This window comes from Streptomyces sp. NPDC029836, from assembly GCF_055574495.1.
The window spans coordinates 1-54,696 of the sequence record NZ_JBVHZI010000002.1; the positions used below are offsets into that span (position 1 = coordinate 1).

The 54,696-nt window shown below is 71.7% G+C and carries 55 protein-coding genes; 25 read left to right on the forward strand and 30 right to left on the reverse strand.

From position 1 onward, the window contains the following. Positions 1-495 precede the first annotated feature (495 nt). Positions 496-1,137: a DNA-3-methyladenine glycosylase gene (locus ACZ4XJ_RS05765; RefSeq protein ID WP_468495468.1), complete on the reverse strand. Its 642-nt coding sequence runs from the start codon at positions 1,135-1,137 to the stop codon at positions 496-498. 119 nt (positions 1,138-1,256) lie between these two features. On the opposite strand from ACZ4XJ_RS05765, the gene ACZ4XJ_RS05770 reads away from it, so the two are divergent. The 3 genes from ACZ4XJ_RS05770 to ACZ4XJ_RS05780 all read left to right on the forward strand — a co-directional run bounded on the left by ACZ4XJ_RS05770 (position 1,257) and on the right by ACZ4XJ_RS05780 (position 3,265). Continuing rightward, positions 1,257-2,039, forward strand: coding sequence for a sporulation protein (locus ACZ4XJ_RS05770; RefSeq protein ID WP_362878066.1), 783 nt, complete (start codon positions 1,257-1,259; stop codon positions 2,037-2,039). Positions 2,040-2,078: 39 nt separating this feature from the next. Beyond that, a complete protein-coding gene (locus ACZ4XJ_RS05775; RefSeq protein WP_468495469.1) occupies positions 2,079-2,612 on the forward strand; it encodes a YbhB/YbcL family Raf kinase inhibitor-like protein in 534 nt (177 codons plus the stop codon). A 149-nt stretch (positions 2,613-2,761) separates the two neighbouring features. Next, entirely contained in the window at positions 2,762-3,265 is a 504-nt protein-coding gene (locus ACZ4XJ_RS05780) for an HNH endonuclease (protein WP_362878067.1), read from the forward strand. 60 nt (positions 3,266-3,325) lie between these two features. Here ACZ4XJ_RS05780 and ACZ4XJ_RS05785 read toward each other — a convergent pair whose 3' ends face one another. The 4 genes from ACZ4XJ_RS05785 to ACZ4XJ_RS05800 form a co-directional block, all read right to left on the reverse strand. Beyond that, positions 3,326-4,096, reverse strand: coding sequence for a sulfite exporter TauE/SafE family protein (locus ACZ4XJ_RS05785; protein WP_362878192.1), 771 nt, complete (start codon positions 4,094-4,096; stop codon positions 3,326-3,328). 95 nt (positions 4,097-4,191) lie between these two features. Next, complete coding sequence (locus ACZ4XJ_RS05790) at positions 4,192-5,169, reverse strand: SPFH domain-containing protein (protein WP_362878068.1); 978 nt, start codon at positions 5,167-5,169, stop codon at positions 4,192-4,194. A gap of 85 nt (positions 5,170-5,254) precedes the next feature. After that, on the reverse strand, positions 5,255-5,683 hold the full coding sequence (locus ACZ4XJ_RS05795; protein ID WP_468495470.1) for an NfeD family protein: 429 nt from the start codon (positions 5,681-5,683) through the stop codon (positions 5,255-5,257). Between the two features lie 57 nt (positions 5,684-5,740). Next, positions 5,741-6,541 carry an ABC transporter ATP-binding protein gene (locus tag ACZ4XJ_RS05800; RefSeq protein WP_468495471.1) on the reverse strand — a complete coding sequence of 267 codons (801 nt, stop codon included), beginning with the start codon at positions 6,539-6,541 and terminating at the stop codon, positions 5,741-5,743. Positions 6,542-6,674: 133 nt separating this feature from the next. Between ACZ4XJ_RS05800 and ACZ4XJ_RS05805 the strand changes: the two genes are divergently transcribed. Further along, a complete protein-coding gene (locus ACZ4XJ_RS05805; protein ID WP_468495472.1) occupies positions 6,675-7,457 on the forward strand; it encodes a hypothetical protein in 783 nt (260 codons plus the stop codon). Between the two features lie 69 nt (positions 7,458-7,526). Here ACZ4XJ_RS05805 and ACZ4XJ_RS05810 read toward each other — a convergent pair whose 3' ends face one another. The 3 genes from ACZ4XJ_RS05810 to ACZ4XJ_RS05820 form a co-directional block, all read right to left on the reverse strand. Then, entirely contained in the window at positions 7,527-7,772 is a 246-nt protein-coding gene (locus ACZ4XJ_RS05810; RefSeq protein ID WP_362878194.1) for a chaplin, read from the reverse strand. A 177-nt stretch (positions 7,773-7,949) separates the two neighbouring features. Continuing rightward, on the reverse strand, positions 7,950-8,600 hold the full coding sequence (locus ACZ4XJ_RS05815; RefSeq protein WP_362878072.1) for a response regulator transcription factor: 651 nt from the start codon (positions 8,598-8,600) through the stop codon (positions 7,950-7,952). After that, positions 8,593-9,756: a GAF domain-containing sensor histidine kinase gene (locus tag ACZ4XJ_RS05820; protein ID WP_468495473.1), complete on the reverse strand. Its 1,164-nt coding sequence runs from the start codon at positions 9,754-9,756 to the stop codon at positions 8,593-8,595. Before ACZ4XJ_RS05820 ends, ACZ4XJ_RS05815 begins: the two co-directional genes overlap by 8 nt. A gap of 483 nt (positions 9,757-10,239) precedes the next feature. Between ACZ4XJ_RS05820 and ACZ4XJ_RS05825 the strand changes: the two genes are divergently transcribed. Continuing rightward, positions 10,240-10,887, forward strand: coding sequence for a transglycosylase SLT domain-containing protein (locus ACZ4XJ_RS05825; RefSeq protein ID WP_362878074.1), 648 nt, complete (start codon positions 10,240-10,242; stop codon positions 10,885-10,887). Positions 10,888-11,003: 116 nt separating this feature from the next. Here ACZ4XJ_RS05825 and ACZ4XJ_RS05830 read toward each other — a convergent pair whose 3' ends face one another. Next, the gene (locus ACZ4XJ_RS05830) at positions 11,004-13,538 is read right to left on the reverse strand and encodes an ABC transporter ATP-binding protein/permease (protein WP_468495474.1); all 2,535 of its coding nucleotides are present in this window, start codon (positions 13,536-13,538) and stop codon (positions 11,004-11,006) included. 338 nt (positions 13,539-13,876) lie between these two features. Between ACZ4XJ_RS05830 and serB the strand changes: the two genes are divergently transcribed. The 5 genes from serB (at position 13,877) to ACZ4XJ_RS05855 (ending at position 19,231) form a co-directional block, all read left to right on the forward strand. Continuing rightward, positions 13,877-15,076 (forward strand): phosphoserine phosphatase SerB, encoded by a 1,200-nt coding sequence (gene serB / locus ACZ4XJ_RS05835; protein WP_362878076.1) that lies wholly within the window; start codon positions 13,877-13,879, stop codon positions 15,074-15,076. Between the two features lie 301 nt (positions 15,077-15,377). After that, on the forward strand, positions 15,378-16,190 hold the full coding sequence (locus tag ACZ4XJ_RS05840; protein WP_362878077.1) for an SDR family NAD(P)-dependent oxidoreductase: 813 nt from the start codon (positions 15,378-15,380) through the stop codon (positions 16,188-16,190). Continuing rightward, entirely contained in the window at positions 16,187-17,491 is a 1,305-nt protein-coding gene (locus tag ACZ4XJ_RS05845; RefSeq protein ID WP_468495475.1) for an aminotransferase class I/II-fold pyridoxal phosphate-dependent enzyme, read from the forward strand. Before ACZ4XJ_RS05840 ends, ACZ4XJ_RS05845 begins: the two co-directional genes overlap by 4 nt. Beyond that, positions 17,488-18,435 carry a diiron oxygenase gene (locus ACZ4XJ_RS05850; RefSeq protein WP_362878079.1) on the forward strand — a complete coding sequence of 316 codons (948 nt, stop codon included), beginning with the start codon at positions 17,488-17,490 and terminating at the stop codon, positions 18,433-18,435. Before ACZ4XJ_RS05845 ends, ACZ4XJ_RS05850 begins: the two co-directional genes overlap by 4 nt. Next, complete coding sequence (locus ACZ4XJ_RS05855; protein ID WP_384001380.1) at positions 18,428-19,231, forward strand: tryptophan 2,3-dioxygenase family protein; 804 nt, start codon at positions 18,428-18,430, stop codon at positions 19,229-19,231. The genes ACZ4XJ_RS05850 and ACZ4XJ_RS05855 overlap by 8 nt, the downstream gene beginning before the upstream one ends. 113 nt (positions 19,232-19,344) lie before the next feature. Here ACZ4XJ_RS05855 and ACZ4XJ_RS05860 read toward each other — a convergent pair whose 3' ends face one another. From ACZ4XJ_RS05860 to ACZ4XJ_RS05875, 4 genes are all read right to left on the reverse strand, one after another. After that, a complete protein-coding gene (locus tag ACZ4XJ_RS05860) occupies positions 19,345-19,866 on the reverse strand; it encodes a SixA phosphatase family protein (protein ID WP_362878081.1) in 522 nt (173 codons plus the stop codon). An 88-nt stretch (positions 19,867-19,954) separates the two neighbouring features. Further along, complete coding sequence (locus tag ACZ4XJ_RS05865; RefSeq protein ID WP_362878082.1) at positions 19,955-20,185, reverse strand: hypothetical protein; 231 nt, start codon at positions 20,183-20,185, stop codon at positions 19,955-19,957. A 161-nt stretch (positions 20,186-20,346) separates the two neighbouring features. Then, positions 20,347-20,466, reverse strand: a complete 120-nt coding sequence (locus tag ACZ4XJ_RS05870; RefSeq protein WP_281208317.1) for an SGM_5486 family transporter-associated protein — start codon at positions 20,464-20,466, stop codon at positions 20,347-20,349. Positions 20,467-20,471: 5 nt separating this feature from the next. Continuing rightward, complete coding sequence (locus ACZ4XJ_RS05875) at positions 20,472-21,755, reverse strand: CynX/NimT family MFS transporter (protein WP_468495476.1); 1,284 nt, start codon at positions 21,753-21,755, stop codon at positions 20,472-20,474. Between the two features lie 136 nt (positions 21,756-21,891). Here ACZ4XJ_RS05875 and ACZ4XJ_RS05880 point away from each other — a divergent pair, with 136 nt between their 5' ends. Beyond that, positions 21,892-22,563 carry a FadR/GntR family transcriptional regulator gene (locus ACZ4XJ_RS05880; RefSeq protein WP_362878084.1) on the forward strand — a complete coding sequence of 224 codons (672 nt, stop codon included), beginning with the start codon at positions 21,892-21,894 and terminating at the stop codon, positions 22,561-22,563. A 30-nt stretch (positions 22,564-22,593) separates the two neighbouring features. On the opposite strand, the gene ACZ4XJ_RS05885 is transcribed toward ACZ4XJ_RS05880, so the two are convergent. From ACZ4XJ_RS05885 to fabG, 3 genes are all read right to left on the reverse strand, one after another. Beyond that, a complete protein-coding gene (locus tag ACZ4XJ_RS05885) occupies positions 22,594-23,031 on the reverse strand; it encodes a hypothetical protein (protein ID WP_468495477.1) in 438 nt (145 codons plus the stop codon). Between the two features lie 245 nt (positions 23,032-23,276). After that, positions 23,277-24,047 carry an enoyl-ACP reductase FabI gene (gene fabI / locus ACZ4XJ_RS05890; RefSeq protein ID WP_362878086.1) on the reverse strand — a complete coding sequence of 257 codons (771 nt, stop codon included), beginning with the start codon at positions 24,045-24,047 and terminating at the stop codon, positions 23,277-23,279. 4 nt (positions 24,048-24,051) lie between these two features. Then, positions 24,052-24,771, reverse strand: coding sequence for a 3-oxoacyl-[acyl-carrier-protein] reductase (gene fabG / locus ACZ4XJ_RS05895; protein ID WP_362878087.1), 720 nt, complete (start codon positions 24,769-24,771; stop codon positions 24,052-24,054). Between the two features lie 146 nt (positions 24,772-24,917). Between fabG and ACZ4XJ_RS05900 the strand changes: the two genes are divergently transcribed. The 3 genes from ACZ4XJ_RS05900 (at position 24,918) to tyrS (ending at position 29,280) form a co-directional block, all read left to right on the forward strand. Continuing rightward, positions 24,918-26,480, forward strand: a complete 1,563-nt coding sequence (locus ACZ4XJ_RS05900) for a TldD/PmbA family protein (protein WP_468495478.1) — start codon at positions 24,918-24,920, stop codon at positions 26,478-26,480. A 91-nt stretch (positions 26,481-26,571) separates the two neighbouring features. After that, the gene (locus ACZ4XJ_RS05905) at positions 26,572-27,963 is read left to right on the forward strand and encodes a metallopeptidase TldD-related protein (protein WP_468495479.1); all 1,392 of its coding nucleotides are present in this window, start codon (positions 26,572-26,574) and stop codon (positions 27,961-27,963) included. A 51-nt stretch (positions 27,964-28,014) separates the two neighbouring features. Further along, a complete protein-coding gene (tyrS, locus tag ACZ4XJ_RS05910; RefSeq protein WP_362878090.1) occupies positions 28,015-29,280 on the forward strand; it encodes a tyrosine--tRNA ligase in 1,266 nt (421 codons plus the stop codon). 77 nt (positions 29,281-29,357) lie between these two features. On the opposite strand, the gene ACZ4XJ_RS05915 is transcribed toward tyrS, so the two are convergent. Further along, positions 29,358-29,633 (reverse strand): GlsB/YeaQ/YmgE family stress response membrane protein, encoded by a 276-nt coding sequence (locus tag ACZ4XJ_RS05915; RefSeq protein ID WP_281208326.1) that lies wholly within the window; start codon positions 29,631-29,633, stop codon positions 29,358-29,360. Between the two features lie 176 nt (positions 29,634-29,809). On the opposite strand from ACZ4XJ_RS05915, the gene ACZ4XJ_RS05920 reads away from it, so the two are divergent. Both ACZ4XJ_RS05920 and ACZ4XJ_RS05925 read left to right on the forward strand, forming a co-directional pair. Continuing rightward, positions 29,810-30,142: a DUF3099 domain-containing protein gene (locus ACZ4XJ_RS05920; protein ID WP_362878091.1), complete on the forward strand. Its 333-nt coding sequence runs from the start codon at positions 29,810-29,812 to the stop codon at positions 30,140-30,142. A gap of 155 nt (positions 30,143-30,297) precedes the next feature. After that, positions 30,298-30,564, forward strand: a complete 267-nt coding sequence (locus ACZ4XJ_RS05925; RefSeq protein ID WP_384001359.1) for a hypothetical protein — start codon at positions 30,298-30,300, stop codon at positions 30,562-30,564. 75 nt (positions 30,565-30,639) lie between these two features. On the opposite strand, the gene moaA is transcribed toward ACZ4XJ_RS05925, so the two are convergent. From moaA to ACZ4XJ_RS05940, 3 genes are all read right to left on the reverse strand, one after another. After that, on the reverse strand, positions 30,640-31,629 hold the full coding sequence (gene moaA, locus ACZ4XJ_RS05930; RefSeq protein ID WP_468495480.1) for a GTP 3',8-cyclase MoaA: 990 nt from the start codon (positions 31,627-31,629) through the stop codon (positions 30,640-30,642). Between the two features lie 176 nt (positions 31,630-31,805). Beyond that, positions 31,806-33,431, reverse strand: coding sequence for a solute symporter family protein (locus ACZ4XJ_RS05935; protein WP_362878094.1), 1,626 nt, complete (start codon positions 33,429-33,431; stop codon positions 31,806-31,808). After that, the gene (locus ACZ4XJ_RS05940) at positions 33,428-33,793 is read right to left on the reverse strand and encodes a DUF485 domain-containing protein (protein WP_362878095.1); all 366 of its coding nucleotides are present in this window, start codon (positions 33,791-33,793) and stop codon (positions 33,428-33,430) included. Before ACZ4XJ_RS05940 ends, ACZ4XJ_RS05935 begins: the two co-directional genes overlap by 4 nt. Positions 33,794-34,050: 257 nt before the next feature. Between ACZ4XJ_RS05940 and ACZ4XJ_RS05945 the strand changes: the two genes are divergently transcribed. Beyond that, positions 34,051-35,604, forward strand: coding sequence for a S8 family peptidase (locus ACZ4XJ_RS05945; RefSeq protein ID WP_468495481.1), 1,554 nt, complete (start codon positions 34,051-34,053; stop codon positions 35,602-35,604). Positions 35,605-35,740: 136 nt separating this feature from the next. Here ACZ4XJ_RS05945 and ACZ4XJ_RS05950 read toward each other — a convergent pair whose 3' ends face one another. The 7 genes from ACZ4XJ_RS05950 to ACZ4XJ_RS05980 all read right to left on the reverse strand — a co-directional run bounded on the left by ACZ4XJ_RS05950 (position 35,741) and on the right by ACZ4XJ_RS05980 (position 42,858). After that, entirely contained in the window at positions 35,741-36,784 is a 1,044-nt protein-coding gene (locus ACZ4XJ_RS05950; protein WP_362878097.1) for a zinc-dependent alcohol dehydrogenase family protein, read from the reverse strand. A gap of 40 nt (positions 36,785-36,824) precedes the next feature. Continuing rightward, complete coding sequence (locus ACZ4XJ_RS05955) at positions 36,825-37,526, reverse strand: lysoplasmalogenase (RefSeq protein ID WP_362878098.1); 702 nt, start codon at positions 37,524-37,526, stop codon at positions 36,825-36,827. Then, positions 37,523-38,461 carry a sterol desaturase family protein gene (locus tag ACZ4XJ_RS05960; RefSeq protein ID WP_362878099.1) on the reverse strand — a complete coding sequence of 313 codons (939 nt, stop codon included), beginning with the start codon at positions 38,459-38,461 and terminating at the stop codon, positions 37,523-37,525. Before ACZ4XJ_RS05960 ends, ACZ4XJ_RS05955 begins: the two co-directional genes overlap by 4 nt. A 157-nt stretch (positions 38,462-38,618) precedes the next feature. Then, complete coding sequence (locus ACZ4XJ_RS05965) at positions 38,619-39,839, reverse strand: amidohydrolase family protein (RefSeq protein WP_384004371.1); 1,221 nt, start codon at positions 39,837-39,839, stop codon at positions 38,619-38,621. Further along, on the reverse strand, positions 39,836-41,164 hold the full coding sequence (locus ACZ4XJ_RS05970) for an amidohydrolase family protein (RefSeq protein WP_468495482.1): 1,329 nt from the start codon (positions 41,162-41,164) through the stop codon (positions 39,836-39,838). The genes ACZ4XJ_RS05965 and ACZ4XJ_RS05970 overlap by 4 nt, the downstream gene beginning before the upstream one ends. A 10-nt stretch (positions 41,165-41,174) precedes the next feature. After that, the gene (locus tag ACZ4XJ_RS05975; protein ID WP_468495483.1) at positions 41,175-42,059 is read right to left on the reverse strand and encodes an SDR family NAD(P)-dependent oxidoreductase; all 885 of its coding nucleotides are present in this window, start codon (positions 42,057-42,059) and stop codon (positions 41,175-41,177) included. 1 nt (position 42,060) lies between these two features. Then, complete coding sequence (locus ACZ4XJ_RS05980; RefSeq protein WP_362878103.1) at positions 42,061-42,858, reverse strand: acetoacetate decarboxylase family protein; 798 nt, start codon at positions 42,856-42,858, stop codon at positions 42,061-42,063. A gap of 112 nt (positions 42,859-42,970) precedes the next feature. Between ACZ4XJ_RS05980 and ACZ4XJ_RS05985 the strand changes: the two genes are divergently transcribed. From ACZ4XJ_RS05985 to ACZ4XJ_RS06010, 6 genes are all read left to right on the forward strand, one after another. Beyond that, the gene (locus tag ACZ4XJ_RS05985) at positions 42,971-43,594 is read left to right on the forward strand and encodes a TetR/AcrR family transcriptional regulator (RefSeq protein WP_362878104.1); all 624 of its coding nucleotides are present in this window, start codon (positions 42,971-42,973) and stop codon (positions 43,592-43,594) included. Between the two features lie 201 nt (positions 43,595-43,795). Beyond that, complete coding sequence (locus tag ACZ4XJ_RS05990; protein ID WP_468495484.1) at positions 43,796-46,411, forward strand: MXAN_6230/SCO0854 family RING domain-containing protein; 2,616 nt, start codon at positions 43,796-43,798, stop codon at positions 46,409-46,411. 49 nt (positions 46,412-46,460) lie between these two features. Continuing rightward, positions 46,461-47,429: a DEDDh family exonuclease gene (locus ACZ4XJ_RS05995; protein WP_362878106.1), complete on the forward strand. Its 969-nt coding sequence runs from the start codon at positions 46,461-46,463 to the stop codon at positions 47,427-47,429. A gap of 118 nt (positions 47,430-47,547) precedes the next feature. Further along, complete coding sequence (locus ACZ4XJ_RS06000) at positions 47,548-47,799, forward strand: hypothetical protein (RefSeq protein ID WP_362878107.1); 252 nt, start codon at positions 47,548-47,550, stop codon at positions 47,797-47,799. 194 nt (positions 47,800-47,993) lie between these two features. After that, complete coding sequence (locus tag ACZ4XJ_RS06005) at positions 47,994-48,791, forward strand: SURF1 family cytochrome oxidase biogenesis protein (RefSeq protein WP_362878108.1); 798 nt, start codon at positions 47,994-47,996, stop codon at positions 48,789-48,791. 10 nt (positions 48,792-48,801) lie between these two features. After that, on the forward strand, positions 48,802-49,557 hold the full coding sequence (locus ACZ4XJ_RS06010; RefSeq protein WP_468495485.1) for an SDR family oxidoreductase: 756 nt from the start codon (positions 48,802-48,804) through the stop codon (positions 49,555-49,557). A gap of 256 nt (positions 49,558-49,813) precedes the next feature. On the opposite strand, the gene ACZ4XJ_RS06015 is transcribed toward ACZ4XJ_RS06010, so the two are convergent. The 3 genes from ACZ4XJ_RS06015 to ACZ4XJ_RS06025 form a co-directional block, all read right to left on the reverse strand. After that, entirely contained in the window at positions 49,814-50,593 is a 780-nt protein-coding gene (locus ACZ4XJ_RS06015; protein ID WP_362878110.1) for an enoyl-CoA hydratase/isomerase family protein, read from the reverse strand. 183 nt (positions 50,594-50,776) lie between these two features. After that, positions 50,777-50,998, reverse strand: a complete 222-nt coding sequence (locus ACZ4XJ_RS06020; protein ID WP_007263382.1) for a helix-turn-helix domain-containing protein — start codon at positions 50,996-50,998, stop codon at positions 50,777-50,779. A gap of 353 nt (positions 50,999-51,351) precedes the next feature. Beyond that, positions 51,352-52,950 carry an ABC-F family ATP-binding cassette domain-containing protein gene (locus tag ACZ4XJ_RS06025; RefSeq protein ID WP_362878111.1) on the reverse strand — a complete coding sequence of 533 codons (1,599 nt, stop codon included), beginning with the start codon at positions 52,948-52,950 and terminating at the stop codon, positions 51,352-51,354. A 298-nt stretch (positions 52,951-53,248) separates the two neighbouring features. Between ACZ4XJ_RS06025 and ypfJ the strand changes: the two genes are divergently transcribed. Then, positions 53,249-54,139, forward strand: a complete 891-nt coding sequence (gene ypfJ, locus ACZ4XJ_RS06030; RefSeq protein WP_362878112.1) for a KPN_02809 family neutral zinc metallopeptidase — start codon at positions 53,249-53,251, stop codon at positions 54,137-54,139. Between the two features lie 76 nt (positions 54,140-54,215). Next, a complete protein-coding gene (locus tag ACZ4XJ_RS06035; protein WP_362878113.1) occupies positions 54,216-54,611 on the forward strand; it encodes a VOC family protein in 396 nt (131 codons plus the stop codon). The last annotated feature ends 85 nt before the right edge of the window (positions 54,612-54,696 follow it).

Sequence of the window (54,696 nt, forward strand, 5' to 3'; positions counted from 1 at the left end):
CATCCACCGAAATGGACGGGGTATCAACTTTTGGCGTTGATTTTTGGCACGCTGTTGAGTTCTCAAGGAACGGACGCTTCCTTCGTACTCACCCTCTCGGGCTTTCCTCCGGGCTTTCGTTCTGTGTTGTTCTGTTCTTGCGTTTCCGACTCTATCAGACTCTCTCGGGCCCGATTTCCTCGGCGCTTTCCAGGTCCTACGCTTTCGCGCTTTCCCTTTCCAGCGATTCCAACTCTACCAGATCATTTCCGGGCCGTTTGTCGACCTGAATTTGAATTCGGTGACCGTTGGGGGTCTTTGGCCTTTCGGCGCTCCGCTACGTTAGCGCTTCCCCCTCGCGACTCATAATCGAGCCGACGGCGAGTAATTCGGGCATGCCGAAAAGGACCCCGCCAGGGGTAAGTCGTAGGTAGTGGTTTGGCCGTTCTGGGGGTCTGCTGAGGCAGTGCCCCGTTCAAGCGGCTCGGACTACGTTAGGCGTCCGGAAGGGCGGAGTCAAGTTGTCCGGCGGCGGGGTGCGTGAGCGCGGTACGGGCTGACCGTGGGGTCGTCCTTGATCCAGTAGCGGTACGGGTGGGCGGCGCCGGCGCCGCCCACTCCCGTGCGCGGGCCGTTGCTCACCAGGTCGGCCGGGGTGGCCGTGCCGGTGAGGAGGGACAGGGGGGAGTCCGGGCCGGCGCAGAGGTCGGTGCCGTCGAGCGAACGGTCCACGTCCAGGGCGGTGGCCAGACGGGCGGGGCCCTTGGCCAGTTCGCGCGGGTATTTGGCTGAGAGCCGACGTTTGGCGGCCAGGTCGGCGCCGACGGTGATCTCGCCGGCGCGCAGGAGTACGCCGCTCGCGTGGCCGGGCGGGCCGCAGACCAGGTTGAGGCTGAACCACATGCCGTAGATGAAGTAGACGTACGCGTGTCCGGGCGGACCGAACATCGATGCGTTGCGGGCGGTGGGGCCGCGGTAGGCGTGGGAGCCGGGGTCGGCCTGTCCCTCGTACGCCTCCACCTCCGTGAGGCGCAGTTCGAGGGGGCCGTCCGGGGTGCGGCGGACCAGGGTGCGGCCCAGCAGGTCCGGGGCCACCGTGAGGACCGGGCGGTCGAAGAAGGAACGGGGCAGGGGCGTACGGTCGGGGCGCGCGCTCATCCGGTCGAGCGTAACGGAACGCGCCTCCCTGCAACCGGGGCCTAAGGTTCCGCGTTGGTAAAGGGGGTAGGCGCGTGAGTCGCCACGTCCTTCGTACAGGCCTTAAGGGGAGTTTGAGCATGGGGTTCAGGAAGCTGTTCGCGAGCCTGGGTGCCGGCGGTGCGTCGGTGGACACGATCATCACCGAGCCGAACGTGGTGCCGGGCGGGATCGTCCAGGGTGAGGTGCGGATCCAGGGCGGGTCCGTGGAGCAGCAGATCGAGGGGCTGTCCGTCGGGCTGCAGGCGCGGGTGGAGGTGGAGGGCGGCGACCAGGAGTACAAGCAGGACGTCGTCTTTTCGAAGCAGCGTCTCGGGGGTGCCCTCCAGGTGCAGGCCGGCGCGCTGCACGTGGTGCCGTTCGGGCTGGAGATCCCGGCGGAGACGCCGATCACCCACTTCGGGGGTCAGCACCTGCACGGGATGAACATCGGGGTCAGCACCGAGCTGGAGATCGCGCGCGCGGTCGACGCCGGTGACCTGGACCCGATCAACGTGCACCCGGTGCCCGCGCAGCAGGCGATCCTGGACGCGTTCCGGCAGCTGGGCTTCTCGTTCCGCAGTGCGGACATGGAGCGCGGGCACATCCGCGGGACCCGGCAGACGCTGCCGTTCTACCAGGAGATCGAGTTCCTGCCGCCGTCGCAGTACCGCGGGCTGCACCAGGTGGAACTGACCTTCGTCTCCGACGGGCGCGAGATGGACGTCGTGCTGGAGATGGACAAGAAGCCGGGGCTGTTCAGCGAGGGCAGCGACACCTACCGCTGCTTCCAGGTGGGGCTGCAGTCGTACCAGGAGACCGACTGGGCCGCGTACCTGAACCAGTGGATCGCGTCCGTCGGTTCGCAGCGCAACTGGTTCTAGGCTCGGACCGGTACGCGCAGTCGATCAGGAGGTTCAGCAGTGGTTGAGCAGCACAGGGCGCCCCTCCCCCACGCCTTCCACCCGGAGGTCCCCTCCTTCACCGTGACGAGCGTCGACCTGGCGCCCGGCGCGGAGTTGGGCGGGGACCAGGTGCTGTCGGGCGGGAACGTCTCGCCGGCGTTGCGGTGGGAGGGGTTCCCCGAGGGGACGAAGAGCTTCGCCGTGACCTGCTTCGATCCGGACGCGCCGACGGGCAGCGGGTTCTGGCACTGGGTGCTGTTCGACCTGCCGGCCTCGGTGACCGAGCTGCCGGCCGGGGCGGGCAGCGGGAAGTTCGAGGGACTGCCCGCCGGGGCCGTGCACGTGCGCAACGACTACGGCACGAAGGACTTCGGCGGAGCGGCCCCGCCGGCCGGGGAGCGGCACCGGTACGTGTTCACGGTGTACGCGGTGGATCAGGAGAAGCTCGGGCCGGACGGGGACGTGTCCCCCGCCGTGGTCGGGTTCAATCTGCGCTTCCACACCCTCGGGCGGGCCCAGCTGATCGGTGAGTACGCGGAGCCCGCGGGCTGATCGTTCGCCGAGCGTTTGCCCGGTCCTGGTCTAAAGACGGCCAGGACCGGGCATTTTTATTGCGTTGTCCCGCGTGGCGCGCGCGGCCAGAGTGGTGACGGGCCCTGCCGCCGGTGTGGTCGCGGGCCTGCACACGGGAGGTGGGCGAGATGCGGGACACGCTGGTGCTGAACGCGAGCTTCGAGCCGCTGTCGACGGTGACCTTGAACCGGGCGGTGGTGCTCGTGCTCCAGGACAAGGCCGTGGTCGAGCAGTCGCATCCCGAGCTGCGTGTGCGGGCGGCCACCATGGAGCTTCCGATGCCGCGGGTGATCAGGCTCTGCCGGTACGTGCGGGTGCCCTTCCGAAGACATGCTCCCTGGTCACGGAGGGGGGTGTTGGTCCGGGACCAACACCGTTGCGCGTACTGCGGGAAGCGCGCGACGACCGTGGACCACGTCCTGCCGCGCGCCCAGGGCGGTGGGGACTCCTGGCTGAACACGGTGGCCTCCTGCGCCGAGGACAACCACCGCAAGGCGGCGCGGACTCCCGAGGAGGCCGGCATGCCGTTGCTGCGCAAACCGTTCGTGCCGTCGCCGGCCGACGCGATGCTGCTCGCGCTGGGGGTGGGCGGGCGGGACCCGCTGCCGGAGTGGCTGTCGCGGTCCGCTTAGTCGTCCGCCCCGCGCGCCCGGTTGCCGGGTGCGCGGGGCGGCGTATGTCTCCTACGTCGTTCAGCGGAGCAGGATCTGGACGATGGCGAGGATTCCGACCGTCACGATGACTCCGCGCAGGACGGTCGGCGGGAGGCGGCGTCCGACCTTCGCGCCGATCTGTCCGCCGAGCGTGGAGCCGACGGCGATGAGGAGGACGGCCGTCCAGTCGAACTCCGCGACGAAGAGGAAGAAGACGGCGGCGATGCCGTTCACGAGGGCGGCGATGACGTTCTTGACGGCGTTGACGCGTTGCAGGTCCTCGTGGAGCAGCAGGCCCATGAGGCCGAGGTAGAGCACGCCCTGGGCGGCACCGAAGTACCCTCCGTACGCGCTGGAGAACAGCATGCCGGTGAGGAGGACGGGGCCGCCTTCGCCTTCCGCCGTGTCGGCGCCGGCGGCTTCCCGGCGGCGGCGCAGGGACGCGGCGAGGCGGGGTTGGAGGACGACGAGGACGAGGGCCAGTCCGATGAGGACGGGCACGATCGTGTCGAAGGACTCCGGGGGCAGGACCAGGAGCAGGACCGCTCCCGCGAGGCCGCCGACGAGGGAGACGGCGCCGAGGCGCAGGATGCGGTCGCGCTGCCCCTTGAGTTCGTTGCGGTAGCCGATGGCGCCGCTGATGGAGCCGGGCACCAGGCCGAGGGTGTTGGAGACGTTGGCGGTGACCGGGGGCAGGCCGGTGGCGAGGAGCACCGGGAAGGTGATCAGGGTGCCGGATCCGACGATGGTGTTGATCGTGCCGGCGCCGATTCCGGCGGCGAGGACCGCGAGTGATTCCCAGATGGACATGGACATGGACGGAGCCATCCCCTTTGCGTGAGTGAGTCGCCTCCCCGCCATGAAGGTCGAGGGGCCTCACCGATCATGCACGAGGGGAGGCCGGGTCAGTCGATGGGGGGCTGCTCGCGCCGGTCGCCGGCGCCCGTCGTGTCGGTGCCGCCCTTGCCGTTGTTCTGCGGGTTGAAGCCGCTCGGGCTGCCGCCGCCCATGGGGCCGAAGTTGCCCATGGCGCCCGAGAGGCCCTTGAGCGCGTCTCCGATTTCGCTGGGCACGATCCAGAGCTTGTTGGCGTCGCCCTCGGCGATCTTCGGGAGCATCTGGAGGTACTGGTAGGCGAGGAGCTTCTGGTCGGCGTCGCCGGCGTGGATGGACTCGAAGACCGTACGGATGGCCTGGGCCTCGCCCTCGGCGCGCAGGGCGGCGGCCTTGGCGTCACCTTCGGCGCGCAGGATGGAGGACTGCTTCTCACCCTCGGCGCGCAGGATCTCGGACTGCCGGACACCTTCGGCCTGGAGGATGGCGGCGCGCTTGTCGCGGTCGGCGCGCATCTGCTTCTCCATCGAGTCCTGGATGGAGGTCGGCGGCTCGATGGCCTTGAGCTCGACGCGGTTGACGCGGATGCCCCACTTGCCGGTGGCCTCGTCGAGGACTCCGCGCAGGGCCGCGTTGATCTCCTCGCGGGAGGTCAGGGTCCGCTCCAGGTCCATGCCGCCGATGATGTTGCGCAGGGTGGTGACGGTGAGCTGCTCGATGGCCTGGATGTAGCTGGCCACTTCGTACGTCGCGGCGCGGGCGTCGGTCACCTGGTAGTAGATGACGGTGTCGATGTTGACGACCAGGTTGTCCTGGGTGATCACCGGCTGCGGCGGGAACGGCACGACCTGTTCGCGCAGGTCGATGCGGTTGCGGATCGAGTCGATGAACGGGACGACGATGTTGAGGCCCGCGTTGAGCGTGCGGGTGTAGCGGCCGAAGCGTTCGACGATGGCTGCGCTGGCCTGCGGGATCACCTGGATCGTCTTGACCAGGGCGATGAAGACCAGAACCACCAGGATGATCAGGACGATGATGATCGGTTGCATGCGGTTCCCCGTGCCCTTCCGGCTGTCTGTGCTGCCCCGTTGAGCGGAGTCTCGCAGACCCCGGGGCCGCGGGTCGGCTGCTTTCTCACATCACGACGGCGGTCGCTCCGTCGATGTCGACGACGTCGACGGACTGGCCGGGTTCGAAACTGGTGTCCGCGTCGAGGCTGCGGGCGGACCAGACCTCGCCGGCCAGTTTGATCCGGCCGCCGCTGCCGTCCACGCGTTCCAGGACGACGGCGGTCCTGCCCTTCAACGCGTCGATGCCGCTGCGGTGTTGGGGGCGTTGGTTGCGGTGCCGGTTGGCGATCGGGCGGACCACGGCGATGAGCGCCACGGACACGATCACGAACACCAGGACCTGGGCGACCACTCCCCCGCCGAGGGCCGCCGTGACGGCGGCCGCCACCGCGCCGACGGCGAACATGCCGAACTCCGGTAGGGCGGTGAGGACCAGGGGGATGCCCAGTCCGACCGCGCCGATGAGCCACCACACCCATGCGTCGATGTCCACATGGTCATGGTAGGTCGGTCGGACGCGGTCGGGACAGGGTGCGACCGGTACGGACCGCTAGCGCAGGGGCAGTCCCTGGGCGGTCCAGCGGTCGTGGTCGTTGCGCTCGACGACCAGCGGGAGGCCGAAGCAGAGGGACAGGTTGCGGGAGGTGAGTTCGAGGTCGATGGGGCCGGCGGCGACGACCTTGCCCTGACGGATCATCAGGACGTGGGTGAAGCCGGGGGCGATCTCCTCGACGTGGTGCGTGACCATGACCATGGAGGGGGCGAGCGGGTCCCGGGCGAGGCGGCCGAGGCGGCGTACGAGGTCCTCACGACCGCCGAGGTCGAGGCCGGCGGCGGGCTCGTCGAGGAGGAGCAGCTCGGGGTCGGTCATCAGGGCGCGGGCGATCAGGGTGCGCTTGCGCTCGCCCTCGGAGAGCGTGCCGAACCTGCGCTCCAGGTAGTCGGTCATGCCGAGGCGGTCGAGGAAGGCGCGGGCGCGCTGCTCGTCGATGTCCTCGTACTCCTCGTGCCAGGTCGCCGTCATGCCGTAGGCGGCGGTGAGCACGGTCTGCAGGACGGTCTGCCGCTTGGGCAGCTTGTCGGCCATGGCGATGCCGGCCACACCGATGCGGGGGCGCAGCTCGAACACGTCGGTACCCGGCTTGCCGAGGGTGCCGCCGAGGATCGTGGTGGTGCCCTTGGTGGGGTACAGGTAGCTGGAGGCGAGGTTCAGCAGGGTGGTCTTGCCGGCGCCGTTGGGGCCGAGGATCACCCAGCGCTCCCCCTCCTTCACCGACCAGGAGACCTGGTCCACCAGAGCCCGGCCCTCGCGGACCACGGATACGTCCACCAGCTCCAGAACATCGCTCATGAGCGTGTTGTCACCCCTTGCAGTCACGGTTCTCTGTGCGCCGGCAGGCGCAGCCCCTGGGGAAAACCTACGCCACTCGGGGAGGGGTCCGGTTCCGGGGCCGGGTGCCGGGGCCGATCCGTAAAGTGGGGGGATGCTTTTCGAACCACGTTCAGGGCGGCTGGCCGCCTGGGGGAACGCGCTGCTGGCCGGTTTGGTGTCGCCCGACGAGGCCGCGTCGTCGATCGTCGGTGAGGACGCCGTGCACCGGGTGTCCGGGCTGCCGGGGGAATCGGGTCCGGTGGGGCTCACGCTGGCGCTCGGCCGGTTGCGGGTGCTGGGGGTGAGCGGGCTGCGGGTGGCGCTGCCCGCGCCGGGGCATCCGTTGGGGCTGAGCGGGCCGGCGGAGTTCAACGCGCGGGCGTTGGAGGCCGAGGAGGCGGTGGTCGCGGTGGGGGCGGCGCTGGGATTGGTGCCGGAGGTGGCGGAGGCCGGGCCGGCCGGGGACCTGCACGTCTCGGTGACCTGGCACTGCCTGCCGGTGCGGGAGGCCCCGCCGGCGGACGTGCCGTCGCTCGGGGAGGCGGAGCGGGAGCTGGCGGAGGCGCTGCGCGAGGCGACGGTCGTCCTGACCCGGCTGGACGTGGCGGGGTCGGGGCCGGTCGCGGACGCGGCCCTGTCGGCGTACCGGGCGCGGGCGGAGGCGGGGCGGGACGTCCTGGCCCCGGGGTATCCGCCGCGGGCGGTACGGGTGCTGGCGCTGGCGCAGCGGGTGGACCTGATGGTGTCGCTGGCGTACGCGAACGGGCCCGGCGGTGCGGTGGCCGCCTCGGAGATGGCGGCGCGCTCGGAGGCGCTGCGGCCGGTGGAGCGGGTGGCGCGGCGGGCCCTGGTGGCGGCGTACAACGCGGCGGTCGAGGAACGCGAGCGGGGCTGACGCCGGAACCGACCGCGCCGCGGCCCCGCTTCCCGGGGAGAGGTGGGGAAGCGGGGCCGCGGGCGTGGGTCAGTGGTTGACGCCGAAGTTGCCGAAGGCGGGGTTGAGCAGGCCGATCACGTTGACGGTGTTGCCGACGACGTTGACGGGGACGTTCACGGGGACCTGGAGCAGGTTCCCGGAGGCCACGCCGGGCGAGTGCTGGGCCACGCCCTCCGCGGACGCACCGCCGTGCGCCGAGGAGACACCCGCGCCGGCGGCGACGAGGCCGCCCGCGATCATGGTGACGGCTGCGGCCTTCTTGAAGTTCTTCACGTTCTCGTCCTCCAGTACGTCTGCCGCGACCAGCCGTCGCGGCACGCCATGGAGAACGCCCCGCCGACGGCCGGGATACGCCATGTGGGGTACATACACCCGACCGTATGAATCTCTGCTGAATCGCCGTGCGCGCACCGATGATCTGATCAGCGCGCCGCGCTCCGCCGTTCCGTCCTACTCCACCATTCCGTGCCTGACCGCCCACAGCGCGGCCTGGGTCCGGTCGGAGAGGTCCAGTTTCATCAGGATGTTCGAGACGTGCGTCTTGACCGTCTTCTCCGACAGCACCAACGCCCGGGCGATCTCCCGGTTGGAGCGGCCGTCCGCGATCAGGCCGAGGACCTCGCGTTCGCGGTCGGTCAGGGAGCCCGGGCGACCGGCCGAGGAGGGCTGGTCCTCCTGGGCGAGGAGCGCCTGTGCCACCTCCGGCTGGAGCAGGACGTGGCCCGCGTGGACGGAACGGATGGCTCCGGCCAGCGCGTCGGGGTCGATGTCCTTGTAGACGTAGCCGGCCGCGCCGGCCCGCAGGGCGGGGACGACCGTGCGCTGCTCGGTGAAGCTGGTGACGATCAGAACGCGTGCCGGGTTGCCCAGCGAGCGCAGCCGGCGCAGGGCCTCGACGCCGTCGAGGCCGGGCATCTTGACGTCCATCAGGATGACGTCGGGCCGCAGTTCCTCGGCGCGCTCGATGCCCTCCTCGCCGTCGCCGCCCTCGCCGACCACCTCTATGTCGTCCTGGACCTCCAGGAACGTGCGCAGGCCGCGCCGGACCACCTGGTGGTCGTCGACGAGCAGGACGCGGATGCGGGCCGGGGTGTCAGCCACCTGGTACCTCCATCTCGATCGTGGTGCCCTCGCCGGGCTCGGAGCGGACCTCCAGCCGTCCGCCGGAGCCGCTCGCGCGGTCCCGCATGGAGACCAGGCCGAGGTGCCGGCCGGCCTTGCGGACCGTGGAAGGGGAGAAGCCGCACCCCCAGTCGCGCACGCGCAGGACCGCGCCGCCCGCGGGGGTCCGGGCGAGGGTGACCTCGACGCGGTCGGCGCCGGAGTGCCGCAGGGCGTTGTGGAGGGCTTCCTGGGCGACGCGCAGCAGTGCCTCCTCCTGGGTCGCGGGCAGGGCCCGTACGCCGTCGCTGGTGAAGGAGACGTGCGCGGTGTGGGCCCGGTCCAGGACGCGGACGTGGTTGCGCAGGGTCGCGACGAGGCCGTCCTCGTCCAGTGCGGCCGGGCGGAGCTCGGTCACGGCGGCGCGCAGTTCGTCGGCGGCCTCCGCGGCCAGGACGGCGACCTGGTGGAGTTCGCCCTTGGCCCGGCCGGGGTCGCGGTCCACGAGGGCGGCGGCGGCCTGGGCGGTCAGGCGCAGGGAGAAGAGCTTCTGGCTGACGGCGTCGTGCAGCTCGTGGGCGAGGCGGGAGCGCTCCTCGGCGATGGTGAGTTCGCGGCTGCGCTCGTAGAGGCGGGCGTTGGTCAGGGCGATGGCCGCGTGCTGGGCGAGGAGGGAGAGGAGCTCCTCGTCCTCGTCGGTGAAGCCGGGGCGGTCGCTCACGTCGGCGGGGGCGCCGTGGGCATGGCGCTTGTTGGCGAGGAAGAGGGCGCCCAGGGTCTCCTCGCCGTCCTTGATGGGCATGCCGAGGAAGGCGGACATGTCGGGGTGGGCGGCGGGCCAGCCCCCGAAGCGCGGGTCCTGGCGTACGTCGGCCAGTCGCTCGGGGGCGTCCTGGTGGAGCATCGCGGCGAGGACGCCGTGCTGGCGGGGCAGGGGGCCGATGCGGCGCCACTGTTCCTCGCTGATGCCGTCCACGACGAACTGGGCGAAGCCCCCGTGGTCGTCCGGGACGCCGAGGGCGGCGTACTCGGCGTCGAGCAGTTCGCGGGCCGACGCGACGATGGTGCGCAGTACGTCGTGGACCTCCAGGCGGCGGCTCATGGCGAGCAGCGCGGTGCTGACGGCAGCGAGTCCCGTACAGGGTCCGTAGTGCATGGGCTCACCGTACCGGCGGCCCTGACCTGCGGGATCGGGCTTCGGGCCTAGGTCGGGCGGCCCGGGGCGTACGGCGGAGGGAGGGGGTCGGGCGGGCGCCGGCTCTGCCCTGGGGACGAGGCGGGAAGGGGTGGGGTCCTCCTCAGGGATGAGGCGGGCGGGCCGGCGGTCACGTTGCGCATTGCTGTCGCAACACCTGGTGAGACCGTTACGTGCCCGATGTGAGCCCCGGCATAGGACCCACATCACTTACGAAGCTGCGTAGTGGACAGGTAAAGGTCCTGTCAGGTCCGGTGCGCCTAGTGCGGTGTCCGTCATTCCCGCTTCGTCCGGGGGCCCTGATCCACTAAGCGGGATCGTACGTCACACCTTTGCCAGGCGTTTTTGCCACCGCTAAGAATGTCGACGTCGCACAGCGCTGCGGATCCCGGATCCGAGCGGCGCCTTCCTGCGACTCCCGCTATTCGAAGAGGTTGCCCCGCCATGTCTGCTTCCAGCACTCCCGGTCACAGTCGTCTGACGAAGGCACACAAGCTGTCCGCTGCCGGCGTCGCCACGCTCGGTGCCGCCGCGCTCGCCTTCTCCCTCGTCCCGGCCGGTGCCGCGCAGACGCAGCAGGCGGTGACGATCAACGCCGCTCCGGTGGCGTGGACCCCCTCGGTACAGCAGCACCTCGGCGCGCAGCAGGCCGTCGCGAACAAGCTGGCGAAGGACTCGGCGGCCGCGAAGGCCAAGGCCGCGGCCGCCGCCAAGGCGGAGCGCGACAAGACGGCGGCCGCGAGCCGGTCCGCCGTCCGCACCCCGGTCTTCGCGAACAACCTCGACGGTTGGATCAAGGAAGCGCTCTTCATCATGAAGCGCGAGGGGATTCCGGGCTCGTACGCCGGTATCCACAAGAACGTGATGCGCGAGTCCAGCGGCAACCCGCTGGCGATCAACAAGTGGGACATCAACGCCCAGAACGGCATTCCCAGCAAGGGGCTGCTCCAGGTCATCCTCCCGACCTTCAAGGCGTACCACGTCAAGGGCACCAAGTTCGACCAGTACGACCCGGTCGCGAACATCGTCGCCGCCTGCAACTACGCGGCCGACCGCTACGGCTCGATGGACAACGTCAACAGCGCCTACTAGGCCGCCGACGCCCCCCAGAACCCCCCATGCGCCTCAGGGCGGCCCCCGGAACCGGGTGGCCGCCCTGAGGCGTTTTCGTGCGCCGGCGGGGCGCGGGGCCCGCGTGCGCGGCGCCGTTACTTGCCGGCGCGCATGACCTCGGGCTCGTGGCGGCGCAGCAGGCGCTGGACCAGGAAGCCGCAGGCGATGCCGATGAGCAGCAGGACGGTGATGTTCAGGCTCCACTGCCCGATGGTGGCGTCCCAGAGCGGGTCGGTGTTCGTCGGGTTGTCGCGGTCCCACGGAGGCATGAGCCTGCCGAGGTTCAGCGTGGCGCCGGCGGCGGCGATGGCCCAGCGGGAGGGCATCAGCCAGGCGAACTGTTCCAGGCCCGGGGAGTCGTAGACCTGGAAGAGGATGCCGGTGAAGACGACCTGGACGATCGCGAACATGACCAGCAGCGGCATGGTCTTCTCGGCGGTCCTGACCAGCGAGGAGATCACGAGGCCGAACATCATCGAGGTGAAGCCGAGGGCGATGACCGACAGGCACAGCTCGACGGCCGGCGGCATCAGCAGGCCCTCGGCGGGCAGGTCGCGCGGGAAGAAGCCGATCGCGCAGATGACCACGCCCTGGACGGCCGTGATGACGCCGAGGACGATCACCTTCGACATGAGGTACGCGGACCGGGACAGCCCGGTCGCGCGCTCGCGTTCGTAGATGACGCGTTCCTTGATCAGTTCTCGGACCGAGTTCGCGGCGCCCGAGAAGCACATGCCGACCGCGAGGATCAGCATGATCGTGCCGGCGTCGCCGTTGAACTGGGACGGCGGCCGCGGGGGCGCGAGTCCGAAGGTCGCGGGGATGACCGTGGAGACCACGCCCAGTACCGCGGGCAGGATCAGCATGAGGCCGATGAAGCCCTTGTCGGAGGCGATCACCGAGACGTAGCGGCGGATCAGCGTCCAGAGCTGCGAGCCCCAGCCCTGCGGCTTGGGCGGGCGCATCTGCTGCGGCGAGGGGAAGGCGACGGACTGCGGGGCGACGGCGTCGATGTCGGCGGCGTACAGCTGGTAGTGCTGCGAGCCCTTCCAGCGGCCGGCCCAGTCGTAGTCGCGGAACTCCTCGAAGGCGGAGAAGACGTCGGCCCAGGTGCTGTAGCCGAAGAAGTTCAGCGCGTCGTCCGGCGGGCCGAAGTAGGCGACGGAACCGCCGGGCGCCATGACGAGCAGCTTGTCGCAGATGGCCAGCTCGGCGACGGAGTGGGTGACGACGAGGACCGTGCGGCCGTCGTCGGCGAGACCGCGCAGCAGCTGCATGACGTCGCGGTCCATGCCCGGGTCGAGGCCGGAGGTCGGCTCGTCCAGGAAGATCAGCGACGGCTTGGTGAGCAGCTCCAGGGCCACGGACACGCGCTTGCGCTGACCACCGGAGAGCGAGGTGATCTTCTTGTCCTTGTGGACGTCGAGCTTGAGCTCGCGCAGCACCTCGTTGATGCGGGCGACGCGCTCGGATTCGGCGGTGTCGCCGGGGAAGCGGAGCTTGGCCGCGTACTTGAGCGCGGTGCTGACCTTGAGTTCCTTGTGCAGGATGTCGTCCTGCGGGACCAGGCCGATGCGCTGACGGAGCTCCGCGAACTGCTTGTACAGGTTTCGGTTGTCGTAGAGGACGTCGCCCTGGTCGGCGGGCCGGTAGCCGGTCAGCGCCTTCAGGAGCGTCGACTTGCCGGAACCGGAGGGGCCGATGACGCCGATCAGCGACTTCTCGGGGACGCCGAAGGTGACGTCCTTGAGGATCTGCTTGCCGCCGTCGACGGTCACGGTGAGGTGGCGGGCCGAGAAGGAGACCTCGCCGGTGTCGACGAACTCCTCCAGCCGGTCGCCGACGATGCGGAACGTCGAGTGGCCGACGCCGACGATGTCGTTCGGGCCGAGGAGCGCCGTACCGGACTTGGCGAGCGGCTGACCGTTGACGTAGGTGCCGTTGTGGCTGCCGAGGTCGTGGATCTCGAAGCGGCCGCCGGGCATCGAGCGGAACTCGGCGTGGTGGCGGGAGACCTGGAGGTCGGAGACGACCAGCTCGTTCTCCAGCGCGCGACCGATGCGCATGACGTTGCCCAGCGAGAGCTGGTGGAACGTCGTCGGGCTGCGGTGGTCGTGGTGGCCGGGGTTCGGCGCGCTCTGCGCCGGGCCGCCGCCCTGCTGCTGCGGCACGTGCGGCTGCTGGGCCTGGTGCTGCTGCGGCTGGTGCTGCTGGTACTGCGGCTGCTGCTCCCAGGGCTGCTGCTGGACCGGGGCCTGCTGGTGCGCCTGCCCTTGCGCGGCCTGTCCCTGCGCGGCCGGGACCTGGTAGGCCGGGGCCGACCGGGCGGCGGCCGGGGCGGCGGCGGTCAGGTTCAGCCGCGGTCCGTCGGTCGCGTTGCCGAGGTGGACCGGCGTGCCGGGTACCAGCTCGGTCTGCTGGACCCGCGCTCCGTGCACGTAGGTGCCGTTGGTGCTGCCGTGGTCCTCGATGCCCCAATTCCGGCCGTTCCAGGTGATGGTGGCGTGCCGCCACGACACCCGGGCGTCGTCGATCACCACGTCGCCCTGGGGATCACGCCCCAGTGAGTACGACCGGGACGGATCCAGCGTCCAGGTCCTGCCATTCAATTCCAGTACGAGTTCCGGCACTCCAGCCCCACTTAAGTCCCCCGAGAATCCCCCTGACGTCAGGGAGTCTAGGGATGGCGAACATCCGGGGGAACTATTTCAGGCCTGCGGCCACATGTGGAATCGGGGCCCGACGGGGGTGCCCGCGGTCGCCCCCGGACGGGGGTAGAAGTCGCCCGGAGAGTGAGATACGGGGACTTCTCGCCCGGGATCCGCCCGGGTGCTGGACCCCTGCGGGACCCCTGCGGGGCCGGTGCGGGGCCGGTGCGGGGCGGCGGACGGGCCCGTGCGACGGGGGCGGCTCAGGGAGTGGGACGGATGTCCGTCCGGCGGGGCCGGGAAGATACGGTGAGAGCACCATGAGCGCTTCGCAGACCTCCGACGTCCCCACCCTCCTCGTCAAGATCTTCGGCAAGGACCGTCCCGGGATCACCGCCGGGCTGTTCGACACCCTCGCCGCCTATTCCGTCGATGTCGTCGACATCGAGCAGGTCGTCACCCGTGGCCGCATCGTCCTGTGCGCCCTCGTCACCAAACCGGCCGGCGCCGGCGAGGGCGAGTTGCGGGCCACCGTCCACAGCTGGGCAGAGTCGCTCAAGCTCCAGGCCGAGATCCTCTCCGGGACCGGCGACAACCGGCCGCGCGGCAGCGGCCGCTCCCACGTGACCGTCCTCGGGCACCCGCTCACCGCGGAGTCCACGGCGGCCATAGCGGCTCGGATCACCGGGTCCGGCGGCAACATCGACCGCATCTTCCGGCTCGCCAAGTATCCGGTGACGGCGGTCGAGTTCGCCGTGTCCGGCGTGGAGACGGCTCCGCTGCGCACCGCCCTGGCCACCGCCTCCGCGCAGATCGGCGTCGACGTGGCCGTGGTCTCGGCGGGGCTGCACCGCCGCGCGCAGCGGTTGGTCGTCATGGACGTGGACTCGACCCTGATCCAGGACGAGGTCATCGAACTGTTCGCCGCGCACGCGGGCTGCGAGGCCGAGGTCGCCGAGGTGACCGAGCGGGCGATGCGCGGGGAGCTGGACTTCGAGCAGTCCCTGCACGCCCGGGTCGCGCTGCTGGCGGGGCTGGACGCCTCGGTGATCGACAAGGTCCGCTCCGAGGTCCGGCTGACCCCGGGCGCGCGGACGCTGATCCGCACGCTGAAGACCCTCGGTTACCAGGTGGGCGTGGTCTCGGGCGGTTTCACCCAGGTGACGGACGACCTGCGGGAGCGGCTCGGACTGGACTTCGCCTCGGCGAACACTCTGGAGATCCTGGAGGGCAAGCTGACCGGCCGGGTCACGGGCGAGATCGTGGACCGTGCCGGCAAGGCCCGGCTGTTGCGGCGATTCGCCGCCGAGGCGGGTGTTCCGCTGGCCCAGACGGTGGCGATCGGGGACGGTGCCAACGACCTCGACATGTTGAACGCGGCGGGTCTGGGAGTGGCCTTCAATGCGAAGCCCGTGGTGCGCGAGGCCGCGCACACGGCGGTGAACGTGCCTTTCCTGGACGCCGTCCTGTACCTGCTCGGCATCACCCGCGAGGAAGTCGAGGCCGCTGACCTGGCCTGACGGGCCAGAGGCACCAGATCCGACGTTCCGTACCGCCCGGCCGGGTTCTTCCGGCCGGGCGGTCTTTCGTATCCGGCCACCCGAAGCCCTCTGCCGGGCGCCCGAACCGGCCACGACCGGCGTCCGGGGAGCGGCGCACGGCATGGCGGATCAACGCAATGCGCCCCGGCACAAGAGCAGTCCCGGCCAACGGTCGCTCGAAGTCGCGCTATTCGCGGCGCACTTGCGACAAATACTGTGACCGCGCTGTCGTGAACGCGACAGCGCCCATCGCTCTGTCGTGATCGTTCAAGGGGAAACAATGGTGACTCGAAGTGTCCTCGTCACCGGGGGTTCGGGCGGTATCGGCCGGGCCTGCGTGGAGAGGTTCGCCCTGGAAGAGGACTGGACGGTCTGGTTCACCTACCGCAACGGCCGGGCCCGGGCCGAGGAGCTGGTGCACGAACTGGCCCTCACCGGCCACGCCAAGGTGGAGGCCTTCCCCTTCGACCAGGGCAACTGGGAGGACCACGAACGGCTCCTGGACCGGCTTCCCGGCCCGGTCGAGGTCCTGGTGAACAACGCCGCCGTCGGATCCAAGACCATCGACCACTACACCGACGGCGCCCGGCACGAGAAGGCCTCGGAGTTCTTCCGGATCAACGCGGTGGGCCCGCTGTGGCTCACCGAACAGTTACTTCCCGGCATGGTGGAGAACGGCTACGGCAAGATCATCAACGTCTCCAGCGTGGGCGGCGGGATCTTCCAGTTCCCCGGCTTCCACCCCGCCGACGGCATGAGCAAGGCCGCGCTCACGTACCTGACCCGCCATCTCGCCGCCGACCTCGTACACAGCCCGGTGGACGTGTTCGCCGTCTGCCCCGGCGCCGTCGAGACCGCGATGTTCCAGGCCAGCACCCTCGACCAGCTCTCCCCAGAGGAACTCGCGGACCTGACGTCCAGGCTGCCCAAGAGGCGCCTGATCCGCTCCGAGGAGATCGCGGAACTCATCTGGTGGCTGGCCGGCGAGCACTCCACCTCGCTCCACGGCGCCGTGATCGACGCCTCCATGGGCCTCGGGGTCAACCCGGGACTGCTCACCGCCGCCGGCGTCGACAGCGGGAGGGCCCGATGATCTCCCGCCAGGCCGCCCGCCTCCTCGCCGACACCCCGGCCATCGCCGAGGCCCACTTCCGCGCCGAGGCCGAGCCCTACGACGCGCTGCTGCGCCCCGACGGCTACCTCAACCTCGGCACCGCCGAGAACCGGCTGCTGTGGGACCTGCTCCGCGACAAGCTCGCCTCCCTTCCCCCGCTGACCGAGGCCGGCGCCCGCTACGCGCCGCTGCACGGCACCGACGAACTGCGCGGGCGCGTCGCCGACCTGCTCTCCGCGACCTGCCGGACCCCGCTGGACGCCGACGACCTCGTGGTGATCAGCGGTGCGACCGGGGCGCTCGACGCCATCGCCTCCGTCCTGTGCGACCCGGGCGAGGCCATCGTGGTGCCCGCCCCCTACTACGGGGCCTTCGACACCGATCTCGGCGGCCGTTCCGGTGCCCGGATCCTGCCCGCCCCGCTCTCCCCGGAGGACGGCTTCCGGCTGACCGCCGACGCCGTCGACCGGGCCCTGAAGGAGGCCCGGTCCGAAGGCACCACGGTCCGCGCGGTCGCCCTGTCCTCCCCGTCCAACCCGATCGGCGAGGTGCACCCGCCCGAGGTCCTCGCCGACCTGTTGCGGGTGGTCCGCGAGCACGACGTCGACCTGATCTCCGACGAGATCTACGCCCACGCCGTCTTCGGCGACCGCCCCTTCACCAGCGCCGCCGATCCGGCCGTCAACCCGCACTGGGCCGAGCGCACCCACGTGGTGTGGGGCTTCGCGAAGGACTTCGGGCTGCCCGGCCTGAAGACCGGCGTCCTGCACACCCGCGCCCCGCGCGTGCGCGACGCGGCCCGGGCGATGGCCTACTTCGCCCCCGTCTCCACCGCCACCCAGGCCACCCTCGCCGGGCTCCTCGCGGACCCGGCGTGGGTCGCCGCCTTCCTCGCGGCGGGCCGCGCCCGGCTGGCCTCCTCGTACGGGCACCTCGTCGCGCTGCTGGAGGCGCACGGCATCCCGTACGCCCCGGCCGAGGCGGGCTTCTCCGTCTGGCTGGACCTGCGCCGGTGGCTGCCCGGCACCGACTTCGAGGCGGAACGCCTGCTGTGGCGCGCCCTGTTCGAGACCGCGAAGGTCAGCATCCTGCCCGGCGGGGCGTTCCGCTCCCCGCAGCCGGGCTGGTTCCGGCTCTGCCACACCGTCGACGCGCCCCTGGTGGCCGAGGCGGTCCGTCGGATCGCCGCCCACCCGGGTCCGGCCGGCGCGCCGCCGGCCCCCACCGGCGAGGACCTCGCCGCCCCCCTCCCCCACGCACCGAACGGAAGACGCCCATGAGCACGGCCCCAGGCCCCCTCGACCGCTGGTACGAGACCGCGGGCGTACGCGGCGGCGTCCGGCGGATCTTCCACGCCGAGGCCGAGCAGGGCCGGGTGTTCTTCCCCGACGCCCTGGTACCGCACCTGTCCCACCCCGAGGTGAAGGCCCTGGAGCCGGAGCTGGTCCGCGAGGTCTCCGTACGGCACCTCTACCAGTTCCTGCACTCGACCACCCACCTGGAGACGCGGGTCGTCAACGGGGCGGCCGAGCCCGTCGCCAACGGGAACTCCGGCCTGCACTTCCCCACCGCGCTGCGGATGGACGCCTTCAAGGTGTACTGCGACGAGGGCTACCACGCCCTGTACAGCCTGGACCTCGCCGACCAGGTGGCGGCCGTCACCGGCATCGCCGTGCCCGACGTCGACTACGGCGGGTTCGTCACGGCGCTCCAGGACACCGGACGCCGGCTGCTGCCCGAAGACCCGATCCTCGCCGGGCAGTTGCAGGCGGTCGTGTTCGAGACGCTGATCACCGCCGTCCTCAACGAGGTCCCGCAGGACCCGAGCGTGGTGAGCACGGTGCGCGAGCTGATGCGCGACCACGCCAAGGACGAGGGCCGCCACCACCGCTTCTTCTCCGCCTTCTTCCTCGAACTGTGGGCCCGCCTCGACCAACGGCGCCGGATCCTCGCCGCCCGGGCCCTGCCCGCGATGATCCGCGCCGCCCTCGACTGGGACCTGGAGCCGGTGTACGACTCGCTGCGCCGCGCCGGCCTGGACGAGGACCGCACCGAAGCCGTCCTGACCGACACCTACGGCGGGGACGCGGGCATCGACCGCATCCAGACGATCTCCCGTTCCACGCTGCGATTGTGCGCCCAGGTCGACGCCTTCGACCTGCCCGGCGTCACCGACGCCTTCGCCCTGTACGGACTGCGCGCACCGGAGGACTCCGATGTCTGACACCGTCACCTACGCCGACTACCTGCGACTGCCCGAACTGCTGACCCTCCAGGTGCCCCTGGCCGACGGGGTGCGCGACGAGCGCCTGTTCATCACCGTCCACCAGGTGCAGGAACTGTGGTTCGGGCAGCTCCTCGACGACCTGAGCGGGGCCCGCGACCGGATCCTGGACGGCGACCCGCGCGCCGCCCGGGCCGGGCTGGCCCGCGGCGCGGTGATCACCCGGGCCCTGATCGCCGGGATCCATCCGCTGCGCGGCATGCCGCCGCGGGAGTTCCACGCCTTCCGCGGGGCGCTCGGCAGCAGCAGCGGCGCCCAGTCCGCGCAGTACGTGGAGATCTCGGCGCTGTCCGGGGCGGACTGGGTGCACGGTCCGTACGGGGCCCGCGTCGCGGCCGGGCTGAGCCCCGCCGAGCGGGAGCGGCTGCGGACGCGGCTCGAAGAGCCCTCGCTGTGGGAGGCGTTCGTCGGGCTGCTGGGCAAGGCCGGCTTCGAGGTGGCGACGCAGGACGGCCGACGGGCGGCGTACGCGCGCCTCGCGGACCGCCCGCGCGACGGGGACCCGGCCGAGCTCGCCGAACTGGCCGAGCTGGCTGAGGCACTGGTCGACCACGACGAGGTCTGGACGGAGTGGCGGGCCTGCCACGCGCTGCTCGTGGAGCGGCAGATCGGCGGGTTGCCGGGCACCGGGGGCAGCACGGGCGTGGCCCACCTGCGGGCGGCGGTGTACCGGCGGTTCTACCCGGAGCTGTGGGAGGCGCGGGGCGCGGATCCGGCGGTGCCGCCCGGCCGGTGACGGCTCCCGGACGCGCCGGAGCCCGAGCCGCTCACGAGGGCGGCCCGGGTTCCGCGGCGATCGGGACCCGGGGCTCCGGGATCACGTCGTCCGGTCCCGGGCGGCGGGCCCGCTCAGTGGTCCTTCGGGGTCCAGAAGTCCAGCAGGGTTCCCACCCCGTGCTCCAGCGACTTCCACGAGCCGGTGAAGGAGACGATCGCGAGGGCGGCGGTCGGGAAGCCGGTCCGCGTCATCCGGGCCAGGGCGTCGCCCTCGGCGCGGGCGCAGAGGGCGTCGGCGAGGGCGTGCATGCCCGGATTGTGGCCGATGACCAGCAGGTCGCGGACCTCGTCGGAGGTCTCGTTCAGCAGGGCGATGAGCTCGCCCGGCGAGGCGTCGTAGACGCGTTCCTCGTACGAGGTCCTCGGCCGGTGCGGGAGTTCCTGGACTGCGAGCTTCCACGTCTCCCGGGTGCGGGCGGCGGTGGAGCAGAGGGCCAGGTCGAAGCTGATGCCCGTCTCGGCCAGCTTCAGCCCGACGGCCGGTGAGTCCTTCCGGCCGCGTTCCGCCAGCGGGCGTTCGTGGTCGGCCACCTGGGGCCAGTCGGCCTTGGCGTGCCGGAGGAGGGCGATCCTGCGGGGTGTATCGGCGCTCATGACTCCCAGCTTCGCATGAAATGAGCCACGGGGCGCAGGGTGTTGGGAGGCCGCCGTCCGCCGGTGGAGCGCGGCCCGGCGCGGGGGGTCAGCCGACGGCGCGCAGGAGTTGCTGGGTGACCTGGATCAGTCCCGAGGGCTCGGCGGGGACCGCGTGGGCCTCGCCGGATCCGGCGAGGAGCAGCAGGAGCAGGCCGAAGGCGAGGGCGGGCAGGGCCAGTGCCCACCAGTGCAGTCGGGCGTTCGCGCCGGCGTGGGCCGGGGTGCGGCGGCGGGCGGGGCGCGCGGTGCGGGACGGGGTCTGTGCGGGGGCCGACATGGCCGCCTCCGGGGGGGGTGCTGGGCCGGGACTGGATCGCTGCTACGAATCTATGGATCCGAAGCGGCGGTTCCCATCCGGGGCGCACCCCAGTCGACCCTGAGCCTGACCCCCTAGGGGAGGGTGGGGTTGGCCCCACCCCCGCGGGAGCGGGCCGGGGCTCAGGGGGAGGCGATGGTCGCGATGACGGCGATGATCACGGTCACGGCGAGCATGGCGCCGAGCACCAGGCCCAGCTTCTTGCGGCCGTTCTGGGGGTTCGGTTCGAGTACGGGCGACATGCCGTTCAGTTTCGCATGCCGCATTCGTCCTCGATCGTGCGGTCCCGTCCCGCGAGGACACCGAGCGCGATCTGCGGGACGAGGAGGCCCGCCATCAGGGCGAGGGGCAGGTCCCAGCCCCCGCTGTGCTGGTAGAGGGTGCCGATGACGAGCGGGCCCGGGATGGAGATGAGGTACCCGGTGCTCTGGGCGAAGGCGGAGAGCTTGACGACGCCGGCCGGGGACTTGGCGCGCAGCCCGATCATCGTGATGACGAGGGGGAAGGCGCAGTTGGAGATGCCGAGCAGCAGCGCCCATGCCCAGGCGCCGGCGGCCGGGGCGAGGTAGAGCCCGAGGTAACCGGCGAGGCCGAAGAGGCCGAGGGCGACGGCGATGGGTCCCTGGTGGCGCATCCGGCCGGCGAGGCCGGGGATGACGAAGGCGAGCGGGACGCCCATGACCATGGTGACGGCGAGCAGGACGCCGGCGGTGGAGGCGGAGACCCCGGCGTCGCGGAAGATCTGCGGGAGCCAGCCCATGGTGACGTAGGCGCCGGTGGCCTGGAGGCCGAAGTAGCAGGCCAGGGCCCAGGCGGTGCGGCTGCGGACGACGGAGGGGCCGCGGTCCTCGCGCGGGGCGGCGGGCGCGGCGGCCTTCTCGCGGCGGCTCGCGGCGGCGATGGGCAGCCAGGGCAGTACGGCGGCCGCGGCGAGGGCGGCCCAGATCAGCAGGCCGGTGCGCCAGCTGCCGCCGAGGGCGGAGGTCAGCGGGACGGTCGCGGCGGCGGCCAGGGAGGTGCCGGCGGCCAGGGCCATGGAGTACAGGCCGGTCATGGTGCCGACGCGGTCGGGGAACCAGCGCTTGACGATGACCGGGAGCAGGACGTTGGTCAGGGCGATGCCGGCCAGGGACAGGGCGCTGGCGGCGAGGAAGCCCGCGGCGTTGGTCGCGAAGGGGCGGATCAGCAGTCCGGCGGCGACGGCGGCCATGCCCGCGCAGACGACGGCGGCCGGCCCGAAGCGGCGGGAGAGCCGGGGCGCGGTGACGCCGAAGACGGCGAAGCAGAGGGCGGGCACCGAGGTGATGAGCCCGGCGACGGCGCCGCTCATGTGCAGGCCGGTGCGGGTCTCCTCGAAGAGGGCGCCGAGGCTGGTGATGGCGGGCCGCAGGTTCAGGGCGGCCAGCACGATTCCGACGATGAGCACCGGACCGAGCCACTGGGGGGTGGTGTGGGCGGCGGGGAGCGTCCGGTCGACAGGGCCGGTGACGGCCTGCGGGCGGGGGAGGGTCTGGATCTCTTCGTCGGACATTCGACCATCATAGAATCATGGGATGATTAATTGTCCAGTCGCGCTCACGTCACACTGGAGCTCGCGCCCCTCGTGAACTCGCGCCCCGCACGAGTTCACGGCGCACCGGAGTCCGCGTCCCGCCCGAGAGGAACCCATGCCACTGACCTCGCCCCGCCGGTCGGCGCTCGTCGACCAGGTGATCACCCAGCTGCGGAACCAGATCACCTCCGGCGAGTGGCCCGTCGGCTCCCGCATCCCCACCGAGCCGGAGCTGGTGGAGCTGCTGGGCGTCGCCCGCAACACCGTGCGCGAGGCCGTCCGCGCGCTCGCCCACAACGGGCTGCTGGACATCCGACAGGGTTCGGGCACGTACGTGATCGCCACCAGCGAGCTCGCCGGGGTGATGCACCGGCGATTCGCCGGCGCCGACCCGCGGCACATCGCGGAGCTGCGTTCGACGCTGGAGTCCTCGGCGGCCCGGCTGGCGGCGGAGCGGCGGACCGCGCGGGACCTCGTCCAGCTGGACGCGCTGCTGGCCCGGCGCGAGGAGGCGTGGGAGAGCGGGGACGCGGAGCTGTTCGTGGCGGCGGACGTCAGTCTGCACATGGCGGTGGTGACGGCCTCGCACAACGACGTGCTGATCGAGCTGTACGCGGACCTCGGCGACCTGGTGGCCGACTGGCTGCGCACGGACGTGGGCACCGAGCTGACGCCGGCCTCCCACCTGGACCACGCCCGGCTGATCGAGGCGATCCGCGGCGGGGACGCGGACGCGGCGGCCTCGGAGGCGGCGGGCTACCCGTTCGTCTGCCTGGGCCGGGAGTGACGGCCCGCGCCGGATCCGTCCCCGCGCGCCTCAGGTCCCCGGCCTGCGGTGGGTCACCCAGGCCGAGCGGACCTCCTTCCAGCAGCGGCCGGTGAGCCGGATGCGGCCCGCCGGGTCCAGGGCCACGACCGCGGCGTCCCCGTCCACGTCCCACCAGCGGTCGCACTCCACGTGCAGCCGGATCAGGTCGGTCTCGGGATAGGCGTTGTGGCAGTACGCCGTCACCTGCGAGCCCTCGATCGAGGTGTCGCAGTCGGCGCCGTACAGGGCCCGATCGAGGGACGGCGCGGGCCCCACGGGCGGCTCCGCCGGGTACTCGGCGAGGTCCGCGACCGCCGGGACCGCCACCTCGGGGCCGGGGGCGGGGTCGGGACCGGCGGACTGCGCGACGGCCCCCGGCATCAGGAGTCCGGTCAGCACGACCGAGGTGATCAGCAGGGATACCGTCCGGTTCGGCCTCGTACGCACGCCGTACCTCCGCCCCGACCACGCCGGGAAGATCCCGACGAGGTCAGTTTGCAGTCATCTGTCCGGGTTTTCGACTCGGAAAGATCCGGCCGGACGACGAACATCCGATCGAACCGGAGCCCGCATCCCGGCCCCCGTACGCGAGACGGCGGTGGCCGCGCCTCCCCCGAGGGGGAAGCGCGGCCACCGCCGTACGGACGCGGGACGCCGTGATCCGGGGTGCCGTGATCCGGGGATGCCCGGGGTCAGGCACCCATCGCGTGCAGACCGCCGTCCACGTGGACGATCTCGCCCGTGGTCTTCGGGAACCAGTCCGACAGCAGGGCGACGACGCCCTTGCCGGTCGGCTCCGGGTCGCTCATGTCCCAGTCCAGCATCGAGCGGGAGTTCCAGACCTCGGCCAGCTCGCCGAAGCCCGGGATGGACTTGGCGGCCATGGAGCCGATCGGACCGGCCGAGACCAGGTTGCAGCGGATGTTCTCCTTGCCCAGGTCGCGGGCGAGGTAACGGCTGGTGGCCTCCAGGGCCGCCTTGGCCGGACCCATCCAGTCGTACTGCGGCCAGGCGAACTGCGCGTCGAAGGTGAGGCCGACGATGGCCGCGCCCTCCGCCGGGAACAGCGGCTTGCAGGCCATGGCGAGCGACTTCAGCGAGAACGCCGAGACGTGCATGGCCGTGGCGACCGACTCGAACGGCGTGTTCAGGAAGTTGCCGCCGAGGGCGTCCTGCGGGGCGAAACCGATCGAGTGCACGACGCCGTCGAGGCCACCGAGCTCGTCACGGACCAGGCCCTCCAGGCGGTCCAGGTGCTCCTGGTTGGTGACGTCGAGCTCGATCACCTTGACCGGCTTCGGCAACTTCTTGGCGATGCGCTCGGTCAGCGACGGACGCGGCCACGCCGTCAGGATGACCTCGGCGCCCTGCTCCTGGGCCAGCTTGGCGGTGTGGAAGGCGATGGACGATTCCATCAGCACCCCGGTGATGAGGATGCGCTTGCCGTCGAGAATTCCGCTCATGTGATCAGTGACCCATGCCCAATCCGCCGTCAACGGGAATGACGGCTCCTGTGATGTACGCGGCGTCGTCGGACGCCAGGAAGCTCACGGCTGCCGCGATCTCCTCGGGCCGCGCGTACCGGGCCAGCGGCACCTGGGCCACGATGCCCGCGCGCTGCTCGTCGGTGAGCACCTTCGTCATGTCGGTGTCCACGAAGCCGGGGGCGACCACGTTGAAGGTGATGTTGCGGGAGCCGAGCTCTCGGGCGAGCGAGCGGGCGAAGCCCACCAGCGCCGCCTTCGAGGCAGCGTAGTTGGCCTGGCCCGCGGATCCCAGCAGTCCGACGACCGAGGAGATCAGGACCACGCGGCCCTTCTTCGCGCGGAGCATGCCGCGGTTGGCGCGCTTGACGACCCGGAAGGTGCCGGTGAGGTTGGTGTCGACGACGGACGCGAAGTCTTCCTCCGACATCCGCATCAGCAGCGTGTCCTTGGTGATACCGGCGTTGGCCACCAGTACCTCGACCGCGCCCTGCTTGTCCTCGATCTCCTTGTAGGCCTGCTCCACCTGATCGGAGTCGGTGATGTCGCAGCGCACCGCCAGAACACCCAGCGAGGTGAGTTCCTCCGGTGGCTCGCCCGACCGGTACGTGATCGCGACCTTGTCGCCGGCCTGCGCGAACGCTCGGGCGATGGCGAGGCCGATGCCCCGGTTTCCTCCGGTGACGAGAACCGAGCGGCTCAACGGATCACCCTTTCGCTAGCTGTCTTGATTACCGAAAACCTATAGGCCGCCCCGGGCATCCGGAGAATCCGGCTCCGACAGGGCCTCGGGGCGGGCTCTGTCGAGTCCCTACAGAAAGATGTAGGCACAACGGCCTTGAGCGCGACATGATCGGGGCTATCGGCCCCGACCCCGGGAGGACTTCCGTGGCCCATTCCATCGACGCGGCTTTCACCGCGCTGCCCCTGCGGGCGCTCGCCGACGCGGCGCTCGCCCGGGCGCGCGCGCTGGGCGCCGACCACGCCGACTTCCGGCTGGAGCGCATCCGCAGCGCCTCCTGGCGACTGCGTGACGCCAAGCCCTCCGGCGGCTCCGACACCACCGACCTCGGGTACGCGGTGCGCGTCGTGCACGGGGGCAGCTGGGGCTTCGCCTCCGGTGTGGACCTGACCATGGACGCCGCCGCCAAGGTCGCCTCACAGGCCGTGGCCATGGCGAAGCTGTCCGCCCAGGTGATCAAGGCCGCGGGCTCCGACGAGCGCGTGGAACTGGCCGCCGAGCCGGTGCACGCCGACCGGACCTGGATCTCCGCCTACGACGTGAACCCGTTCGAGGTGCCGGACGGCGAGAAGGCCGCGCTGCTCGCCGACTGGAGCGCACGCCTGCTGGCCGCCGACGGCGTCGCACACGTCGACGCCTCGCTGCTCGCCGTCCACGAGAACAAGTTCTACGCCGACTCCGCCGGCACCTCCACCACGCAGCAGCGCGTACGGATCCACCCGCAGCTCACCGCCGTCGCCGTGAACGGCGTGAGCGGCGAGTTCGACTCCATGCGCACCATCGCCCCGCCCGCCGGGCGCGGCTGGGAGTACCTGACCGGCACCGGCTGGGACTGGAACGCCGAGCTGGAGGAGATCCCCGGCCTGCTCGCCGAGAAGATGCGGGCCCCGAGCGTCGAAGCGGGGCGCTACGACCTCGTCGTGGACCCGTCCAACCTGTGGCTCACCATCCACGAGTCCATCGGCCACGCCACCGAGCTGGACCGGGCGCTGGGCTACGAGGCGGCGTACGCGGGGACCTCCTTCGCCACCTTCGACCAGCTGGGCAAGCTCAAGTACGGCTCCTCGATCATGAACGTGACCGGTGACCGCACGGCCGAGCACGGCCTGGCCACGATCGGCTACGACGACGAGGGCGTGGAGGCACAGAGCTGGGACCTCGTCAAGGACGGCACCCTGGCCGGCTACCAGACCGACCGGCGGATCGCGAAGCTGACCGGCCTGGGCCGCTCCAACGGCTGCGCCTACGCCGACTCCCCCGGGCACGTGCCGGTCCAGCGGATGGCGAACGTCTCCCTCCAGCCGGATCCCGGCGGGCTGTCCACGGATGACCTCATCGGCGGGGTGGAGCGCGGGATCTACGTGGTCGGCGACCGTTCGTGGTCGATCGACATGCAGCGCTACAACTTCCAGTTCACCGGGCAGCGCTTCTTCCGCATCGAGAACGGCCGGCTGGCCGGGCAGCTGCGCGACGTCGCGTACCAGGCCACGACGACCGACTTCTGGGGCTCGATGGAGAAGGTCGGCGGACCGCAGACCTACGTCCTGGGCGGCGCCTTCAACTGCGGCAAGGCCCAGCCCGGCCAGGTCGCGGCGGTCTCGCACGGCTGCCCGTCCGCCCTGTTCCGCGACGTGAACATCCTGAACACCACGCAGGAGGCCGGCCGATGAGGGCTGACGATCACTCCCCCGCCCCCCGGGGGTCCGGGGGTCGCCCCCCGGGACGGCACAGTCTCAACACCACGCAGGAGGCCGGACGCTGATGTCGACCCGAACCAAGCCGCACGAGATCGTCGAACGGGCCCTGGAGCTGTCCACGGCCGACGGCTGCGTCGTCATCGCCGACGAGGAGTCGAGCGCCAACCTGCGCTGGGCCGGCAACGCCCTCACCACGAACGGCGTCACCCGGGGCCGGACCCTGACGGTCATCGCCACCGTCGACGGCAAGGAGGGGACGGCCTCGGGGGTCGTGTCACGCTCCGCCGTCACCGCCGCCGACCTGGAGCCGCTCGTACGGGCCGCCGAGGCGGCCGCCCGCGGGGCCGGGCCGGCCGAGGACGCCCAGCCACTGGTCACCGGTACGCCGGCCTCCCCGGACTTCACCGACGCCCCGGCGGAGACCTCCTCGGCGGTGTTCGCCGACTTCGCGCCGGCCCTCGGCGAGGCCTTCGCCCGGGCCCGCGCGGGCGGCCGGGAGCTGTACGGCTTCGCCAACCACGAGCTGGTCTCCACGTACGTCGGCACCTCCACGGGCCTGCGGCTGCGCCACGACCAGCCGAACGGGACCCTGGAGGTCAACGCCAAGTCCCCGGACCGGCTGCGCTCGGCCTGGGCGGGTCGGTCCACCCGGGACTTCAAGGACGTCGACCCGACGGTCCTGGACGCGGAACTCGCGGTGCGCCTGGGCTGGGCGGAGCGGAAGGTCGAGCTGCCCGCCGGGCGGTACGAGACCCTGCTGCCGCCGACGGCCGTGGCCGACCTGCTGATCTACCAGATGTGGTCGGCGGCCGCCCGGGACGCCGTGGAGGGCCGGACGGTCTTCTCCCAGCCCGGTGGCGGCACCCGGCTCGGCGAGCGGCTGTCCCCGCTGCCGCTGACCCTGCGCAGCGATCCGAACGCGCCGGGCCTGGAGTCCGCGCCGTTCGTGATCGCGCACAGCTCCGGCGACGACGCGTCCGTCTTCGACAACGGCCTGCCGGTCCCGCCGACGGACTGGATCGCCGAGGGCGAGCTGAAGCGGCTGACGACGACCCGGCACAGCGCCGCGCTGACCGGGCTGGACCTCTCCCCCGGCTTCGGGAACCTGATCCTGGACGGGGGCGGCGAGAAGTCCCTGGAGGAGATGGTGGCCGGCACCTCGCGCGGGCTGCTGCTGACCTGCCTCTGGTACATCCGCGAGGTCGACCCGGCCACGCTGCTGCTCACGGGCCTCACCCGGGACGGCGTGTACCTGGTGGAGGACGGGCAGGTCGTGGGCGAGGTGAACAACTTCCGGTTCAACGAGTCCCCCGTCGACCTGCTGTCGCGGGCGACGGAGGCCGGCCGGACCGAGAAGACCCTGCCGCGCGAGTGGGGCGACTGGTTCACCCGGGCCGCGATGCCGGCGCTGCGCATCCCGGACTTCAACATGAGCTCGGTCAGCAAGGGCGTCTGACCGACCTAGACTGACCATGGCAATTTCAGACACCGAAGGAGTCGAGAGACCGTGACGGACATCGTCGACGAACTGAAGTGGCGCGGGCTCTTCGCCCAGTCCACCGACGAAGAAGCGCTGCGCAAGGCGTTCGCGGACGGTCCGGTCACGTTCTATTGCGGCTACGACCCGACGGCGGCCTCGCTGCACGTGGGTCACCTGGTCCAGGTCCTGACCATGCGCCGGCTCCAGCTGGCGGGCAACCGTCCGCTGGCGCTGGTCGGCGGGGCCACCGGTCAGATCGGCGACCCGCGTCCGACGGCAGAGCGCACCCTGAACGACCCCTCGGTCATCGCGGAGTGGGTCAACCGGCTGCGTTCGCAGATCGAGCCGTTCCTGTCCTTCGAGGGCGAGAACGCGGCGGTCCTGGTGAACAACCTGGACTGGACGGCGGGCATGTCCGCCATCGAGTTCCTGCGGGACATCGGCAAGCACTTCCGCGTCAACAAGATGCTGACGAAGGACTCGGTCGCCAAGCGGCTGGAGTCGGACCAGGGCATCAGCTACACCGAGTTCAGCTACCAGCTGCTCCAGGGCATGGACTTCCTGGAGCTGTACCGGCGCCACGGCTGCGTGCTCCAGCAGGGCGGCTCGGACCAGTGGGGCAACCTGACGGCCGGCCTCGACCTGATCCACCGGGTCGAGCCGGGCGCGCGGGTGCACGCGATGGCGACGCCGCTGATGGTCAAGGCGGACGGCACGAAGTTCGGCAAGACCGAGGGCGGGGCCGTCTGGCTGGACCCGGAGATGACCACCCCGTACGCGTTCTACCAGTTCTGGCTGAACGTGGACGACCGGGACATCTCGACCTACATGCGGATCCTGTCCTTCCAGTCCCGTGCGGAGCTGGAGGCGCTGGAGGCGCAGACCGCCGAGCGGCCGCAGGCGCGCGCCGCCCAGCGGGCGCTGGCCGAGGAGCTGACCACGCTGGTGCACGGCGCGGACCAGTGCGCCGCCGTGATCGCCGCGTCGAAGGCGCTGTTCGGGCAGGGTGAGCTGGCGGAGCTGGACGAGGCCACGCTGGCCGCGGCCCTGTCCGAGCTGCCGCACGCGAAGGTCGCCGAGCCGGGCCAGGTCGTGGACCTGTTCGCGGAGACCGGCCTGGTCGCCAGCAAGTCGGCGGCCCGACGGACCGTGAAGGAGGGCGGTGCGTACGTGAACAACGTGAAGGTCACCGCCGAGGACGCGGTCGCCTCCCCGGAGGACCTGCTGCACGGTCGTTGGCTGGTGCTGCGGCGCGGCAAGAAGAACCTGGCCGCCGTCGAGGTCACCGGCTGACATACCCCGCACGCGACGAGGGGCCGGTACGGACGCACTGTCCGGTACCGGCCCCTCGTCGCGCGTGCGGTGCGGCGTCAGGCGGTGCGTTTGTTGCCCCGCAGCGCCATGTAGGCCATGTCGCCGAGGCCGACGATCAGCACCGCTCCGACCAGTTGCAGCAGGTGCCTGATCCAGTCGATGCCCTTGGTGTCGGCGACCCCGATCCAGGTGGCGACGGCGTTGCCGAGGACGCTGCCGATGATGCCGAAGATCACGGTCAGCCAGAGGGGCTGGTGCTGCTTGCCGGGCAGGATCGCCCGGGCAATCAGGCCCAGTACCAAACCGACGATGATCGCCCACAACCAATGCATGTCGCCTCCTCCGGCGCGGTGTGCGCATGTCGCACCAGTCTCGATCCGCGCGATGAACGGCGCATTTCGGCCAGAGCCGTTCGGGGGACACCCCCTCACCACGCCGGCCGACGGGAAGCGTACGGTGGAAGGGTTCCGGACCGGGGTGCGTCCGGCGGGTGGATCGGTGGTGGAACGTGCGGCTGACGAAGCGGAACGAGGCCGAGGTCTTTCGGATCACCGGGGCCCGGATGGGCCTCGCCGAGGACGTGCGGGGGCGACAGCGCCGGTACGTCATCTCGATGACGATCAGGACCCTCTCGGTCATCGCGACGGTGGTCCTGTGGAACGTGGAGCGCCACGTGGCGATCGTGACGTTGGTCGCCGGCGCCCTGTTGCCGTACGTCGCGGTGGTCATCGCCAACGCCGGACGGGAGTCGACGCCCTCCCTGCCCTCGCACTTCGTGCCGGCGCCCGTGCGCCCCGCGCTGGAGCCCGAAAACCTCAATAAGAGCTCAGATCAATCCTGAAGTTCCGGTGCACCCGACCGGGTCCTGCGTGACATACTGCCTACGCGCTCCGCATCCCCCGTCGGAGCGACGGACCGACGCCGGGCAGCTCCCCCCGTGGCTGCCCGGCGTCGCCCATCCGAAGCCCTCCCGGGTGCTGTTTGTAGGGTTGAGCCGTGAACTCCCCTGATGTGAACGCACCGGACCCCGAGGCGGCTCCCGAACCCGCCCCCACCTGCTCCGCCAAGGGCTGCCGCGACGCGGCCGTGTGGGTCCTCGCGTGGAACAACCCGACGCTGCACACCCCGCAGCGGCGCAAGACCTGGCTGGCGTGCGAGGAGCACCGCGAGCACCTCTCGCAGTTCCTCGGGGTGCGCGGCTTCCTCAAGGACGTCGTGAAGATCGACGAGTGGGTGCAGCCGGAGGGCTCGGAACGCGCCTGAGCCCCGGTCGGGGCCGGGGCTCGGGCAGGGCTCGTCGCGGTGGGCGCGGCGGGTCGGACGCCGGTCCGGGACCGCTCAGCCGCCGATCGCGGACATGGGGCGGTCGGGCTGGAGGAACGACGGGTCGTCCAGGCCGGAGCCGGCCTTCTTGCCCCACATCGCCACCTTCCACAGGCGGGCGATCTCCTCGTCCGGGGCTCCGGAGCGCAGCGCGGCCCGCAGGTCGGACTCTTCGGTGGCGAACAGGCACGTACGGATCTGGCCGTCGGCCGTGAGTCGGGTGCGGTCGCACGCTCCGCAGAAGGGGCGGGTGACGGAGGCGATGACGCCGACCGTGGCCGGGCCGCCGTCGACCACCCAGCGCTCGGCGGGGGCGGAGCCGCGTTCGTCGGCGCCTTCCTCGGTGAGCTTGAAGCGGGTGCGCAGGGACTCCAGGATGTCCCCGGCGGTGATCATGCCGTCGCGCTTCCAGCCGTGCTGGGCGTCCAGGGGCATCTGCTCGATGAAGCGGAGCTCGTACTCGTTCTCCACGGCCCAGGCGAGCAGGTCGGGGGCCTCGTCGTCGTTGAGGCCGGGCATCAGGACGGCGTTGACCTTGACGGGCGTCAGGCCGGCCTCGCGGGCGGCCGACATGCCGTCGATGACGTCCTTGTGACGGTCACGGCGGGTCAGGGTCTTGAAGACGTCGGGGCGCAGGGTGTCGAGCGAAACGTTCACCCGGTCCAGGCCGGCCGCCTTCAGCGCCCCGGCGGTGCGCTTGAGGCCGATGCCGTTGGTGGTCAGCGACATCCGGGGGCGGGGCTCCAGGGCGGCGCACTGCTCGACGATGCCGACCAGGCCGGGCCGGAGCAGCGGCTCACCCCCGGTGAAGCGGACCTCGGTGATCCCGAGCCGGGTCACGGCGATGCGGATCAGCCGGACGATCTCGTCGTCGCTCAGCAGGTCCGACTTGCCGAGCCACTGCAGTCCCTCTTCGGGCATGCAGTAGGTACAGCGCAGGTTGCACCGGTCGGTGAGTGAGACGCGCAGGTCAGTGGCCACGCGGCCGTACGTGTCGAGAAGCACTGTGGCCCCCCTCTCCTGTCCGTTCAGCCGTGTAGGACGCCGTCGCGGGGACGCGGTGGCGCTGTCTTCGAGCGTACGCGACCTGGTTGGCGGGTTGGCGTGCCCGATTGAACGAGACGCGACGTGGCCGTGTCGTACGGAAGTACGACACGGCCACGCTGCGTGTTCGGTGGATCTCAGTGCGCCCCTGTTCCGGTGAGGGAGCGCACCTCCAGCTCGGCGAACTTCTGCGGGTCGGCCTTCTCCTTGGTGAGGACGGTTCCCAGCCATCCGAGGAGGAAGCCGAGGGGGATGGAGATGATGCCGGGGTTCTCCAGCGGGAACCAGTAGAAGTCGGCGTCCTTGAACATCGAGGTGGGCTTGCCGGAGACCACCGGGGAGAAGAGGACCAGACCGACCGCCGAGATCAGGCCGCCGTAGATCGACCACAGGGCACCCTGGGTGGTGAAGCGCTTCCAGAACAGGCTGTAGAGGATGGTCGGGAGGTTGGCGGAGGCGGCCACCGCGAAGGCGAGGGCGACGAGGCCGGCCACGTTCAGGTCGCGGGCCAGGGCGCCGAGGCCGATGGCGACGGCGCCGATGACCACGGTGGACCAGCGGGCCGCGCGGACCTCCTCCTTCTCGGTCGCCTTGCCCTTGCGGATGACGTTCACGTACAGGTCGTGCGCGAAGGACGACGAGGACGCGAGGGTGAGGCCCGCGACCACCGCGAGGATGGTGGCGAAGGCGACGGCGGAGATCACCGCGAGGAGGATCGCGCCGCCGGTGGATCCCGCGCCGCCGCCGATCTCCTGGGCGAGCAGCGGGGCCGCGGTGTTGCCGGCCTTGTTGGAGGCCAGGATGTCGGCCCGGTTGAGCAGGGCCGCGGCGCCGAAGCCGAGGGCGATGGTCATCAGGTAGAAGGCGCCGATGATGCCGATGGCCCAGTTCACGGACTTCCGGGCGGCCTGGGCGGTGGGGACCGTGTAGAAGCGGATCAGGATGTGCGGCAGGCCCGCGGTGCCGAGGACCAGGGCGAGGCCCAGCGAGATGAAGTCCAGCTTGCTGAGGGAGTCCTTGCCGTACTTGAGCCCGGGCTCCAGGAACTTGGTGCCCTGTCCGCTGTTCTCGGCGGCCTGGCCCAGCAGCGAGGAGATGTTGAAGTTGAACTCCAGCAGCACCAGGAAGGTGATCAGCAGGGCGCCCGCGATCAGCAGCACCGCCTTGATCATCTGGACCCAGGTGGTGCCCTTCATCCCGCCGATGGTCACGTAGACGATCATCAGGAGGCCGACCAGCGCGACCACGGCCACCTTGCCGCCGTCGCTGGTGATGCCGAGGAGCAGCGAGACCAGGACGCCGGCGCCGGCCATCTGGGCGAGCAGGTAGAAGATCGAGACCACGATGGTGGAGGTACCGGCCGCGGTCCGCACGGGCCGCTGGCGCATCCGGTACGCGAGGACGTCTCCCATCGTGTAGCGGCCGGAGTTGCGCAGCGGTTCGGCGACCAGGAGCAGGGCCACCAGCCAGGCCACGAGGAAGCCGATGGAGTAGAGGAAGCCGTCGTAACCGAAGAGTGCGATGGCTCCGGCGATGCCGAGGAAGGACGCGGCGGACATGTAGTCGCCGGAGATGGCCAGGCCGTTCTGGAAACCGGTGAACTGGCGGCCGCCCGCGTAGAAGTCGGCGGCGTCCTTGGTCTGACGGCCGGCCCAGATCGTGATGATGAGCGTGGCGACGACGAACAGGCCGAACAGGGTGATGATCAGCGGGCGGTGCTCGGTCGCCCCGGCCGCGAGGGTCAGCTGTGGGATCGCGCTCATTCTCCGGCCTCCATCCGGGCCTTGATGGCCTGGGCCTTGGGGTCGAGCTTGGTGGCGGCGTGCCGCGAGTACAGCCACGCGATGAGGAACGTCGTGGCGAACTGGGCGAGGCCGAGGACCAGGGCGACGTTGATGTTCCCGAAGAGCTTGATCCCCATGAAGCCGCCCGCGTAGCTGGACAGCAGGACGTAGAGCAGGTACCAGGCGATGAAGGCGACGGTGAGCGGGAACGCGAAGGAGCGGTACGAGCTGCGCAGTTCGGCGAACTCCGGGCTCTGTTGGACGCGTGTGAAGTCTTCGGCCGTGGGACTCGCGGGGGTCGGTCCCGCGCTGCCGTGGGGCGGCGCTGCTTCGGTGGTCACGGGGGGCTCTCCCTGTGTCGCGGGTGCGGTGGGGACGACGGACAAAACAACCTCCGTAGGGGGGACGGTGGTGCCGAGGTCCCCTGTCAACGGCACGGCCGGCGCGTCGGGGCGGTTCAACACCTGTGATTTCTTTGAAAACTGATTCCTCGAACTGATGGCGGAGAGGGGAACACCGGCACTAGGTTCGCGTGTCATGAACCCGTCCCGCGCAAACCGCGTGCGGACGGCTTTTTCACGGATGATGTGGAGAACCCATGGCGCATCTGGGGTCGCGTACCGACCGGAAGAGCAAGCGTCTGGCCGTACCGGTCGGACTGGCGCTCACCGCTTCGCTCGCCTTCCTGCCCTCGGTCGCGGCGTCCGCCGCCCCGCTCGGCAACACGGCGGCCACGGCCACCGCGGCGAAGCCCGCCGCGGACGGCCCGAAGCTCTCCTACGTGGCGAACCTGACCGCGTACGGGACGGCCAAGCAGGCGAAGAAGGCCATCGAGCGGGCCGGCGGAACGGTGGTGACGACCCATGAGCAGATCGGGGTCGTCGTCGCACACTCCCAGAACCCCGAGTTCGCCAAGACGCTGCGCTCCCAGCGCAGCCTCTTCGTGTCGGTGGGCGCCACTCGGACGGCCCCCCTCTCCGCGGTGCAGACCACCGAGGAGGGCGCCACGCAGAAGCTGAGCGCGGCCGACGCCGCCAAGGCGGCGGCGCAGGCGACACCGGGGCAGGAGCCGCTGGAGCCCAACCAGTGGGACCTGCGGACGATCAAGGCCGACCAGGCTCACAAGATCAACGATGGCAGCCCGAACGTCACCGTGGGCGTCATCGACACGGGTGTGGACGACACCCACCCCGATCTCGCCCCGAACTTCTCCAAGAGCCAGTCCGCCAACTGTGTCGGCGGCGTCGCGGACACCTCCGAGGGCGCCTGGCGTCCGTACCCGGACGGCAGCGACCACGGCACGCACGTGGCGGGCACCATCGCGGCACCGCGCAACGGCGTGGGCGTCAGCGGTGTCGCGCCGGGCGTGAAGGTCGCCGGCATCAAGGTGAGCGAGCCCGCGACCAGCCTCTTCTACACCGAGGCGGTCGTCTGCGGCTTCATGTTCGCCGCCGAGAAGGGGATAGAGGTGACCAACAACAGCTACTACGTCGACCCGTGGAACTACACCTGCAAGAACGACGACGACCAGAAGGCGCTGGTGGAGGCCCTCGCCCGGGCGACGAAGTACGCGGAGCGCAAGGGCGTCCTCAGCGTGGCCTCGGCCGGCAACTCCGACCACGACCTGGCCGGGGACTCGATCCTCGACGACACCAGCCCGAACGACAGCACCCCGGTGCCGCGCCCCATCGACCCGAAGGTCTGCCTGGACCTGCCCACCCAGCTGCCGGGCGTGGTCACCGTCTCGGCCACCGGTGACCAGGGGCTGCGCTCGTACTACTCCAGCTACGGCCTCGGCGTCGTGGACGTCGCCGCTCCCGGCGGCGACAAGTGGCAGGTGCCGGCGACCCCGGACGCCAACGGCCGCGTCCTGTCGACCGTCCCGGGCGGCGGCTACGGCTACAAGCAGGGCACCTCGATGGCCGCCCCGCACGTCGCCGGCGTCGCGGCGCTGCTCAAGAGCGCCCACCCGTGGGCCTCGCCCTCGCAGCTCCAGGCGATGCTGAAGGGCCAGGCGACGAAGGTCGCCTGCCCGACGAAGATCTACGACGGCACCGGCAACCTGATCGACGCCACCACCTGCGAGGCCAAGTGGGGCCAGACCGGCTACTACGGCGCCGGTGTGGTCGACGCGCTCAAGGCCGTCAAGTAACGGCGCTCGACACCGTCGGGCAACAACGCGGCGGGCCGGCCCCGGGAGTGTCCCGGGGCCGGCCCGCCGGCTTGCGTACGCCGGAGCGTCAGGGCGTCAGGGCGTCAGGGCGTCAGGGCGTCAGGGCGTCAGGGCGTCAGGGCGTGATCATGACCTTCAGTGCGCTGCGGTCGTCCATCGCGCGGTAGCCGTCCGGGACCTCGTCCAGGGACACGGTGCGGTCGAAGACGGGCGCCGGGTCGATCGCGCCGCTCAGCACGTCCACCAGCAGCTCCGGGATGTACGCGCGCACCGGTGCCACACCGCCGCGCAGGGTGATGTTGCGGTTGAACATCACGCCGAGGTCCAGACCGGTACCGCTGCCGTGCGGGACGCCGACGTAGCCGATGGCACCGCCGTCGCGGGAGATGTTGACCGCGGTGCGCATGGACTGTTCGGTACCGACGGCCTCGATGACGGAGTGCGCGCCCTGCCCGCCGGTCAGCTCGCGGACGGCCGCCACGGCCTCCTCTCCGCGCGCGGCGACCACGTCGGTGGCGCCGAAGAGCTTGGCGATGTCCGTCCGGACGGCGTGCCGGCCCAGGGCGATGATCCGCTCGGCGCCGAGCCGCTTGGCGGCCAGTACACCGCACAGGCCGACCGCGCCGTCCCCGACGACGGCGACCGTGGAGCCCGCGCGGACGCCGGCGCCCAGGGCCGCGTGGTGGCCGGTGCCCATGACGTCGGAGAGCGCGAGCAGGCCCGTCAGCAGGTGGTCGTCGGAGACGGCCTCGGCGGGCAGCTTCACCAGGGTGCCGTCGGCGTACGGGACCCGGACGGCCTCGCCCTGGCCGCCGTCGTGACCGACCGCGCCCCAGAAGCCGCCGTGCTCGCAGGAGGTGTACAGGCCCTCGGAGCAGTAGGCGCAAGTGCCGTCCGACCACATGAACGGGGCGACGACGAGGTCCCCGGCGCGCAGGCCGGAGACGGCGGAGCCGGTCTCCTCGACGACGCCGAGGAACTCGTGCCCGATGCGCTGACCGGGCTGCCGCGCGGCCTCGCCGCGGTAGGCCCAGAGGTCGCTGCCGCAGATGCAGGCGCGCAGCACGCGGACGACGGCGTCCTCGGGACGCCGGATCGCGGCGTCGGGCACCTCCTCCACGCGGATGTCGTGCGGGGCGTGGATGACGGTGGCGCGCATGGTGGTGCAGCCCTCCGGAGTGCGGTCCTGTATGACCGTCCTACCGTACGCCCGTCCCCGGATCGGGGCGGCCCGGGACCCGGCCCAGCACCCCGATGGCCAGCAGGTACTGGGCCGCCAGGTAGGTCGCCATGATCCAGAAGTCGGGCCGTGGCAGCTGGGGCCACTCGGCGACCCCGGTCGCGATGAGGGTGTCGGAGAGCAGGAACAGCGCCCCGCCCGCTCCGGCGACCCGGCCGAGGGCGCTCGCCCGGTAGGCCATGGCGGTGAGCAACAGGCTGTAGCCGGCGACGGGGATCCGCAGGTCGGCCGGCAGGTCGCCCCACAGCAGGGCGACGGTCCCGATCAGGGCCGCCGCGTACGCGGCGCCGAGGAGCGGGCCGGTGCGGCGTCGGCCGAACAGGACGAGGTAGCAGACGTGCCCGGCGGCGAAGGAGCCCATGCCGAGCAAGAAGGCGATCTCGGCGTCGAAGAGCAGCGCCAGGTCCCCGCCCCAGCCGAACAGCAGCGCGGCGACCAGCAGCCGGGGGGCGCGGCGGGTGATGACGTGGGCCACCAGCAGCGGCATCAGCAGCGGCTTGAACAGCACGTGCCCGAGGTGCCAGTCGGCGAGGAGGGAGCCGAGGTCGGCGACGGCGGCGACCACGAAGGCCGCGAGCAGGATCCGTCCGGCGCGATCGGAGGCGGCGGCGGACCCGGGGCGGGCGGCCCAGGAGGGGGTACGGGCCGCGGTGGCGCTCACGCGGCCCGCTCCGGCTCCGGAGCGACGGCGGCCCGGGGGGCGGCGGGGGGTGCGGCAGCTGCGGGCGCGGTTTCGGGGGCGGCCCCGGCGTCGGCCGGTGCCGGGCGGGCGGGCTGCCAGCCGGGGCCGCCGAAGACGCGTCCGGCGCGTTCGCGCCAGGTGTCGGCGGCCCGGACGTCGCGCGCGATGGCGGCGTACTCGTGGGTGGCCACCCGCAGCGGGTTGTGGGTGCCGATGTTCTTGGTGAGGCCGTAGACGGGGCGCTCGGTCTCCCCCACCCAGGAGCCGAACATCCGGTCCCAGACGATCAGGATCCCGCCGAAGTTGCGGTCCAGGTAGCCGCCCTGGGAGGCGTGGTGGACGCGGTGGTGGGAAGGGGTGTTGAAGACGTACTCGTAGGCGCGGGGCAGTTTCCCGATGCGCTCGGTGTGGACCCAGAACTGGTAGAGGAGGTTGATCCCGTAGCAGAACGGGATCGCCGCCGGGTGCACGCCGAGGGCGACCATCGGCAGGTAGAACCACCAGGTGGTGGCGCTGGTCCAGGGCTGGCGCAGGGCGGTGGTGAGGTTGAACCTGCGGCTGCTGTGGTGGACCACGTGGCAGGCCCACAGGATGCGGATGACGTGGTGGAGCCGGTGCTGCCAGTAGTAGAGGAAGTCCTGGACGAGCAGCATCAGCAGTGCCGTCCACCACAGGAACGGCACCCGCAGCGGGGTGAGTTCGTACACCGCCGTGAAGACCGCGACGACCGGGATCTTCCACAGCAGGTCGAAGCCGATGCTGCCGAGCCCCATCGTGACGCTCGTGACAGCGTCCTTGGTGTCGTACCCGGTCGCGTCCTCGTCGGGATGCAGCCGGTAGCTCACCACCTCGATGACGGTGAGCAGCACGAAGGCAGGTATGGACCACAGCACGACATCGGGCAGGTTCGGCATGTCCCGCACCATAGAGCCGGCTCCGGGGGCGCCGCTAGGGGTTGTTACCGATCGGTATCCGACGGTGTTACCCCGGGTACCGGAGTGGCCTCCCGCAGCCGGACCGGACCCGGCGGGGCGGCTCCCGCGCTTGGCGGGAGCCGCCCCGCCGGGTGGGTCACCAGACGCGGACCGAGGCGCCGCGGGCGAAGGCGGGGCTGGTGGCGCCGGCGGGGATCTCGTCGAGGGGCTCGGCGATCTCCCGGACCAGGGGGCCGTGCTTGGCCGCCAGGGTGTCCAGGAAGGGCAGGTCGAAGCCGTAGACGCGGGCGGCGTTGCCGCCCACCATGGCGGCGACCTCCTCCCGGGGCAGGCCCGCGTAGGCGATGCGCAGGCCTTCGCGGGAGAAGGGGGTGGTGCCCTCGTCGTGGGGGAAGTCGCTGCCCCACATGATCTTGTCGAGGCCGATGCGGTCCCGCAGCGGGACCTCGTGGGGGCGCATGAAGCTCGCCCCGACGAAGCAGTTGTCCCGCCAGACCTCGCTCGGCCCCTTGCCCATGGACGCGGCCAGCCCGGCGCCGAACTTGGCCTCGGCGGTGGACGAGGCCGCGACCAGCCGGCCGTGGTAGTAGTCCAGCATCTCCAGCACGCCCGGGATCCAGCCGGAACCCTGCTCGGTCAGGACCAGCTTGAGGTTCGGGTGGCGCCGGAAGGCGCCGCCGAAGATCAGGTGCCACAGGGCCCGGTGCGAGAACCAGGTGGTCTCCACCATGAACACCGCCCGGGCCGCCGGTTCGTCGCCGAGCGGCGGCGAGGCCGATCCGCCGTGGTGGTTGACCGGGACGTCCAGTTCGGCGCAGACCGCCCAGAGCGGGTCGTACGCCGAGGAGTACAGCTCGGGGACGGGTGAGCCCGGCGGGACGCCCGGCAGCAGGATGCCGCCGGTCAGCCCGTCCGTCCGGGTGCGGCGGATCTCCGCGACCGCCGCGTCCACGTCGTTGAGCAGGATCTGGACGACGCCGGCCCGCCGGCCCGGCGCGTCGGCGCAGAAGTCCGCGAGCCACCGGTTGTGGGCCTGGAGGCCGGCCCAGCGCAGCTCGTACTCGTCGCGGGTGGGCGGCTGGGCCATCAGGGAGGCCTTGGGGAAGAACGGCGGGATCGTGTTCGGGAAGAGGACCTCGGCGACGATCCCGTCCGCTTCGAGTTCCGCCACGCGGCGGGCCGAGTTCCAGTTCAGGTCGGCGGTGTCGGCGAGGAGGTCCTCGTACGGGTTGACGTAGCCGGCCGCCCAGGCGTCGAAGGCCTCGTGGTGGCGCTCGGCCAGGTACGGCCGGTAGTCCAGCAGGTCGGCGCCCGCGTGGCAGTCGGCCGAGATGACGGTGTAGCGGTCGTCCGTCACGGTGAGACCCCCAGGACCGGGAAGTCGTGCCCGGTCAGCCAGTGCCGGCCGGTCTCGCGCGAGCGGGCCCAGGAGGCCTCGACCGACGCCTGGTCCGGGGACTGGCCGAGCTCGGCCGGGGTGGGGCCGATGCGGCGGGCGATCGGGGCGAGGGCGTCGGTGTCGAAGCCGAAGACCTCGGCCGCCGCCAGCCCGAGCATGCGGCGGGTCTCGGTGACCGGGATGTCGTGGAAGGTGTTCCGCAGCCAGTTGCGGGTGTCGGGCCACGTCCCCTCGGGGTGCGGGAAGTCGGAGCCCCAGAGGATGTTGTCCACGCCGATCTCGTAGCGCTGGGCCAGTTCGCGGCGCTTGGTGTTGGTCGCGCAGACGAAGACCTGGCGGTCCAGGTATTCGCTCGGCGGCCGTTTCAGCTCCTCGAACGGGGACAGCTTCTTGCCGCCGTGCGCGCCGAGGTAGAGCCGGTCCATGAACCACAGCTGGTTGGGAAGCCACCAGCAACCCGACTCGGCGACGCCGAACTTGAGGCCCGGGTGCCGTTCGAAGACCCCGGACCAGAGCAGGAACCACAGGGGGCGGGCGGGCCACCAGGTGACCTCGGAGACGAAGATGCCCAGGTGGTCGCCGTACTCGTGGCGGGGCGAGGAGCCGGAGTGGGTGACGATCGGCATCCGGGTCTCGGCGGCCGCCGCCCACACGGGGTCGTAGCGGCGGTCGTGGTAGGGCGCCTTGTCCACCCACATGGCGGGGATCATCAGCGCGCCGAGTCCGGACTCCTTGGCCCGGTGGACCTCGGCGACGACCTTGTCCGGCTCCGCGGTGATGGGGAGCAGCGCCACACCGCAGTGGCGTTCGGGATGCTGCGAGACGAACTCGGCGAGCCAGCGGTTGTGCGCCTGCGCTCCGGCCATGCCCAGTTCGGGGTCCTGGTCGCCGGAGAGGCCGAGGCCCACCCCGAAGGGGGCGGCGGTCCGGCTGTCGACGGCGTCCGCGTCGGGGAAGACGACCTCGCCGGCCACGCCGTCGCCGTCGAGTTCCTTCAGCCGCTGTCCGGTGTCCCAGCCTCCGCGCAGGCCCTCCTCGTGGTCGTGGAACCACTTCTCGGCGAACGCCTCGTTGCGGACGCCGAGTCGGGTGGCCTCCTCCCGGCGGGCGTCGCGCTGACCGAGGAACTCGTCGAACGGGCGGTGGAAGCGGGAGTCGAGGTAGGGGCGGTACCGCTCGGTCGGCAGGCCCGCGTGGCAGTCGGAGGAGATGATCAGGTACGGGTCCTCGAACCCGTCCCCGGACCGCGCTGCGGCCGGGTCGTTCGCATGCGTGTCAGGCACGGCGGGCCCCTCAGTCGAGGATGAAGCGTTCCAGGTAGGCGGGGTTGGCGCGGTCGAGCATGGACTGCGACCGGGCGCGGATCTGACGGTCGCTGTGCTCGCCGGCCGGGAGCATCCAGAAGCGGTCGGCGCGGATGCCGTCGACCACGTGCTCGGCGACCTCCTCGACCGGCGTGAACCGCACCTCCTGCCCGGCCTCCCGCATCGCGGCCTCGTACTGGTCGAGGGTGCGGTAGGGGGACCTGCGCGGCCGCTCCTTCGCATAGCGGTCCGGCCGGTTGCGGTGCGACTCCCACAAACCGGTGCGCAGCATGTGCGGTCCGGGGAACAGGACGGAGGCGCCGACGGACACGCCCTCCGCCCTGAGGTGGGCGTACAGGGACTCGGTCATGGTGACGACGGCCGCCTTGGTGACGGCGTACACGGAGGCGGTGGGCAGTGGGGCGATGCCGCCGTCGCCGGACGAGGTGTTGACGACGTGGCCGGGGACGCCGCCCGCGATCATGCGGGGGACGAAGGCCTGGATGCCGTGGAAGACGCCCCAGACGTTGACGGCGAAGGCCCACTTCCAGTCGTTGGGCTCGTGCTCCCACATCCGGCCCTCGGCTCCGGATCCGACGCCCGCGTTGTTGCACAGGACGTGGACGGCGCCGAAGGTCTCGTACGCGGCGTCGGCGAGGGCGGTCACGGAGTCGCGGTCACTGACGTCGACGAGCCGGGCGAGCACCTCGGCGCCGTCGGCGGTGAGTTCCTCGGCGGCCTTGCGCAGGGCGCCCTCCTCGACGTCGGCGAGGACCACCTTCAGGCCCTCGGCGGCGAAGCGGCGGGCCATCGCGAGGCCGATGCCGCCGGCCGCCCCGGTGACGACGGCGACCTGTCCCGGTTCGAGCCGCATGTCACACCGCCCCTTCGGGAGGTCCGTCCAGGATGTGCAGGGGGTCGTCGTAGCGCTGGTGGATGTACGGCAGGAGCGCTTGGGCGCTGACCCGCTCGACGACCCGACCCTTCTGGTCGGTGGTCTTCTCGCCGATGGTGATCTCCACGATGCGGCGCACGACGAGGTCGGCCACCGGGTCGAACATGGACTCGCGCAGGACGACGTCCCCGGTGAGGTGCTCCAGCTTGCGGACCTTCTCGTTGCGCGTGCAGTGGACGAGGACCGGGTCCGCGTCGAAGCCCGAACCGTCCACCGCGGGCAGGAACTTGAAGTAGAAGTCGGTCTTCTGCGTGGGTTCGGGCAGCGGCAGCGCCCGGTCGACGGCGCCGCGGACCTCCACGAAGGCGATCCCGTGCCGGGCGAGGACGGCCCGCACGACGAGCCCGTCGCGCTCGACGGTGACCTCGCCCAGCTTCTTGGGCTCGCCGAACACCTCGCGGCCGCCGATCAGGGCGCGCTCGTGGGTCATCGGCATGACCAGCGGGTACCAGCCCTCGACCCCGCCGTGTTCGGCGGCCACTGCGACCGAGCCGGCGCCGAGCGGGTAGCCGGGCAGGTCGACCTTGCTGATGTTGGCCCGTACGAGGGGCCGTGCGGCGGGCTTGAGCGGCGGGGGCAGGACCGCCGCGACCACGTCCGGGTCGCTCTCCCAGACGGCGACCACCCCGGTGGACCAGATGTCGGGGAGCTTGGAACTCTTCGCGCGCGACGCCGCGATCTCGGCCTCGGTCCGCGCTCCGTACCGTACGCGTGCCATGTCCAGCACCACCCTTCGGTCGGTTCTGTAACACAGTTACACTGCCGTCGGTGAAGGGTAAAGCCCCCTGCACACACAAGAACTGACGCGTCAACAGAAGGGGTGCCCACCGGTGACGAGGAACGCGCTGACCCGCGAGGAGGTACTGGCGGCGGCCGCGTCCCTGGTCATGCGGGACGGCCCGGCGGCGCTCACCATGCGCGGGCTGGCCGCAGCCCTGGGCACGGCGGTGACCTCCATCTACTGGCACGTCGGCAACCGCGAGTCGCTCCTCGACGCACTCGTGGAGCGGACCGTGCGCGAGGTGGGCGCGATCACCCCGACCGGGACCACGCCCGCCGCCCGCATCCTGTCGGTGGCCCGGATCCTGCGCCGCGAACTGCGCACCCGTCCGCACCTGGTCGCGATGGTCCACGAACGCGGGCTCACCGACCGGATGTTCCTCCCCGCCCAACAGGCCCTGGTCCACGAGGTGCACGCCGCCGGACTGCGCGGCGCGCGGGCCGCCGACGCGGTGCGCGCCATCCAGTTCCAGATCGTCGGGTTCCTGCTCGTCGAACGCAACCGCGAGCGCTCCCCCGCCCAATCACCCGCCGAGGGCGAACTGTGGGACCCGGCGGCCGCACCGGACGACCCGGCGCTCGCCCGCGCCCTGGCCCGGCCCGCCGACCCGGAGCACCTGTTCCTGCTGTCCGTACGGGCTCTGACCGAGGCCCTGCTCACCCCGGGCGGGTAGGCCGTGCCTTCCGGACCCTGCCCGGCCGGCGTCGTGCGGCGACCGGGCCGACATATCCGTTTGCGGCCGCGCGCGGACCCGTGATGGGATCGATGGTACGGGGGCGGCTCCGCGGCGTGCATCCTTCTCATTCCTTTACGAAAAGTTCCGCGCGCCCACTCTCCGCCCCCGCTTTGTCGTTCGCGGAGGGGAACCAGAGCTGTGTCCGTCATCGATTCCGTCCTGCTGCGCCGGCTCGGGACCGTCCACGTGGACCGGCCGCGGGCCGCCGCCTCACCCGGCCGTGAAGGGGTCCGCCCCCTGGAGGGCGAGCTCCTGGAGCGCGGCCACGCGCTGAGCCCGGAACTGCACGCGGCGCTGTCCGCGCTCGCGCCCACCGACCTCGCCGAGGAACGCCTGCGGCTGCTCGCGCTGGTGGACGAACTGATGGGCGCCGACCGGGTGCACAAGCCGCTCTTCCGCCGCTTCCCCTTCTCCGTCCCGCGCGACACCGAGCGCTGGTACGTCCGCCGCGTCTTCGCCCTGCTGGCCCAGGAACCCGAGCAGCCGTGCGTGCTGTGCGGCGAGCCCGGCACGGTCCACGCCGTCGACCCGTGCGCCCACCTCGTCTGCCGCGCCTGCTGGGACGGCTCCGACCTGACCGGTTGCCCGGTCTGCCACCGACGCGTCGACCCCGCCGACCCCTTCCTGCGCCCCGAGCGCGCCGCCCCCTCCGCCGCGGGCCGGTCCCGCAAGGACCGCGGGCTGCCCGCGGGCCCGCTGCGCCTGCTCCGGCTCTGCACCGACCCGGCCGCCGAGGCGGCCTCCGTCGTCGCGGCGCTGCTCGCCCGGCGGACGCCGCTCCCGCCCCAGGACCTCGGGGACCTGGCCGTCCTGCTGCCCGCCACCCCGGCCGACCCGCACTGGCTCCCCGAGGACATACCCGTACGGGAGACCAAGGCCTTCGTCCTGGGCCGGTTGCTCCCCCGCACCGAGGACCGGGCGCCGCTGCTGCGCCGCCTCACCACCGCCACCGACGTGCTGCGCCTGCTGGCCGTGCTCTCCTGCGGCGAGGCCGGCCTGCGCCCGCTCCCCCGCTTCGCCGGCGTCGACCGGCGGCTGCGCCGCGAACTCCTCGGCGTGCTCGACGCGTTGCCGACGCCCTACCTGATCGAGGACGTGCTGCGGCACCCGGCCGGCTGGAAGCGGGCGGGGGAGAGCCTGCACCCCTTCGAGAAGCCCGCCCGGCATCCGCGGGCCGCGCTCGCCTTCGCCGTGCTGCGCGCCACCACCGTGTCCCCCCTCACCCCCTTCGGCGCCGCCCTGCTGGAGACGGCCGCCGCACACCCCGACGCGGTCCGCGTGGACGGGCACCGCATCCGCCCCGCCACCTGGGCGGGCCGGCTGGAACAGGCCCTCGGTGAGGGGGACGCGGCGGCCGCGGCCGCGCTCGCCGGGCAACGCCCCGGGGAACTGCTGCGCCGCCTCGACCACCTGCTGCGCCTCCACCCGGGCGGGGAACCCCTGCCCGAACTGGAGGCGGCCCTCGACCACGGGCTGCCGGCCGTCGGCGCGGGCCCCCTGCTGTCGGCGCTCGGCGCCCTGCGGGTGCGTGCCGAGGACCGCACCGGCACGCGGCGGGTGTTCTTCCCGGCCGGTCGGGTGACCTCCGCCCTGTCGGTGGTCGAGGAACGACCGCCGCTGCCCGGCCCGCTCGTCACGGCGGTCGTGTCCCGGCTGGAGGCGGAGGTGCTGCGCAGGTTCGCCGCCGCCGACGGGGACCCGTACGACCTGGCCGTCCTCGACCCGGCCCTGTCGGACCTGATGGCTCCCTTCGCCGAGCGGACGGCGGCCCGGGCCCTGGTCTCCGTACCGCGGGGCAGTACGCAGCACCTGCCCTCGGGCGAGGTGCTGCGGTTGTTCCTGCACTGGACGGAGCCCGCGGGCGAACGCACCGACCTGGACCTGTCCGTGGCCTTCTTCGACGCCGACTGGAAGTACACCGGCCTGTGCGACTACACGAGGCTGCGGCACGGGGGCGAGGCGGCCGTGCACTCGGGCGACCTCACCTCGGCCCCCGCCCCGGACGGCGCCACCGAGTACGTCGACCTGGACCTCGCCGCCCTCGCACGGCGCGGTGACGCCTTCGCCGTGCCGATGGTGTTCAGCTTCAACAACGTGCCCTTCGACACGCTGCCGGACGCCTTCGCCGGGTTCATGACCCTGCCCGCGGACCGCCCACGAGGCTCCTCGTACGACCCGCGCACCGTGCGTCAGCGCTTCGACCTGGCCGGCGCATCACAGGTCTGCATGCCGATGGTGGTGGACCTGGCGGCCCGGCGCGCGCTGTGGACGGACGTCCATCTACCGCCGTCCGGCGGCTTCCAGAGCGTCTCCTCCCACGGGGACCGGCTGGCCGAGGTGGCCCGCGACGTCAGCGAGCACTTCGCCGCCGGCTCCCGCACGACCCTGTGGGACCTCGCGGTGTGGCGGGCCGCGGCCCGGACCCGCGAGGTGGCCGTCGTACGCCGGGCACCGGTGCCCGGCCCCGTCGACGAGGTGTGGCTGTACCGGGCGCGGCCCGCCGAGGAACCGGCCGCGTTCGCCGCCCGCATCCGCGCCCTCAAGGCCCCGGATGCCCGGATGCCGCGGTCGGACTCCTACGGGGGCGCCGCCGAAATGGCCGCGGGCCGACGGGTGTTCCTGGCGACGGTCCATGCGGGCCCGGCGCCGGCCGGGGCGTCGGGGACCTCGTACCGGCTGTTCCCGGGACCGGTCGAAGTACCGGACTCCTTCGCCCGGGTGAGCGCCGGGGACCTCGTGGCCGAGCTGGGCTGAAGGGGCGTCGGGCCACGGCTGTCGGTCGGGCCCGATATCCTCTGTGACCATGCTCGCCGACCGTACGACCGCAGAGACGACCTGGCCGACCGCGTACCCACAGGGGTACGCGGTCGTCGACGTGGAGACCACCGGGCTCGCTCGCGACGACCGGATAGTGTCCGCGGCCGTCTACCGGCTCGACGCGCAGGGCAACGTGGAGGACCACTGGTACTCCCTCGTCAACCCGCGCCGGGATCCGGGACCGGTCTGGATCCACGGCCTGACGAGCGACATGCTCCGAGACGCGCCGCTCTTCGAGGACATCGCCGAGGAGTTCGCCGGTCGGCTCGACGGCCGGGTCCTGGTCGCGCACAACGCCATCTTCGACTGGCAGATGATCGCCCGGGAGTACGCGCGGGCCGCGGCGACCGCGCCGGTCCGTCAGCGGCTGTGCACCATCGCCCTGTCGAAGGAACTGAACCTGCCGCTGCCCAACCACAAGCTGGAGTCCCTGGCCGCGCACTTCGGCGTGGTGCAGCAGCGCGCCCACCACGCGCTGGACGACGCCCGCGTGCTCGCGGAGGCCTTCCGCCCTTCCCTGCACACGGCCGCCCGGGACGGCGTACGACTGCCGCTGCTGGAGTGCCGTCCGCTGACGGAGTGGTCGGACACCCCCGCCGCGCCCCGGATCGGCCACCAGGCCTCGTACGGCGGGGGCAGCTGGCGCGCCTCGCGCAAGCGGCCGCCGTGCCCGCACCCGAACCCGGGGCGGTTCGAGGACGGCAAGCCGCTGAAGCAGGGCATGCGCATCGCCTTCTCCGGGGACACCTCCGTGGACCGGGAGTTGTTGGAGGACCGGGCGGTGGAGGCGGGCCTGCACATCGCGACGAGCGTGTCGCGGCTCACCAGCATGCTGGTGACGAACGACCCCGACTCGGCGACCTCCAAGACGCTCAAGGCCCGCTCGTTCGGCACTCCCGTCGTGGACGAGGCCGCCTTCACCCAGCTCCTGCGGGACGTCGCGCCGGCCGACTGAGCACCCGTCCGGCCCCCGCGCCGGCCGCCCCGGGGCGGCTACGCCAGCCGGGTTGAAGTTCTCCGACGACACGAGGACGTCCGCCCGCCCGGGCGGTCCGAACCTCCACGATGCCGCCATGGCACGTTGCGAAGTATGCGGAAATGACTACGACCTGGCGTTCTACGTGGAGACCCAGGACGGCGCGCGGCACGTCTTCGACTCGTTCTCCTGCGCGATCCACCGGATGGCACCCATCTGCGAGCACTGCCGGGTGCAGATCATCGGCCAGGGCGTCGAGGCGGACGGTCACTGGTACTGCGGGGCGCACTGCGCCCGCGCCGAGGGCAAGGCGGGGATCATCGACCGGGTGGGCAGCGCCGCGGGCTGACCCGGGCGCCGCCCGGCGGCCGGTCCGCCTCACGTCCCGCCCCGTCGTCCTCGCGTCCGATCCCGTCGTCCTCCCGTCCGATCCCGTCGTCTCCCGTCCGATCCCGTCGTCTCCCGTCCGATCCCGTCGTCCTCCCGACCCCGGAAGGCCACCCGGCCGCCGGGGTCGTCGCCGCTGGGGGTACCGTCGTGGACGTGTACCGCTTTGTACTGACCCGGCAGTGGGTGTGCCTCACCCTCGTCGCCCTCGCCCTCATCCCCGCGATGATCAAGCTGGGCTTCTGGCAGTTCCACCGCCATGAGCACCGGGTCGCCCAGAACGAGCTGATCGCCCGGAACCTGTACGGGAAGCCCGTGCCGATGACCGGGCTCACCTCCCCCGGCCACACCGTTCCGCGCTCCGACTTCTGGCGTGCCGTCACCGCCACCGGTACCTACGACCCCGCCCACGAGGTGGTCGTGCGGATGCGGACCTCGAACGACGACAAGGTCGGCTTCCACGTCGTGACCCCGCTGGTCCTGACCGACGGGCGGGCCGTGCTGGTCAACCGGGGCTGGGTGGCGGGCGGCGGCGACGCCCGGGCCTACCCGCCGGTGCCGGCCGCGCCGACGGGCGAGGTGACGGTCACCGGCCGGCTGAAGGCGGACGAGACGAGCGGCGGCAGCGGCATCAAGGACCGCAGGGGCCTGCCCGACCGCCAGGTGATGCTGATCAACAGCGAGCAGCAGGCCGCGTCCCTGGGCCGGCCCGTCCTCGGCGGGTACCTGGAACTCACCGCCCCGGCCCCCGCCGAGGGAGGCCCGGAGCCGGTGGGCGAGCCGGACCACGACTCGATCGGCGCGCACATGGCGTACGCCGTGCAGTGGTGGCTGTTCGCGGCGGCCGTGCCGGTCGGCTGGCTGGTTCTGGTCCGCCGGGAGCGGCGCGACCGCGAGGAGGCCGCCGCCGTCGCGGCGGCGAAGGCCGTGTCCCCGGAGCCCGCTTCGGCGTAGCGTGGCCCGCATGGATCTTGGACTGAAGGACCGTGTCTACGTCGTCACCGGAGCCACCCGCGGCCTGGGCTTCGCCTCCGCGCGGGAACTGACCGCCGACGGCGCGAAGGTCGTGGTGACGGGCCGCGACGCGAAGCGGGCCGCGGACGCGGCCGCCGCGCTCGGCCCGAACGCGGTGGGCGTCGCGGCGGACAACGCCGACCCGGCGGTGGCCACGCGGCTGGTGGCGACCGCGAAGGAACGCTTCGGCCGGTTCGACGGCGTCCTCATCAGCGTGGGCGGGCCGGCCCCGGGCCTTTCGGCCGACAACACCGACGAGCAGTGGGCGGCGGCCTTCGAGGCGGTGTTCCTGGGCGCGGTGCGGCTGGCGCGGGCGGCCGCGGCCGAGCTGGGTGAGGGCGGGGTCATCGGCTTCGTGCTGTCGGGCTCGGTGCACGAGCCGATCCCCGGGCTGACCATCTCCAACGGCCTGCGGCCGGGCCTGGCCGGTTTCGCCAAGTCGCTGTCGGTGGACCTGGGCCCGCGCGGGATCCGCGTCGTCGGTCTACTGCCGGCGCGGATCGACACGGACCGGGTGCGCGAACTGGACGCCCTGTCGGGCGACGCGCAGGCGGCGCGGGCCGCCAACGAGTCCCGCATCCCGCTGCGGCGGTACGGCGCCCCGGAGGAGTTCGGCCGCACGGCGGCGTTCCTGCTGTCACCCGCCGCGTCGTACCTGACCGGGGTGATGGTCCCGGTCGACGGCGGTTTCCGGCACGGCTTCTGACCGACCACTCCTTCGGCGGGGGTCCGGATCTCCGGGCACCCGCCGCCGGCGATCCGCTCAGGTCACGCGGTGCGCCCGGTGCGGGGAGACCCTGAGGCGGGCCGCCGCCGGAAGTTCGGGCCGGCCCGCCGAATCAGGGGCGTGCGCGAGGTCCGGCCCGCGCAGCGCGGCCGGCGCGTCGACCGGGACGGCGCACGGCCCCGGTTCCCGCGCGATCCGCAGGTTCGGGGCGTGCCCGCCGGCCAGGTTCTTCGGATCAGTCCGAGAGGCCCGCCAGATCGCGCAGTCGGCGGCCCTGCGCGGCGCGCTCGGCGGTGCGCTGGGCGTCGTACGAGCGGGAGCCGGCGTCGCGGAGCAGCGCCTTGGTCTCGATGACCGCGTCGCGGGGCGGTGCGAGCAGGGCGGTGGTGAGGTCCTGTACGGCGGCGTCGAGTTCGTCGGCGGGGACGACCAGGTTGGCCAAGCCGACGCGCTCGGCTTCCTCGGCGTGCACGAAGCGACCCGTGGCGCAGATCTCCAGCGCCCGGGCGTAACCGACCAGCGCGGTCAGGGGCTGGGTGCCCCCGAGGTCGGGGACGAGTCCCAGGCTGGTCTCGCGCATGGCGAACTGCACGTCGTCCGCGACCACCCGCAGGTCGCACGCGAGCGCGAGCTGGAAGCCGGCGCCGATCGCATGCCCCTGCACGGCGGCGACGGAGACGATGTCATTGCGTCGCCACCAGGTGAAGGCCTCCTGGTACTCGGCGATGGTGGAGTCGAGCAGCTCATCCGCACCACGTGCCAGATCGAGGAAGGACGGCTCGCCCTCGAAACCCTCGGGAGCGAACGCCTGCCGGTCGAGACCCGCGGAGAAGGACTTGCCCTCGCCGCGCAGGACCACGACCCGGACGGTGCCCGGCAGTGACTGTCCGGCTTCCGCCAACGCCCGCCAGAGCGCGGGGGACTGGGCGTTTCGCTTGGCCGGATTGGTCAGGGTCACCGTGGCGACCGAGTCGTCGATGGTGAGCCGTACGCCGTCCTTGTCGAGCAGAGCCATCTGGTGCCTCCGGGTGCAGTCGGCCGCATGCTCGGCCGAAGTGACTGCACAGTAACCACCCGATCGACCACGGGGCCGACCGGGGGGTCACCGAAGGAACCGCGTGTGGAACAGAATCGTCAACCCATCAAGCGTGGAGCCGTCGAGCTTCTCCGGCACCACCCCGGGCCTCCCGGCACGGGGTCAGGCCGCAGCCGCCTTCTTGCCGCGTGTCGCGCCTCCGCGACCGCGCAGCGTGACTCCGGACTCGCTGAGCATCCGATGGACGAATCCGTAGGACCGGCCGGTCTCTTCGGCCAGTGCCCGGATACTCGCACCGGAGTCGTACTTCTTCTTCAGGTCTGCCGCGAGCTTGTCGCGCGCGGCGCCGGTTACCCGGCTGCCCTTCTTCAGAGTCTCGGCCACCCGTGCCTCCTCATGGGAAGTGCGCTCTGGACTTCTCATGATCACCCCTCTCCGGCTTCCTGGCCACCCATTCGGCAAGGTCGGTACGCCGGCATTTCTCGAAGCGTGGACACCCGAGCAGAACGGAATCTCCTCTTCCGCTGCATGACCTCCGTCACACTTCCGTGCCGTCCGGGGAAATCGCCAGGTCAGGGGGCTGGCACGGATGAGCCGAAGACCCCGGTCGCGCATCCTCGGGGATGCGGCCGGGGTCGGCGTACGGCGCGCAACGGTACGAGACCGTCTCACTCAGATGATGGATCACACCTGAGCCGAATGATCCAGAAGGAACTGGATCAACGCCTCGGCGCCGGTCAGGCGAGCGCGACGAGGTCCCGGTAGTCCGGGCCCCACAGGTCCTCGACGCCGTCCGGGAGCAGGATGATGCGCTCCGGTTCCAGGGCCTCCACGGCGCCCTCGTCGTGGGTGACGAGGATGACGGCGCCCTTGTAGGTCCGCAGGGCACCCAGGATCTCCTCGCGGCTGGCCGGGTCGAGGTTGTTCGTGGGCTCGTCGAGGAGCAGGACGTTCGCGGAGGAGACGACCAGGGTGGCCAGGGCCAGCCGGGTCTTCTCGCCGCCGGAGAGCACGCCCGCCGGCTTGTCGACGTCGTCGCCGGAGAACAGGAACGAGCCGAGCGTCTTGCGCACCGCGACCAGGTCCAGGTCGGGCGCCGAGGAACGCATGTTCTCCAGGACGGTGCGCTCGGGGTCGAGCGTCTCGTGCTCCTGGGCGTAGTAGCCGAGCTTGAGGCCGTGACCCGGGACGACGGTGCCGGTGTCCGGCTTCTCCGTGCCCGACAGCAGGCGCAGCAGCGTGGTCTTGCCGGCGCCGTTGAGGCCCAGGATCACGACGCGCGAGCCCTTGTCGATGGCCAGGTCGACGTCGGTGAAGATCTCCAGCGAGCCGTAGGACTTCGACAGGCCCTCGGCGGTCAGCGGGGTCTTGCCGCAGGGCGCCGGGTCCGGGAAGCGCAGCTTGGCGACCTTGTCGGAGACGCGGACGGCGTCGAGGCCGGCGAGCAGTCGGTCGGCGCGCTTGGCCATGTTCTGCGCGGCGACGGTCTTGGTGGCCTTGGCGCGCATCTTGTCGGCCTGCGAGTTCAGGGCCGCGGCCTTCTTCTCGGCGTTCTGGCGCTCGCGCTTGCGGCGCTTCTCGTCGGCCTCGCGCTGCTGCTGGTAGAGCTTCCAGCCCATGTTGTAGACGTCGATCTGGGCGCGGTTGGCGTCCAGGTAGAACACCTTGTTGACGACCGTCTCGACCAGGTCGACGTCGTGGGAGATGACGATGAAGCCGCCGCGGTAGTTCTTCAGGTAGTCGCGCAGCCAGACGATCGAGTCGGCGTCGAGGTGGTTCGTGGGCTCGTCGAGGAGCAGGGTGTCGGCGTCCGAGAAGAGGATCCGCGCGAGCTCGACGCGGCGGCGCTGACCACCGGAGAGGGTGTGCAGCGGCTGGCCGAGGACCCGGTCGGGCAGGCCGAGGGCGGCCGAGATGGTGGCGGCCTCCGCCTCGGCGGAGTAGCCGCCCTTGGTCAGGAACTCGGTCTCCTGGCGCTCGTACTGCTTCATCGCCTTGTCCCGGGTGCCGCCGGAGCCGGAGGCGATGCGCTCCTCGTTCGCGCGCATCTTCTTGATCAGGACGTCGAGTCCGCGCGCGGACAGGATGCGGTCGCGGGCCAGTACGTCGAGGTCGCCGGTGCGCGGGTCCTGCGGCAGGTAGCCGACCTCGCCGGAGCGGGCGATGGACCCGGCGGCGGGCTGGCCCTCGCCCGCGAGGCACTTGGTGAGGGTGGTCTTGCCCGCTCCGTTGCGGCCGACGAGGCCGATGCGGTCGCCCTTGGCGACGCGGAAGGAAGCGGACTCGATGAGGATGCGGGCGCCGGCGCGCAGCTCGATGCCGGTTGCGGTGATCACGGAAATACTCCAGGGCGGTGGGGACGGCGGAAGGCAGGACGCGCGATGCTTCGACGCCGCTAATCCGCAAGGAGATTTGCCATGCGGACCATTCTACCGGGGGTGCGCAACCACTTTTGGGGCACCCGATGGTCCGGGTCCGCTCTCCCGGCACGCCGGTCCGTCGCCCGTTCGGCCCACGGACCGGGCGGCCGCGTCGGGGCGCGTACCAGGATGAACGGGTTGATACTCGCCGCAGGGGTGATCACGTGGCCCCTCGGCGGCACGAATGGCTGCACGGAGACAGAGGCGGTGCGGGATGCAGTTCGACGACAACGCCCATCTGGACACGTCCGAGGTGAACGACGTGCGCGGCAGCCGCATCCCCGGCGGGAGGGCCACGATCGGCGGCGGACTCGTCGGCATCATCGCGCTGATCATGGGGTTGCTGTTCGGGGTCGGGCCGGAGCAGTTGGGGCTGTCGTCGGGCAACGAGGAACCGGCGCCGTCCTCCTCGTCCGTCAACCAGGTGCAGCAGAGCTGCCGGACCGGGCAGGACGCCAACACGCGCGAGGACTGCCGGCTGGTCGCCGTGGTGAACAGCACACAGGACTTCTGGCGGCAGGAGTTCCAGCGGCGCGCCGGCCAGTACAGCCCGGCGCAGACGGTGTTCTTCACCGGCCGGGTGGGAACCGCCTGCGGGGCGGCCACCTCGGCGGTCGGGCCCTTCTACTGCCCCGCCGACCGGAAGGTCTACCTGGACCTGGGCTTCTTCGACGACCTGCGGACGAAGTTCGGCGCGAGCGGCGGCCCCTTCGCCCAGGCGTACGTGGTCGCGCACGAGTACGGACACCACATCCAGAACCTGACCGGCACCCTCCAGCGGGCCCAGGACGGGCAGCAGGGCGCGAACAGCAACGCCGTCAAGGTCGAGCTCCAGGCCGACTGCTACGCGGGGGTCTGGGCGCACAACGCGACGAGGACCCCGGACGAGTCCACGGGGCGGCCGCTGATCACCACCTTGACCGACCAGGACATCCAGGACGGGCTGGACGCGGCGGCGGCCGTCGGCGACGACCGGATCCAGGAGAAGTTCCAGGGCCGCGTGAGCCCCGAGTCCTGGACGCACGGCTCGGCCGAGCAGCGCCGGCAGTGGTTCTACCAGGGCTACCGGACGGGCGACATGGCCCAGTGCAACACCTTCCGCTGACTGTCGGTGGCGCCTGCCATGCTGTGGTGCGGGTCACATCGACGCACCGGCCCGTTCACGAGAGGGAGTGATCGTCATGGCAGGCGTTCCGTCCATCGCCCCGACCCTGCTCTACCGCGACGCGAAGGCGGCGATCCAGCAGCTGACGGAGGCGTTCGGATTCACCCGGGTCTCGGTCTACGAGGGGGACGACGGCGCGGTGATGCACGCCGAGCTGTCGTACGGGAACGGCGTGGTGATGCTCGGCAGCAAGGGCACCGGCGGCGTCTTCGACAAGGCGATGGAGCACGCCGGGCCAGCCGGGGTCTACGTCGTCGTGGACGACGTGGACGCGCACCACCGGCGGGCCGTCGAGCACGGGCTGGAGATCCTCATGGAGCCGACCGACCAGGACTACGGCTCGCGGGACTACATGGCGCGCGACGCCGAGGGCAACATCTGGAGCTTCGGCACGTACGCGCCGCAGGTCTGACGCGCCGCGGGTCCGACGCGCCGCGGGTCCGACCCGCGGCGCGCGGTTCCCTCCCGTACGTCCCGGCCGTCGGCCGGTCACACGC

What these genes read in the sequence shown, in the direction of transcription:
- ACZ4XJ_RS05765 (WP_468495468.1), bottom strand. Translation starts at nt 1,137, where the DNA reads ATGAGCGCGCGCCCCGACCGTACGCCCCTGCCCCGTTCCTTCTTCGAC.
- ACZ4XJ_RS05770 (WP_362878066.1), top strand. Translation starts at nt 1,257, where the DNA reads ATGGGGTTCAGGAAGCTGTTCGCGAGCCTGGGTGCCGGCGGTGCGTCG.
- ACZ4XJ_RS05780 (WP_362878067.1), top strand. Translation starts at nt 2,762, where the DNA reads ATGCGGGACACGCTGGTGCTGAACGCGAGCTTCGAGCCGCTGTCGACG.
- ACZ4XJ_RS05785 (WP_362878192.1), bottom strand. Translation starts at nt 4,096, where the DNA reads ATGTCCATCTGGGAATCACTCGCGGTCCTCGCCGCCGGAATCGGCGCC.
- ACZ4XJ_RS05790 (WP_362878068.1), bottom strand. Translation starts at nt 5,169, where the DNA reads ATGCAACCGATCATCATCGTCCTGATCATCCTGGTGGTTCTGGTCTTC.
- ACZ4XJ_RS05800 (WP_468495471.1), bottom strand. Translation starts at nt 6,541, where the DNA reads ATGAGCGATGTTCTGGAGCTGGTGGACGTATCCGTGGTCCGCGAGGGC.
- ACZ4XJ_RS05805 (WP_468495472.1), top strand. Translation starts at nt 6,675, where the DNA reads ATGCTTTTCGAACCACGTTCAGGGCGGCTGGCCGCCTGGGGGAACGCG.
- ACZ4XJ_RS05820 (WP_468495473.1), bottom strand. Translation starts at nt 9,756, where the DNA reads ATGCACTACGGACCCTGTACGGGACTCGCTGCCGTCAGCACCGCGCTG.
- ACZ4XJ_RS05825 (WP_362878074.1), top strand. Translation starts at nt 10,240, where the DNA reads ATGTCTGCTTCCAGCACTCCCGGTCACAGTCGTCTGACGAAGGCACAC.
- serB (WP_362878076.1), top strand. Translation starts at nt 13,877, where the DNA reads ATGAGCGCTTCGCAGACCTCCGACGTCCCCACCCTCCTCGTCAAGATC.
- ACZ4XJ_RS05840 (WP_362878077.1), top strand. Translation starts at nt 15,378, where the DNA reads ATGGTGACTCGAAGTGTCCTCGTCACCGGGGGTTCGGGCGGTATCGGC.
- ACZ4XJ_RS05845 (WP_468495475.1), top strand. Translation starts at nt 16,187, where the DNA reads ATGATCTCCCGCCAGGCCGCCCGCCTCCTCGCCGACACCCCGGCCATC.
- ACZ4XJ_RS05850 (WP_362878079.1), top strand. Translation starts at nt 17,488, where the DNA reads ATGAGCACGGCCCCAGGCCCCCTCGACCGCTGGTACGAGACCGCGGGC.
- ACZ4XJ_RS05855 (WP_384001380.1), top strand. Translation starts at nt 18,428, where the DNA reads ATGTCTGACACCGTCACCTACGCCGACTACCTGCGACTGCCCGAACTG.
- ACZ4XJ_RS05860 (WP_362878081.1), bottom strand. Translation starts at nt 19,866, where the DNA reads ATGAGCGCCGATACACCCCGCAGGATCGCCCTCCTCCGGCACGCCAAG.
- ACZ4XJ_RS05865 (WP_362878082.1), bottom strand. Translation starts at nt 20,185, where the DNA reads ATGTCGGCCCCCGCACAGACCCCGTCCCGCACCGCGCGCCCCGCCCGC.
- ACZ4XJ_RS05870 (WP_281208317.1), bottom strand. Translation starts at nt 20,466, where the DNA reads ATGTCGCCCGTACTCGAACCGAACCCCCAGAACGGCCGCAAGAAGCTG.
- ACZ4XJ_RS05875 (WP_468495476.1), bottom strand. Translation starts at nt 21,755, where the DNA reads ATGTCCGACGAAGAGATCCAGACCCTCCCCCGCCCGCAGGCCGTCACC.
- ACZ4XJ_RS05880 (WP_362878084.1), top strand. Translation starts at nt 21,892, where the DNA reads ATGCCACTGACCTCGCCCCGCCGGTCGGCGCTCGTCGACCAGGTGATC.
- fabI (WP_362878086.1), bottom strand. Translation starts at nt 24,047, where the DNA reads ATGAGCGGAATTCTCGACGGCAAGCGCATCCTCATCACCGGGGTGCTG.
- ACZ4XJ_RS05900 (WP_468495478.1), top strand. Translation starts at nt 24,918, where the DNA reads ATGATCGGGGCTATCGGCCCCGACCCCGGGAGGACTTCCGTGGCCCAT.
- ACZ4XJ_RS05905 (WP_468495479.1), top strand. Translation starts at nt 26,572, where the DNA reads ATGTCGACCCGAACCAAGCCGCACGAGATCGTCGAACGGGCCCTGGAG.
- ACZ4XJ_RS05915 (WP_281208326.1), bottom strand. Translation starts at nt 29,633, where the DNA reads ATGCATTGGTTGTGGGCGATCATCGTCGGTTTGGTACTGGGCCTGATT.
- ACZ4XJ_RS05935 (WP_362878094.1), bottom strand. Translation starts at nt 33,431, where the DNA reads ATGAGCGCGATCCCACAGCTGACCCTCGCGGCCGGGGCGACCGAGCAC.
- ACZ4XJ_RS05945 (WP_468495481.1), top strand. Translation starts at nt 34,051, where the DNA reads ATGGCGCATCTGGGGTCGCGTACCGACCGGAAGAGCAAGCGTCTGGCC.
- ACZ4XJ_RS05950 (WP_362878097.1), bottom strand. Translation starts at nt 36,784, where the DNA reads ATGCGCGCCACCGTCATCCACGCCCCGCACGACATCCGCGTGGAGGAG.
- ACZ4XJ_RS05960 (WP_362878099.1), bottom strand. Translation starts at nt 38,461, where the DNA reads ATGCCGAACCTGCCCGATGTCGTGCTGTGGTCCATACCTGCCTTCGTG.
- ACZ4XJ_RS05975 (WP_468495483.1), bottom strand. Translation starts at nt 42,059, where the DNA reads ATGCGGCTCGAACCGGGACAGGTCGCCGTCGTCACCGGGGCGGCCGGC.
- ACZ4XJ_RS05980 (WP_362878103.1), bottom strand. Translation starts at nt 42,858, where the DNA reads ATGGCACGCGTACGGTACGGAGCGCGGACCGAGGCCGAGATCGCGGCG.
- ACZ4XJ_RS05995 (WP_362878106.1), top strand. Translation starts at nt 46,461, where the DNA reads ATGCTCGCCGACCGTACGACCGCAGAGACGACCTGGCCGACCGCGTAC.
- ACZ4XJ_RS06000 (WP_362878107.1), top strand. Translation starts at nt 47,548, where the DNA reads ATGGCACGTTGCGAAGTATGCGGAAATGACTACGACCTGGCGTTCTAC.
- ACZ4XJ_RS06010 (WP_468495485.1), top strand. Translation starts at nt 48,802, where the DNA reads ATGGATCTTGGACTGAAGGACCGTGTCTACGTCGTCACCGGAGCCACC.
- ACZ4XJ_RS06015 (WP_362878110.1), bottom strand. Translation starts at nt 50,593, where the DNA reads ATGGCTCTGCTCGACAAGGACGGCGTACGGCTCACCATCGACGACTCG.
- ypfJ (WP_362878112.1), top strand. Translation starts at nt 53,249, where the DNA reads ATGCAGTTCGACGACAACGCCCATCTGGACACGTCCGAGGTGAACGAC.
- ACZ4XJ_RS06035 (WP_362878113.1), top strand. Translation starts at nt 54,216, where the DNA reads ATGGCAGGCGTTCCGTCCATCGCCCCGACCCTGCTCTACCGCGACGCG.